Annotated in this window: 56 protein-coding genes and 1 tRNA gene (2 of these 57 cut by a window edge); 28 read left to right on the top strand and 29 right to left on the bottom strand. The window is 71.0% G+C overall.

Annotated elements, in window-relative coordinates; translation table 11 throughout:
• The 5 genes from kynU to DVK06_RS10960 form a co-directional block, all read left to right on the top strand.
• Positions 1-18, top strand: the final stretch of a protein-coding gene (gene kynU / locus DVK06_RS10940) for a kynureninase (RefSeq protein WP_121600296.1). The gene continues 1,419 nt to the left of window position 1, outside the view; only the last 18 of its 1,437 coding nucleotides appear in the window; the start codon falls outside the window, past its left edge; its stop codon occupies positions 16-18.
• A 58-nt stretch (positions 19-76) separates the two neighbouring features.
• The gene (locus DVK06_RS10945; protein ID WP_121600297.1) at positions 77-2,344 is read left to right on the top strand and encodes a PAS domain S-box protein; all 2,268 of its coding nucleotides are present in this window, start codon (positions 77-79) and stop codon (positions 2,342-2,344) included.
• Between the two features lie 100 nt (positions 2,345-2,444).
• Positions 2,445-5,360, top strand: coding sequence for a DEAD/DEAH box helicase (locus DVK06_RS10950; protein ID WP_199718636.1), 2,916 nt, complete (start codon positions 2,445-2,447; stop codon positions 5,358-5,360).
• A gap of 45 nt (positions 5,361-5,405) precedes the next feature.
• The gene (locus DVK06_RS10955; RefSeq protein WP_121600298.1) at positions 5,406-6,911 is read left to right on the top strand and encodes a stage II sporulation protein M; all 1,506 of its coding nucleotides are present in this window, start codon (positions 5,406-5,408) and stop codon (positions 6,909-6,911) included.
• A gap of 55 nt (positions 6,912-6,966) precedes the next feature.
• Positions 6,967-7,314, top strand: a complete 348-nt coding sequence (locus DVK06_RS10960; RefSeq protein ID WP_121600299.1) for a PLD nuclease N-terminal domain-containing protein — start codon at positions 6,967-6,969, stop codon at positions 7,312-7,314.
• Positions 7,315-7,372: 58 nt separating this feature from the next.
• Here DVK06_RS10960 and DVK06_RS10965 read toward each other — a convergent pair whose 3' ends face one another.
• The 10 genes from DVK06_RS10965 to ahaH form a co-directional block, all read right to left on the bottom strand.
• The gene (locus DVK06_RS10965; protein ID WP_121600300.1) at positions 7,373-7,762 is read right to left on the bottom strand and encodes a DUF6276 family protein; all 390 of its coding nucleotides are present in this window, start codon (positions 7,760-7,762) and stop codon (positions 7,373-7,375) included.
• Between the two features lie 104 nt (positions 7,763-7,866).
• Positions 7,867-8,568, bottom strand: coding sequence for a V-type ATP synthase subunit D (locus DVK06_RS10970; RefSeq protein WP_053772454.1), 702 nt, complete (start codon positions 8,566-8,568; stop codon positions 7,867-7,869).
• Between the two features lie 137 nt (positions 8,569-8,705).
• The gene (locus DVK06_RS10975; RefSeq protein WP_053772453.1) at positions 8,706-10,127 is read right to left on the bottom strand and encodes a V-type ATP synthase subunit B; all 1,422 of its coding nucleotides are present in this window, start codon (positions 10,125-10,127) and stop codon (positions 8,706-8,708) included.
• Between the two features lie 2 nt (positions 10,128-10,129).
• Complete coding sequence (locus tag DVK06_RS10980) at positions 10,130-11,893, bottom strand: ATP synthase subunit A (protein WP_121600301.1); 1,764 nt, start codon at positions 11,891-11,893, stop codon at positions 10,130-10,132.
• 1 nt (position 11,894) lies between these two features.
• Positions 11,895-12,224 (bottom strand): V-type ATP synthase subunit F, encoded by a 330-nt coding sequence (locus DVK06_RS10985; RefSeq protein WP_121600302.1) that lies wholly within the window; start codon positions 12,222-12,224, stop codon positions 11,895-11,897.
• On the bottom strand, positions 12,221-13,267 hold the full coding sequence (locus DVK06_RS10990; RefSeq protein WP_053772450.1) for a V-type ATP synthase subunit C: 1,047 nt from the start codon (positions 13,265-13,267) through the stop codon (positions 12,221-12,223). The genes DVK06_RS10985 and DVK06_RS10990 overlap by 4 nt, the downstream gene beginning before the upstream one ends.
• Positions 13,264-13,842, bottom strand: coding sequence for a V-type ATP synthase subunit E (locus DVK06_RS10995; protein WP_121600303.1), 579 nt, complete (start codon positions 13,840-13,842; stop codon positions 13,264-13,266). The genes DVK06_RS10990 and DVK06_RS10995 overlap by 4 nt, the downstream gene beginning before the upstream one ends.
• Before the next feature lie 21 nt (positions 13,843-13,863).
• On the bottom strand, positions 13,864-14,118 hold the full coding sequence (locus DVK06_RS11000; protein ID WP_004598766.1) for a hypothetical protein: 255 nt from the start codon (positions 14,116-14,118) through the stop codon (positions 13,864-13,866).
• Between the two features lie 200 nt (positions 14,119-14,318).
• Complete coding sequence (locus DVK06_RS11005) at positions 14,319-16,523, bottom strand: V-type ATP synthase subunit I (protein ID WP_121600304.1); 2,205 nt, start codon at positions 16,521-16,523, stop codon at positions 14,319-14,321.
• 4 nt (positions 16,524-16,527) lie between these two features.
• The gene (gene ahaH / locus DVK06_RS11010; protein WP_121600305.1) at positions 16,528-16,884 is read right to left on the bottom strand and encodes an ATP synthase archaeal subunit H; all 357 of its coding nucleotides are present in this window, start codon (positions 16,882-16,884) and stop codon (positions 16,528-16,530) included.
• Between the two features lie 177 nt (positions 16,885-17,061).
• Between ahaH and minD the strand changes: the two genes are divergently transcribed.
• Positions 17,062-18,747 (top strand): cell division ATPase MinD, encoded by a 1,686-nt coding sequence (gene minD / locus DVK06_RS11015; protein ID WP_121600306.1) that lies wholly within the window; start codon positions 17,062-17,064, stop codon positions 18,745-18,747.
• 59 nt (positions 18,748-18,806) lie between these two features.
• On the opposite strand, the gene DVK06_RS11020 is transcribed toward minD, so the two are convergent.
• Positions 18,807-19,778, bottom strand: coding sequence for a transcriptional regulator (locus DVK06_RS11020; RefSeq protein WP_053772445.1), 972 nt, complete (start codon positions 19,776-19,778; stop codon positions 18,807-18,809).
• A gap of 212 nt (positions 19,779-19,990) precedes the next feature.
• Between DVK06_RS11020 and DVK06_RS11025 the strand changes: the two genes are divergently transcribed.
• Together DVK06_RS11025 and DVK06_RS11030 are read left to right on the top strand one after the other, a co-directional pair.
• The gene (locus DVK06_RS11025) at positions 19,991-21,418 is read left to right on the top strand and encodes a tRNA(Ile)(2)-agmatinylcytidine synthase (RefSeq protein WP_121600307.1); all 1,428 of its coding nucleotides are present in this window, start codon (positions 19,991-19,993) and stop codon (positions 21,416-21,418) included.
• A gap of 68 nt (positions 21,419-21,486) precedes the next feature.
• Positions 21,487-21,840, top strand: coding sequence for a VOC family protein (locus DVK06_RS11030; RefSeq protein WP_053772443.1), 354 nt, complete (start codon positions 21,487-21,489; stop codon positions 21,838-21,840).
• A 29-nt stretch (positions 21,841-21,869) separates the two neighbouring features.
• Here the strand turns inward: DVK06_RS11030 and DVK06_RS11035 are convergent, their stop codons facing one another.
• Positions 21,870-22,100: a hypothetical protein gene (locus DVK06_RS11035; protein WP_053772442.1), complete on the bottom strand. Its 231-nt coding sequence runs from the start codon at positions 22,098-22,100 to the stop codon at positions 21,870-21,872.
• Between the two features lie 148 nt (positions 22,101-22,248).
• Positions 22,249-22,425 carry a hypothetical protein gene (locus tag DVK06_RS18965; protein WP_167551916.1) on the bottom strand — a complete coding sequence of 59 codons (177 nt, stop codon included), beginning with the start codon at positions 22,423-22,425 and terminating at the stop codon, positions 22,249-22,251.
• Positions 22,426-22,518: 93 nt separating this feature from the next.
• On the opposite strand from DVK06_RS18965, the gene DVK06_RS11045 reads away from it, so the two are divergent.
• A complete protein-coding gene (locus tag DVK06_RS11045) occupies positions 22,519-23,679 on the top strand; it encodes an aminopeptidase P family protein (protein ID WP_121600308.1) in 1,161 nt (386 codons plus the stop codon).
• A gap of 301 nt (positions 23,680-23,980) precedes the next feature.
• Positions 23,981-24,280, top strand: coding sequence for a DUF5789 family protein (locus DVK06_RS11050; protein WP_053772440.1), 300 nt, complete (start codon positions 23,981-23,983; stop codon positions 24,278-24,280).
• A 449-nt stretch (positions 24,281-24,729) separates the two neighbouring features.
• Here DVK06_RS11050 and DVK06_RS11055 read toward each other — a convergent pair whose 3' ends face one another.
• The gene (locus tag DVK06_RS11055) at positions 24,730-25,965 is read right to left on the bottom strand and encodes a cation:proton antiporter (protein WP_121600309.1); all 1,236 of its coding nucleotides are present in this window, start codon (positions 25,963-25,965) and stop codon (positions 24,730-24,732) included.
• A gap of 88 nt (positions 25,966-26,053) precedes the next feature.
• Complete coding sequence (locus DVK06_RS11060) at positions 26,054-26,536, bottom strand: cation:proton antiporter regulatory subunit (protein ID WP_053772438.1); 483 nt, start codon at positions 26,534-26,536, stop codon at positions 26,054-26,056.
• A 171-nt stretch (positions 26,537-26,707) separates the two neighbouring features.
• Between DVK06_RS11060 and DVK06_RS11065 the strand changes: the two genes are divergently transcribed.
• From DVK06_RS11065 to DVK06_RS11085, 5 genes are all read left to right on the top strand, one after another.
• Positions 26,708-27,079 carry a hypothetical protein gene (locus DVK06_RS11065; RefSeq protein WP_121600310.1) on the top strand — a complete coding sequence of 124 codons (372 nt, stop codon included), beginning with the start codon at positions 26,708-26,710 and terminating at the stop codon, positions 27,077-27,079.
• 36 nt (positions 27,080-27,115) lie between these two features.
• Positions 27,116-27,973 (top strand): hypothetical protein, encoded by an 858-nt coding sequence (locus DVK06_RS11070; RefSeq protein WP_121600311.1) that lies wholly within the window; start codon positions 27,116-27,118, stop codon positions 27,971-27,973.
• Positions 27,974-28,053: 80 nt separating this feature from the next.
• On the top strand, positions 28,054-29,355 hold the full coding sequence (locus DVK06_RS11075; RefSeq protein WP_121600312.1) for a ribonuclease R family protein: 1,302 nt from the start codon (positions 28,054-28,056) through the stop codon (positions 29,353-29,355).
• A gap of 40 nt (positions 29,356-29,395) precedes the next feature.
• On the top strand, positions 29,396-29,833 hold the full coding sequence (locus DVK06_RS11080; protein ID WP_121600313.1) for a hypothetical protein: 438 nt from the start codon (positions 29,396-29,398) through the stop codon (positions 29,831-29,833).
• A 66-nt stretch (positions 29,834-29,899) separates the two neighbouring features.
• Positions 29,900-31,288, top strand: coding sequence for an MmgE/PrpD family protein (locus tag DVK06_RS11085; RefSeq protein WP_121600314.1), 1,389 nt, complete (start codon positions 29,900-29,902; stop codon positions 31,286-31,288).
• 9 nt (positions 31,289-31,297) lie between these two features.
• Here the strand turns inward: DVK06_RS11085 and DVK06_RS11090 are convergent, their stop codons facing one another.
• From DVK06_RS11090 to DVK06_RS11100, 3 genes are all read right to left on the bottom strand, one after another.
• The gene (locus DVK06_RS11090) at positions 31,298-31,750 is read right to left on the bottom strand and encodes a universal stress protein (protein WP_121600315.1); all 453 of its coding nucleotides are present in this window, start codon (positions 31,748-31,750) and stop codon (positions 31,298-31,300) included.
• A 107-nt stretch (positions 31,751-31,857) separates the two neighbouring features.
• Positions 31,858-33,156, bottom strand: a complete 1,299-nt coding sequence (locus DVK06_RS11095; protein WP_121600316.1) for an MFS transporter — start codon at positions 33,154-33,156, stop codon at positions 31,858-31,860.
• Between the two features lie 100 nt (positions 33,157-33,256).
• On the bottom strand, positions 33,257-34,450 hold the full coding sequence (locus DVK06_RS11100; protein WP_121600317.1) for an MFS transporter: 1,194 nt from the start codon (positions 34,448-34,450) through the stop codon (positions 33,257-33,259).
• Between the two features lie 164 nt (positions 34,451-34,614).
• Between DVK06_RS11100 and DVK06_RS11105 the strand changes: the two genes are divergently transcribed.
• Positions 34,615-35,817, top strand: a complete 1,203-nt coding sequence (locus DVK06_RS11105; protein ID WP_121600318.1) for an acyl-CoA dehydrogenase family protein — start codon at positions 34,615-34,617, stop codon at positions 35,815-35,817.
• Between the two features lie 100 nt (positions 35,818-35,917).
• Here DVK06_RS11105 and DVK06_RS11110 read toward each other — a convergent pair whose 3' ends face one another.
• From DVK06_RS11110 to DVK06_RS11130, 6 genes are all read right to left on the bottom strand, one after another.
• Positions 35,918-38,185 carry a TRAP transporter fused permease subunit gene (locus DVK06_RS11110; RefSeq protein WP_121600319.1) on the bottom strand — a complete coding sequence of 756 codons (2,268 nt, stop codon included), beginning with the start codon at positions 38,183-38,185 and terminating at the stop codon, positions 35,918-35,920.
• A gap of 53 nt (positions 38,186-38,238) precedes the next feature.
• A complete protein-coding gene (locus tag DVK06_RS11115; RefSeq protein WP_121600320.1) occupies positions 38,239-39,264 on the bottom strand; it encodes a TAXI family TRAP transporter solute-binding subunit in 1,026 nt (341 codons plus the stop codon).
• Positions 39,265-39,454: 190 nt separating this feature from the next.
• Complete coding sequence (locus DVK06_RS11120) at positions 39,455-40,969, bottom strand: acetyl-CoA hydrolase/transferase C-terminal domain-containing protein (RefSeq protein ID WP_121600321.1); 1,515 nt, start codon at positions 40,967-40,969, stop codon at positions 39,455-39,457.
• The gene (locus tag DVK06_RS11125; protein ID WP_121600322.1) at positions 40,966-41,544 is read right to left on the bottom strand and encodes a MaoC family dehydratase; all 579 of its coding nucleotides are present in this window, start codon (positions 41,542-41,544) and stop codon (positions 40,966-40,968) included. Before DVK06_RS11125 ends, DVK06_RS11120 begins: the two co-directional genes overlap by 4 nt.
• A gap of 91 nt (positions 41,545-41,635) precedes the next feature.
• Positions 41,636-41,764 (bottom strand): hypothetical protein, encoded by a 129-nt coding sequence (locus DVK06_RS19595; protein WP_255410365.1) that lies wholly within the window; start codon positions 41,762-41,764, stop codon positions 41,636-41,638.
• 210 nt (positions 41,765-41,974) lie between these two features.
• Positions 41,975-42,046 (bottom strand) — tRNA-Ala (locus tag DVK06_RS11130).
• Positions 42,047-42,304: 258 nt separating this feature from the next.
• On the opposite strand from DVK06_RS11130, the gene DVK06_RS11135 reads away from it, so the two are divergent.
• The 3 genes from DVK06_RS11135 (at position 42,305) to DVK06_RS11145 (ending at position 45,198) form a co-directional block, all read left to right on the top strand.
• Positions 42,305-43,063, top strand: coding sequence for a DUF120 domain-containing protein (locus tag DVK06_RS11135; protein WP_053772432.1), 759 nt, complete (start codon positions 42,305-42,307; stop codon positions 43,061-43,063).
• The gene (gene ribB / locus DVK06_RS11140) at positions 43,063-43,791 is read left to right on the top strand and encodes a 3,4-dihydroxy-2-butanone-4-phosphate synthase (RefSeq protein WP_121600323.1); all 729 of its coding nucleotides are present in this window, start codon (positions 43,063-43,065) and stop codon (positions 43,789-43,791) included. Before DVK06_RS11135 ends, ribB begins: the two co-directional genes overlap by 1 nt.
• Before the next feature lie 477 nt (positions 43,792-44,268).
• Positions 44,269-45,198, top strand: coding sequence for a branched-chain amino acid transaminase (locus tag DVK06_RS11145; protein ID WP_053772430.1), 930 nt, complete (start codon positions 44,269-44,271; stop codon positions 45,196-45,198).
• 51 nt (positions 45,199-45,249) lie between these two features.
• Here the strand turns inward: DVK06_RS11145 and DVK06_RS11150 are convergent, their stop codons facing one another.
• Both DVK06_RS11150 and DVK06_RS11155 read right to left on the bottom strand, forming a co-directional pair.
• Positions 45,250-45,963 carry a DUF502 domain-containing protein gene (locus tag DVK06_RS11150; protein WP_053772429.1) on the bottom strand — a complete coding sequence of 238 codons (714 nt, stop codon included), beginning with the start codon at positions 45,961-45,963 and terminating at the stop codon, positions 45,250-45,252.
• Positions 45,964-46,044: 81 nt separating this feature from the next.
• Positions 46,045-46,884, bottom strand: coding sequence for a proline dehydrogenase family protein (locus DVK06_RS11155; protein WP_121600324.1), 840 nt, complete (start codon positions 46,882-46,884; stop codon positions 46,045-46,047).
• A gap of 104 nt (positions 46,885-46,988) precedes the next feature.
• Here DVK06_RS11155 and DVK06_RS11160 point away from each other — a divergent pair, with 104 nt between their 5' ends.
• From DVK06_RS11160 to DVK06_RS11175, 5 genes are all read left to right on the top strand, one after another.
• On the top strand, positions 46,989-47,531 hold the full coding sequence (locus tag DVK06_RS11160) for a CDP-2,3-bis-(O-geranylgeranyl)-sn-glycerol synthase (RefSeq protein WP_053772427.1): 543 nt from the start codon (positions 46,989-46,991) through the stop codon (positions 47,529-47,531).
• A gap of 170 nt (positions 47,532-47,701) precedes the next feature.
• Entirely contained in the window at positions 47,702-47,884 is a 183-nt protein-coding gene (locus DVK06_RS11165; RefSeq protein WP_053772426.1) for an HVO_0416 family zinc finger protein, read from the top strand.
• A gap of 86 nt (positions 47,885-47,970) precedes the next feature.
• The gene (locus DVK06_RS18970) at positions 47,971-48,129 is read left to right on the top strand and encodes a hypothetical protein (RefSeq protein ID WP_167551915.1); all 159 of its coding nucleotides are present in this window, start codon (positions 47,971-47,973) and stop codon (positions 48,127-48,129) included.
• A 106-nt stretch (positions 48,130-48,235) separates the two neighbouring features.
• Positions 48,236-50,080, top strand: coding sequence for a UvrD-helicase domain-containing protein (locus DVK06_RS11170; RefSeq protein ID WP_053772425.1), 1,845 nt, complete (start codon positions 48,236-48,238; stop codon positions 50,078-50,080).
• Complete coding sequence (locus DVK06_RS11175; RefSeq protein ID WP_053772424.1) at positions 50,077-51,462, top strand: Xaa-Pro peptidase family protein; 1,386 nt, start codon at positions 50,077-50,079, stop codon at positions 51,460-51,462. The genes DVK06_RS11170 and DVK06_RS11175 overlap by 4 nt, the downstream gene beginning before the upstream one ends.
• 11 nt (positions 51,463-51,473) lie before the next feature.
• On the opposite strand, the gene DVK06_RS11180 is transcribed toward DVK06_RS11175, so the two are convergent.
• The gene (locus DVK06_RS11180; protein WP_121600325.1) at positions 51,474-51,794 is read right to left on the bottom strand and encodes a hypothetical protein; all 321 of its coding nucleotides are present in this window, start codon (positions 51,792-51,794) and stop codon (positions 51,474-51,476) included.
• Positions 51,795-51,926: 132 nt separating this feature from the next.
• On the opposite strand from DVK06_RS11180, the gene DVK06_RS11185 reads away from it, so the two are divergent.
• Positions 51,927-52,577, top strand: coding sequence for a riboflavin synthase (locus DVK06_RS11185; protein WP_121600326.1), 651 nt, complete (start codon positions 51,927-51,929; stop codon positions 52,575-52,577).
• 28 nt (positions 52,578-52,605) lie between these two features.
• Here the strand turns inward: DVK06_RS11185 and DVK06_RS11190 are convergent, their stop codons facing one another.
• Positions 52,606-53,304: a phosphoglycerol geranylgeranyltransferase gene (locus DVK06_RS11190; RefSeq protein ID WP_053772421.1), complete on the bottom strand. Its 699-nt coding sequence runs from the start codon at positions 53,302-53,304 to the stop codon at positions 52,606-52,608.
• Positions 53,305-53,373: 69 nt separating this feature from the next.
• A complete protein-coding gene (locus DVK06_RS11195) occupies positions 53,374-54,453 on the bottom strand; it encodes a tubulin/FtsZ family protein (protein ID WP_121600327.1) in 1,080 nt (359 codons plus the stop codon).
• Positions 54,454-54,527: 74 nt separating this feature from the next.
• Here DVK06_RS11195 and DVK06_RS11200 point away from each other — a divergent pair, with 74 nt between their 5' ends.
• From DVK06_RS11200 to DVK06_RS11210, 3 genes are all read left to right on the top strand, one after another.
• Positions 54,528-55,130 carry a DUF1515 family protein gene (locus DVK06_RS11200; protein WP_053772419.1) on the top strand — a complete coding sequence of 201 codons (603 nt, stop codon included), beginning with the start codon at positions 54,528-54,530 and terminating at the stop codon, positions 55,128-55,130.
• Positions 55,131-55,137: 7 nt separating this feature from the next.
• Positions 55,138-55,599, top strand: a complete 462-nt coding sequence (locus tag DVK06_RS11205; protein WP_121600328.1) for a hypothetical protein — start codon at positions 55,138-55,140, stop codon at positions 55,597-55,599.
• Between the two features lie 72 nt (positions 55,600-55,671).
• A protein-coding gene (locus tag DVK06_RS11210) for an ATPase, T2SS/T4P/T4SS family (protein ID WP_121600329.1) crosses the window boundary here: on the top strand, positions 55,672-55,758 show its beginning. Its footprint extends 1,854 nt past the window's final position; 87 of the gene's 1,941 nt are visible here — the first part of the coding sequence; it begins with the start codon at positions 55,672-55,674; its stop codon lies beyond the right edge, outside the window.

A 55,758-nucleotide genomic window follows, 5' to 3' on the forward strand; every position in this document is an offset into this window, starting at 1 on the left:
CAGGGCGGCGTGACATAGCGGGCGCGGGACCCTCCAGGTCGGAATAACTTATATTGCGGCCGGCCAACGCCGACGTATGACGGATCGGCAGCGACCGGCCCCCGAGTCGGAGTCCGATCTCGCGGTCGGGGACGAGGAGCGGGGCGTCTACGAGACGATCTTCTGCGAGATGGAGGACGCGGTCTTCCTGATCGACGTCGAGGCCGGAGACGCGGGGTACGACTTCCGGTTCCGACGGACCAACGCGTCTCACCAACGGCTCACCGGTATCTCCCTCGAAGAGATCCGCGGCAAGACGCCGCGGGAGCTGCTGGGCGAGGAGCAGGGCGCGGCGGTCGCGGAGAACTACCGCCGCTGCGTCGAGGCCCGCGAGACGATCGAGTACGAGGAGGCGCTCGCGCTGCCGGAGGGGCGGAGAGAGTGGCAGACGCGGCTGAGCCCGGTCGTCGACGAGGGGTCGGTGACGCGGATCGTCGGCGTCGCTCGCGACGTCACGGAGCAGCGAGAGCGGGAGCGGACGGTCCAACGGATCAAAGACCGACTCGAACTCGCGGTCGAAGGCGCGAACCTCGGCGTCTGGGACTGGGACGTGACCACTGACGAGGTCGAGTTCAACGACCAGTGGGCGGAGATGCTGGGCCACTCGCTCGACGAGATCGAGCCGCACCTCGACGCGTGGGAGCGCCGCGTCCATCCCGACGACCTCCCGGCGGTCGAGGACGCTCTGTCGGCCCACGTCGACGGCGAGACCGAGTACTACGACGCGGAACACCGGATGCGGACCGCGTCGGGCGAGTGGAAGTGGATCCGTGACATCGGGAAGGTGGTGGAGCGCGACGAGGACGGCGGACCGGTGCGCGCGGTGGGGATCCACCTCGACGTCGACGAGCAGAAGCGACGGGAGGAGGAGCTGCGACGGACCCGGCGACTGATCGAGCGAACGCAGGAGAGCGCGTCGATCGGGTGGTGGGAGGTCGACCTGGTCGACGAGTCGCTGACGTGGAGCGACGAGGTGTACCGCATCCACGAGCTACCGACGACGGAGTCGGTCGAGCTGGAGGACGGAATACAGTTCTATCATCCGGACGACCGCGACGCCATCGAGAGCGCCTTCGAGCGGCTACGAACGGAGGGCGAGTCGTACGACCTCGAGCTGCGGATCGTCACGACGACCGGTGAGACCCGGTGGGTCAGGGCCATCGGCGACCCTCGGTTCGGCGAGGACGGAGCGGTCACCGGAGCGCTCGGACTGTTCCAAGACATCACGGAGCGGAGAGAGTACGAGGCCGCCCTCGAATCGACGCGCGAGGAGCTCCGGCAGATCATCGACCTGGTGCCGGACCTCGTGTTCGTGAAGAACCGCGAGGGCGAGTACCTCCTGGCGAACGAGGCGACCGCGGCGGCGTACGGAAAGACGCCCGAGGAGGTCGAGGGGAAGACCGAGGCGGAGATCATTCCGGACGTCGAAGACTCGGAGGCGTTCCGACAGGACGACTTGGAGGTGATCGAGTCGGGCGAGCCGAAGGCGGTCGGCGAGGAGACGCTGACCACGGCTGACGGGGAGACGCGCATCCTCCAGACGACGAAGATACCGTACGAGGCCCCGGACACCGGCGAGGACGCGGTGTTGGGGTACGCCCGCGACGTGACGGAACTCAAGGAGTACGAGCGGACGCTGGAGGAACAGCGGGACAACCTCAAGCTCCTGAACCAGGTCGTCCGCCACGACATCCGGAACCAGCTGATGGTCGTCGAGTCGTACACCGAGTTCCTCGAGGAGTCGCTGCCGGACGAGCAGAGTCGGACGTACGCGCGGACGGTCATCGGCGCGGCGCGGCAGGCCGCAGACATCACGGAGACGGCCAGAGACGTCACCGACGTACTGCTACAGGTCGGTGCCGATCAAGAGCCGGTCGACCTCCGCACCGAACTCACCGAGCAGATCGAACAGATCCGGTCGGACAAAGACCGCGCGACGGTCACCGTGGACGAGACGATTCCGGACGTGACGGTGTTGGCGGACGACCTGCTGGAGGCGGCGTTCCGGAACCTCCTGACGAACGCCGTCGTCCACAACGACAAGGACGTGGCGGAGATCACGGTGTCGACCAGCGTGTCGGACGAGACGGTGCGCGTGTCGATCGCGGACAACGGTCCCGGGATCGCGGACGACCACAAGGCGCAGATCTTCCAAGAGGGCGAGAAGGGACTCGAAAGCGGTGGAACGGGGATCGGGCTGTACCTCGTCAAGACGCTCGTCGACAGGTACGGCGGCGACGTGTGGGTCGAGGACAACGAGCCGACCGGGAGCGTGTTCACCGTCGAGCTCCGCCGCGCCGACTGAGCGCGTCGGGGCGGGGCGACGGCCCGGACGGGGGAAGCGGATCGATCGCGCACGGCGACGGGCTTAATCGCCCGAGCGCCCAATCGAACACGATCAGAGCATGTCGGAGCCGTCGGGGATGGACGCGTTCGCGCACCTCGGGAGCGAGGTCCGCGAGGCGCTCTCGGACCGGGGGTTTTCAACGCCCACGGAGCCCCAGCGCGAGGCGATCCCGCCGCTCGCGGCCGGGCGGAACGCGCTCGTCTTAGCCCCCACCGGCACCGGGAAGACGGAGACCGCGATGCTCCCCGTCTTCGACGCGCTCGCCGAGGCCCGAAACTCGCCCGGCGACCCGCCCCGCGAGGGGATCTCCGCCCTCTACATCACCCCCCTCCGCGCGCTCAACCGCGACATGATGGACCGGCTGGAGTGGTGGGGCGAGACCCTCGGCGTCGAGGTCGCGGTGCGCCACGGCGACACCACGCAGTACGAGCGGTCCAAGCAGGCCGACGACCCGCCGGACGTGCTCATCACGACGCCGGAGAGCCTCCAAGCGATCTTGACGGGCTCGAAGATGCGGGCCGCGCTCGAAGACGTGGCGCACGTCGTGGTCGACGAGGTCCACGAGCTGGCCTCGGCGAAGCGGGGCGCGCAGCTCACGGTCGGCATGGAGCGGCTCCGCCGCGTGGCGGGGCCGTTCCAGCGGATCGGGCTCTCCGCGACGGTGGGCGATCCGGAGGAGGTCGGCCGGTTCCTCGTCGGGACGGGGACCCGCGACCCGGACCGCGAAGGGGACCGCGACTTCGAGACGGTCGAGGTCGCGGCCGGGACGCGGACCGACGTGCGCGTGCTGGACCCCGAGATTACGGACCGCGACACGACGCTCGCGGGCGAGCTCGCGGTCGACGAGACGACCGCGAGCCACGTGCGGACGATCCGCGAGATCGTCGCGGACAACGAGTCGACGCTGATCTTCGTCAACACGCGACAGACCGCGGAGGCGCTCGGATCGCGGTTCAAGACGCTCGCGGAGAAGGAGCGGGAACGCGGGGTCGACGCCCCCACCGAGATCGAGCTCCACCACGGGTCGCTCTCGAAGGAGGTCCGGATCGACGTTGAGGACCGCTTCAAGTCGGGCGACCTCGACGGGCTCGTCTGTACCTCCTCGATGGAGCTCGGGATCGACGTGGGGCGCGTCGACCACGTGGTCCAGTACGGGAGCCCGCGCGAGGTCGCCCGGCTGCTCCAGCGCGTCGGGCGCGCGGGCCACCGCCGCGACCTCGTCTCCGAGGGGACCGTCGTCGCGCAGGGGGGCGACGACACCCTCGAAGCGATGGCCATCGCGCGGCGGGCGGGCGAGGAGCTCGTCGAGCCCGCGAACATCCACCACGCCAGCCTCGACACGGTCGCGAACCAGGTCGTTGGCCTCGTGATGGACGAGGGGGAGCTCCACGCCCGCGAGGCGTACCGGACGATCACGGACGCCTACCCGTTCAGGGACCTCTCCGAGCCGCGGTTCCAGGAGGTCGTCCGCGAGCTCGACGGGAACCGGCTGCTGTGGCTCGACGAGGAGACGGACACCTTGGAGAAGTCGGGCGGCACCTGGCAGTACTTCTACGCGAACCTCTCGATGATCCCCGACGAGGCCACCTACGAGGTGTACGACATGTCCTCCAGACGCGGCATCGGGACCCTCGACGAGCAGTTCGTCGTCAACTTCGCCGGGCCGGGCGAGACGTTCGTCCAGCGCGGCGAGATGTGGAAGATCACGGAGATCGACGAGGATGAGGAGCGCGTGAACGTGACGCCGATCCCCGACCCGACCGGCGAGGTCCCCTCGTGGGTGGGCCAGGAGATCCCCGTCCCGAAGCCCGTCGCCGAGGAGGTGGGTCGAATTCGCGGCGAGGCCGCGGCCGCGCTGGAGGCCGGCTCGACCCCCGAGGCCGTCGCCGCCGACCTCGCCGAGCGCTACCCGACCGACGCGGAGACGGTCGCGGCCGCGCTGAAGTCCGTCGTCGACCACGTCGACGCCGGCCACCCGGTCCCCACGGACGAGCGGGTCGTGATCGAGGGGAGCGCGCGCACCGTCGCGGTCAACGCCGCCTTCGGCCACGAGGTCAACGAGACGCTCGCGCGCCTGCTCGCGGCGCTGGTCGGCCAGCGTGCCGGCTCGTCGGTCGGCATGGACGTCGACCCGTACCGGATCGAGTTCGAGGTCCCCGGCGGCGTCGGCCCCGGGACGTTCCGCGAGGTGCTGGAGACGACCGACCCCGACCGGCTGGAGGCGTACCTCGAACTCGCGGTGAAGAAGTCGGACGCGCTGAAGTTCACGCTCGCGCAGGTCGCCGCGAAGTTCGGCGCCGTCAAGCGGTACAAGGAGGGGCGAGGGAAGTTCGGCGGCGACCGCCTGCTCGCCGCCCTGGAGGACACGCCGGTCTACGACGAGGCGCTCCGCGAGGTGTTCCACGCCGACCTCGCCGTGCCGGAGACCGCGGACCTGCTCGCGGCGGTTCAGGACGGCTCGCTCGACCTCACGATCGCCCGCGAGCGGACGCCGCTCGGCACTGCAGGCCGGTCCGCCGGCACGGAGTTCCTCGTCCCCGACAACGCCGACGCCGACGTGATCGAGACGGTCAAAGAGCGCATTCGAGACGACCGCGTCATCTGCTTCTGTCTCCACTGTACGGACTGGAAGCAGACGACGAAGGTCCGACGCGTCCGCGACCAGCCCGAGTGCCCCGAGTGCGGGTCGACGCGGATCGCGGCGCTGAACCCGTGGGACGACGAGACGGTCGCCGCGGTGCGCGCGCCCGAGAAGGATGACGAGCAGGAGCGCCGCACCGAGCGGGCCCACCGCGCCGCGAGCCTCGTCCAGACCCACGGGAAGCGCGCGGTGATCGCCCTCGCCGCCCGCGGCGTCGGCCCCCACAACGCCGCGCGGATCATCAACAAGCTCCGCGAGGACGAAGACGAGTTCTACCGCGACGTGCTCCGCCAAGAGCGGGAGTACGCGCGCACGCAGTCGTTCTGGGATTAGTTCGCGGACACGCTCTTTTTTGTGTGGCACGGCCGAAGCGAGGGCATGGACCTCTCCGCCGCCGTCTCGGCAACGACAGCGACCCTCCGTCGCCGCCCCGCACAGCTTCTCCCCTTCTACCTCCTCGGCACCGCGGTCCCGGTGATCGCCCGCCTCGGCACGTTCGCCGCGCTGGCGGGGATCTACCTCCACCTCGAACTCTCCGGGCGGCTCGCGGCCGTCGGCGACGCCCTCGCCGGGGTCGAGCCGCCGCCGGAGACGCAGGACCCGGAGGCGCTTCAGGCGTGGGCCGAGGGCCTGACGCCCGCGTTCGAGCCCCTGTTGACGCCGACGGTCGGGGCCCTGTTCGTCGCCGGCGTGCTCGTCTCGGTCGTCCTCGCGATAGTCGCGTACGCCGTCGTCTCGGCCGGGCAGCTCTCCGCGGTCATCGCGAGCCTCCGGGACGAGCGGGGGCTCGTCGGCGGGATCGCCGGCGCGCGGTCCCGCTGGCTCACATTCCTCGGGGTGTACGTCGCCGAGCTCCTCCTCTGGATCGCCGTCCTCGCGCTCGGGTCGATCGCGGTCGGCGCGGCGTTCCTCGCGAACCCCTTCCTCGGCGCCGCGGTCGCGGTCGCCGCCCTCCTCGTCGGGTTCGTCGCCTTAGCGCTCGTCCGGATCCTGTTCGCGTTCGCGCCGGTCGCCGTCGTCGTCGACGACGCCGGCGTGGTCGGCGCGGTCGAGGGCGCGGGCGGCTTCGTGCGCTCGAACCCCGTCGACGCCGCCGCCTACCTCGTGGTCGCGATCGGCTCGCTGGTCGCCGTCGCGTCGGTCGCCTCCGGGCTCGCGTTCCTCGGCGGCGGCCCCGTCGTCGCGCTCGCCAGCGCGGTCGTCGTCGCGCCCGCGCTCGACCTGCTGAAGACCGTCCTCTACGGCGACTACCGCGGCACGGTCGACCCCGTCTCGCCGCCCGAGGCCGGCGTCAGGGCGCAGTTCGTCGGCGGGGCCCGCCGCGGCTGGCGGGCGCTCGGGAGCTTCGTCCGGTCGACGCCCGGCAGTCACGCCCTCGCGCTCGCGGTGGCCGTCGGCTTCGGCGCGGTCGGCTGGCTGGGCGCCGCGCCGTTCGCCGAGACGGTCCCGACCTCGATCGAGTCGCGGCTGGTCGGACAGATCCCGCCCGTGGCGACGCTGACGTACTTCGGGAACAACTGGGGCGTCGCGATCGCGACCGCCTTCTCCGGGGCGGGGTTCGTCCTCCCCGCGCTCTCGTCGCTCGCGTTCAACGGCCTCGCGCTCGGCGCCACCGCCGCCCTAGAGGAGAACCTCCCGGCGCTCGTCGCGTTCGTGGTCCCCCACGGGATCTTCGAGATCCCCGCGCTCATCGCCTCGGGGGCGCTCGGGATCCGCCTCGGCGCCGTGTCGTGGCGGGCGTTCCGCGGCCGCGCGAGCCGCGAGCGGTTCGCGGACGCCTTAGAGACCGCGTTCTGGGTGACGGTCGGGCTCGGAATCCTGTTCGGCGTCGCCGCCGTCATCGAGGGGTTCGTCAGCCCGTTCTACTGGCGGCCGTTCCTGTAGCGCGCGGACCGGCGACCCGCCCGCAGCCTTATTACCGCGCGGTCGAAGCGACGGTATGACACCGCTCGTCGTCGTCATCCTCGTCGGCGTCCCGCTCGCGTGGCTCGTCGGCTTCGCCGCCTACGCGTACGTCGACGCGCCCAAGTACGGGATGGATCCGCGGAAGTGGGCGCTGATCGCCTTCTTCGTCCCGCTGTTCGGGTTCTTCGCGTATATTTTCGAGCGCGGCGAGCGCGATTACGACTCCGAGACCGACCCGTACGCCGGCGGGAGCGACGGCCGCACCGGTGGCTTCGCCGTCCACGAGTCGCGGCAGGGAGAAGAGCGGCTCGGTCCGGCGGGCACGGAGGCGGACGACGGCGACGACGACGAGTGGAACGACCCGGACGGGGTCGACCTGTAGGCGCTCGTCGCCGCGGTCGCGCTCGCCGCGGCCGCCGACCCGCTCGACGCGCGTCCGCTCAGAGCGCGTCTATCAGGGCCTTCCGGCGGCGGTCGAGGTCGAACGCGGCGTCGGCGGCGTCGAGTCGGCCGAGGAACGCGAACACGTCCGCGCCCGCCCCCTCGGCGTGACGGACCAGGGCCTCGATCGACGCGCGGTTCGTGGCGAACGACTCCAGCTCCCCGCAGCAGAGCGCCAAGGCGATCCCGGCCTCGCCGGACGGGAAGGCGGGGTCGACGCGGGCGAGGTCGGGGTCGTCGGTCGCCGCGCCCGCGACGCCCGCCTCGTCGGCCGCGGCGACGCGTAGACACCGCGTACAGATCGCCGCCGGATCGGCGGGGGCGTGTTCGCGGAGCGCCGGCGGCACCGCGAAGGCGACGGCCTCGGCGCCGCAGTGTGGACAGGACACGCCCGTCGCTACGGGCGGGGCGGGCTAAAAGCCGACGGCGGGAAAACGAGCGGCGACCGGCGCGGAAGCGGTGATGGCGACTCGAGAGAGGCGCCGCGAGGACGTCAGTCGGCGGGCTCGGGCTCTTCGGTCTCCGCGGCCGCGACCTCCGCGGTCGCCTCCTCGGCCTCCGCCCGCTCTTCTTCCTCCTTCTTCGCTTTGATCTTCTTCATGCGGAATATCTCCTCGCGCTCCTGCTCTTCGAGCTTCTGCTCGATGTACTCCTGGTTCTCGTAGAGCGTCGGGAGCAGCGTGAACTCCAAGGCGTTCACGCGGCGCTTCGTGGTCTCGATCTCGGTGAGCATCTTCTTCATCGCCGTCTCGACCTCGGCCGCGAGGATGATCTTCTCTAACAGCTCCTCGTAGGCGTCGGCCGCCTCGTCGATCCGCGCCGAGGAGCCCAGCAGGCCGTACCCGCGCTCGTCGAGGCTCTTCTGGACCTTCGAGGACTCGATCTGCGGGACCACGACGCCCATGATGTTCTTCGACTGGGTCGTGATCTCGGGGTGCTCTTTCAGCGCCGCGGCCGCGCCGCGGACGGCGACGTCGCCCTCCATCGCCCGGGCCATGTCGATCTTGCGCTGGGCCGTCTCGTAGTTCTCGGAGACCTCGGACCGGACGTCCTGCGCCTGGTCGAGGATGTCCATGAACTCCATGATGAGCCCGTCGCGCTTCTGTTCGAGCGTGTCGTGACCGCGCTCGGAGAGCTCGATGCGGTCCTCGATCGCCATCAGGTTCTTCCGCGTCGGTTTGACGTCCTTGGCCATCTTGGGGGAAGCTTCCGCTCCGAGGCGGTTAATTCTTTTCAGACGCGGCGGATCGCCCCGACGACGACTGCGAGCGACGGCGAGCAGCGCCGCTGTCCGGACGCGGCGTCGCAGGCGTCAAAAAGTGAGTCGGGCCGTCAGTCGGCCGCTTCGAGGACTTCGCGCTCGGACTCGTCCTCGCGGTAGTGCTCTTCGATGAACTCCTCGTCGATCCGGTTGAGGGCGTCCTTCGGCAGCATCGAGAGGAGGTCCCAGCCGATCGAGAGCGTCTCGTCGATGTCGCGGTTCTCGTCGAAGCCCTGGTCGATGAACTCGGACTCGAACGCGTCCGCGAAGTCGAGGTACTTGTTGTCCAGCTCCGACAGCGCCTCGCGACCGACGATGTTCACGAGGTCGCGGAGGTCCTCACCCTCCGCGTACGCCGCGAACATCTGGTCTTTCACGTCGGCGTGGTCGGCTCGGGTGAGCCCCTCGCCGATGCCGTCGTCCATCAGCCGCGACAGGCTGGGGAGGACGTTGATCGGGGGCTGAAGGCCCTGACTGTTGAGGTCGGGGTCGACGTAGATCTGTCCCTCCGTGATGTACCCGGTCAGGTCCGGGATCGGGTGAGTGTCGTCGTCGCCCGGCATCGTGAGGATCGGGATCTGCGTGACCGAGCCCTCGCGTCCCTTGATCCGGCCGGCGCGCTCGTACAGCTGCGCCAGGTCGGTGTACATGTACCCGGGGTACCCGCGGCGGCCGGGCACCTCCTCGCGGGCCGCCCCGATCTCGCGGAGCGCCTCGCAGTAGTTGGTCATGTCCGTCAGGATGACGAGGACGTGGTAGTCCTTCTCGAAGGCGAGGTACTCGGCCGTCGTCAGGACCATCCGCGGCGTGACCGTCCGCTCGACGGCGGGGTCGTCCGCGAGGTTCATGAAGACCACGGAGCGTTCGAGCGCGCCGGTACGCTCGAAGTCCTCCATGAACTCGTTGGCCTCCTCCTGGGTGATCCCCATCGCGCCGAAGATGACGGCGAACTCGGAGCCCTCCTCGTCGTCGCCCTCCTCCTCTTCGGGCACGCTGGCCTGCCGCGCGATCTGCATCGCGAGCTCGCTGTGCGGCTGCCCGGAGCTGGAGAAGATCGGGAGCTTCTGCCCCCGGACCAGGGTGTTCATGCCGTCGATGGCGGAGACGCCCGTCTCGATGAACTCCTCGGGGTACTCCCGGGAGTACGGGTTGATCGCCGCGCCGACGATGTCCTGGCGCTCCTCGGGGACGATCTCCGGGCCGTCGTCGATCGGGCGGCCGGAGCCGTCCAGCACCCGCCCGAGGAGGTCCTCGGTGACGGGCATCTTCATCGTCTCGCCCAGGAAGCGGACGGACGCGTCTCTGTCGATACCGGAGGTGCCCTCGAAGACCTGGATGGCGACCACGTCCTCAGAGGATTCGAGCACCTGTCCGCGCAGCGTCTCGCCCTGTGCCGTCTCGATCTCGACGATCTCGTCGTAGCCGATCGCCTCGTCGACCTCGGCGTACACGAGGGGACCGCTGATCTCGGTGATGGTTTGATACTCTTTCATGGTCAGTAGAGGCTCCGGAGCTCCTCGGTGATCTCGGCTTTGAGATCCTCGACGTACTCCTCGTAGTCCTCTTGGACGCCGATGCGGTTAATCCGCGGGGCCGACTCGATGTCGATGATCTCCTCGACCGGGACGCCGGCGTCGAGCGCGTCGAACGCCTCGTCGTTGAACGTCTGGATCGTCGTCAGCATCAGGTACGTCTTCTCCGGCGGACAGAACGTGTCGACCGGGTGGAACGCGTTCTGCTGGAGGTACGCCTCGCGCAGGTAGCGCGCGACCTCCAGGGTGAGCTGCTGGTCGTCGGGCAGGGCGTCCTTCCCGACGAGCTGGACGATCTCTTGCAGCTCCGTCTCCTCGTCGAGCACGTCGACCGCCCACTGGCGCCGCTCGGCCCAGTCGTCGGCGACCTCGTCTTCGAACCAGGGGTCGAGCTGGTCTTTGTACAGCGAGTAGGACTCGTTCCAGTTGATCGACGGGAAGTGGCGGCGTTCCGCCAGGTCCGCGTCGAGCGCCCAGAACGTCTTCACGATACGCAGCGTGTTCTGGGTGACCGGCTCGGAGAAGTCGCCGCCGGGCGGCGACACCGCGCCGATCGCCGAGACGGAGCCCTCCGTCCCGTTGATGTTCTCGAAGTAGCCGGCGCGCTCGTAGAACTGCGCCAGGCGGGCGGCGAGGTACGCGGGATACCCCTCCTCGCCGGGCATCTCCTCCAGCCGGGAGGAGATCTCGCGCATCGCCTCCGCCCACCGCGAGGTGGAGTCGGCCATCAGCGCCACGTCGTACCCCATGTCGCGGTAGTACTCGGCGATCGTGATCCCCGTGTAGATACAGGACTCACGCGCCGCGACGGGCATGTTCGAGGTGTTCGCGATGAGCGAGGTGCGGGCCATCAGCGGGTTGCCGTTGGCCGGGTCCTCCAGCTCGGGGAAGTCCTCGATGACCTCCGTCATCTCGTTGCCGCGCTCGCCGCAGCCGACGTAGACGATGATGTCCGCGTCGGCGTACTTCGCGAGCTGGTGTTGCGTGACCGTCTTCCCGGAGCCGAACGGCCCGGGAATCGCGGCCGTCCCGCCCTTCGCGATCGGGAACAGGCCGTCGAGGATGCGCTGGCCGGACACCAGCGGCGTCCGGGGCGTCTTCTTGTCGTTGGCGGGGCGGGCCTCGCGCACCGGCCACTCCTGGTGCATCGAGATCTCCTCGCCGTTGTCCAGTTCGACGACCGTTTCGGTGACATCGAAGGTCCCGGACTCGGCGGCGACGACCTCGCCGCCCTCGTAGTCCGGCGGCACCATGACCTTGTGATCGATGGTGACCGTCTCCTCGACGATCCCGACGATGTCGCCGGGCTCGACGACGTCGCCTGCCTCGACCTCGGGCTCGAACTCCCACTCCTCCTCGAGGTCGATGCCGGGCGCGTCGACCCCGCGGTCGAGGTACGGACTGCCCATCTTGCCCTCCAGCACGTCCAGGGGGCGCTGAACGCCGTCGTAGATGGCATCCAGCATCCCCGGGCCGAGGTCGACCGACAGCGGCTCGCCCGTGTTCTCGACGGGTTCGCCGGGGCCGACACCGGAGGTCTCCTCGTACACCTGAACGGTCGTGAGGTCGCCCTCGATCTCGATCACTTCCCCCATGAGCCCTTCGTCGCCGACGTAGACGACGTCGTTCATGCGGGCGTTGAGATCGCGGGCGGTCACGACCGGACCGCTCACGCTCTGAATGACGCCGCTGTCTGTCTCGGCGTCGGTTGTGTCTGCTTTGCTCATATTAGTCGTCTTCCTCCATCAGGTCGATGCCGATGGCGCGTTTGATCTGGTCGCGCAGCCCGCCGCTGCCGGCGCCGGAGCCGCCGAGCGTCACGAGGACCGGCTCGATGCTCCCCTCGACGGCCTCGCGGGTCCCCCGCGAGAGGTGGTCGAGGTCGTCGTCGTGCATCACGATGATGCCGACGTCGTCGTCGTCGAGCGTCCGCTCGACGGCGTCGTCGAGCGCCTCGTCCTTCTCCTCGTCCGGCACGTTCTCGAACGCTCGGACGCCGGCGAGGCGGAATCCGGTCGTGAACTCCGGGCTGCCGACGACCGCTATCTCCTGGCTCATGTTATCACCAGCTCCGATTCGATCTCGTCGGGCGAGAGGCCGGCCTCCTTCCCGCGGGCGATCGCCCGGATGTTCTCCGTCTCGCGCTCCTTCGCGAGGATGTAGGAGATCACCGGGGTGACCGACACCGGGTGGATCGTGCCGAGCCGGTCGCCGTACGCCAACAGCGCGCCGTCGATGGCGTGCTCGAACGCGATGAGGCTGTCCGCCTCCTCGAGCTCGCGCAGCGCGGGCCCGAGCTCGTCGCCGTACTGGCTGTCGCCGATGTACTCGACCAGCTCGTCGAGGTTCTGCGCCAGCCGCGCGAGCGACGAGCGGGTGAACAGGTCGCCGCCCTCGATGAAGTACGCCGCGGGGTCGATGTCCGCGCCCGAGCGGGCGAGCCGGAGCGCGTTCGTCGCGTTCCGGAAGTCGACCTCCGCCTTGAGGAACGCCTCGTACTGCCGGGTCGGCTCGTCGCCGCCGAGCCCGGAGAGGAGCCGCTCGTAGAACGCGCGGTCGACCGCGTTCTCCAAGGGCACCAACACGCCCGCCTCCTCGTACTCGGCGAACGCTTCCCGAAGCGGCTCGCCGTAGATCGTATCTTCGAGGACCTCGATCACGCCGTCGATCGAGTCCGCCTCCAGCAGTCGACGGATGCGCCGGTCGTCGAACTCGCCGGCGCGGATCAGGTCGGCCTCGACGGCCGACTGGTCCGCGTCGGTGTAGACGCCGCGGATGACCGTCTTCACGTTCCAGGCGTCGAACTTCCGGAGGTAGCGGGCGATGAGGTCGTACAGCGGCCCCTCGCTCCAGTCGAGGATGGCGTCGAACTGCTCGGCGAGGTTCCGGTTTAACGCGTACTCGATCAGGTCCACGCCGCCGTGGCGGCTGCCGAGCGCGTTGATCTCCTCGCCGTAGCTCGACTCCTCCATGAACCGGGCGATCTCGGCCGGCCCCATCCGGGTCAGCTTGCGGTACTCCTCGTCCCCGTAGAGGCTGCCGCGGCGGGCACGAACCCGCGCGACGACGTACTCGGGGTTCGAGCTACCGGCGGCGCTCATTGGTCGAACAGCCGCTCCGAGATGTTCTTCAACTCGTCGTCCCAGACGGACTCCAGGACCGAGTCGAACGTGTTGTTCACGCGAACGCGGGAGGTGTCGCTCTCGGCGACGACGCCGCCGAGGCAGTCGACCTCGCCGTCGACCTCGGCGTTGCGGTCCGCCACGAGCTCCTCGAGCAGCTCGACGTCCTCGGCGCGGGTGTAGACGGCGACGTCCTCGTCGTCGTCGAACTCCGCGAGGGTCGCGTCGAGTAAGGCCTCCGTGAGGTCGCGGCGGTCGTCGCCGTCGAGGTCGGCTATCGCCGCCTCGACCTCGTCGTGGACGTCCTCCAAGACGTCGCGGCGGGCGCCCAGCCGCTCCTGTTTGGCCTCGAGCTTCGCCGACGAGAGCGTCTGTTCGCGCTCCTGGTCGATCCGGCTCTCGACCTCGGCGAGCCGCTCCTCGCGGATGCGGTCCGCGTCGGCCTCCGCCTCTTCGATGACCTCGTCGGCCTCGGCCTCGGCCTGTTCGCGGATCTCCTCCGCACGCGCGCGGGCCTCATCTTCAACGTCCTCAACGACGGTTTCCAAACTCATTGGTTGAAAAACGCTGGAGAGTTACCCGACGATGAAGACGACGACGAGCGCGAGGATGACGATCGTCTCGGGAAGGACCGTCAGGATGAGCCCGTTGACGAAGAGGTCGTCGTCCTCGGCCATCGCGCCGACGGCGGCCGACCCGATACCGCGCTCCGCGTAGCCTGCGCCCAGCGCCGCGAGCCCGACGGCGAGCGCCGCCGCGGCGTTGGGGTCAGTCAGCGTTCCACCGGTCGACAGTACGAGGTTCCCGAGTTCGTTGGTAGCTTCAAACATTGGTAGTAGTTGCTGTTGCTCGTCTCCGAACGGTTGCTAGTTGCCCCTAGAGGAGTCATAAAGCTTCCCAAAACGACCGAACGGGATCCGAGAGAACGGCGGGGAAAGCAGGCGCTATCCGCGTCAGAACCCGACGGGATTGCCGGGTTCGACCGCACGCGAAGCGGCGAGACCGAGCGGCGACCGACGGCGGGGCGTCGTCAGTCGTCGCGGGTGTACTTCCGGTCGCGGCCGAACGGGAGGTACGCGCGGCCGCCGCCCTCGTAGAAGTTCCCGAAGAACTCCACGTACTCGAGGCGGACCGCCTGAATGCCGGCGGACGTGACCCCGAGCAGGAGGACGACGACGTGGCCGACGAGCGCGACGACGATGCCGCCGACGAGCGCGACGATCCCGACGAGGCCGATCGAGGCCGGGTCGAACGCCGTGGTGATCCCCGCGAACACGAGCTCGTAGTCCGCGGTCTCTTGCACCTTTGCGAGGTAGTCCGCGCTGAAGATGAAGTGGAAGCTCCCGTCGCCGCCGTCGTCGATGTAGGCGCCGAACGCGAGCAGGTTGACCGCGAGCGCCATCCCGCCCTTCGCGAGCAGGACGGCCATCAGCCGGGCGTACGAGATGACGTTGACGACCGGCGAGAGGAACTCGGCGAGCTCCGGCGGCTCGCCGATCCCGAGCAGGACGAGTCCGAGCACCGCGGCGGCCGCGCCGGCCCAGCCGACCAGGACCGGGAACCCGCCGAACGAGACGGCGCCGAACGTCAGGACCGAGACGGCCTCGAACAGGAAGTCGGGCTTCGAGTTGGGGAACACCCGGCTGAAGATCCAGATCCACGCGCCGTTGAGGATCAGGAGCCACGAGCCGGCCTCGTAGACGGCGTGTTTGAGGTCGTGCTGCTGGGCGGTGCTCACGAACGAGAGCACGTGACCGACGTTGAGGTGGACGATGCCGAACACCACGCTCACGACGAGGAACGAGAGCCCCCAGTCGAGGTCTGCGGGCGAGAGGCCCTTCCCCTCGACCGGCCAGTGGATCCCGAGCAGCTGGTAGGCGTGGTAGCCGAACAGGTCGATACCGTAGTAGATGCCGAACAGTATCGTGAAGCCGCCGGCCCACATCGCGACGGAACCCAGTTCGCGGAACGCGCCGTCGAACTTGGAGTACATGAAGAACCCGATGGCGGCGTAGAGGACGCCGTACCCGACGTCGCCGATCATGAACCCGAACATCGCCGGGAACGTGAGGAAGACGAGGAGCGTCGGGTCGAACTCCGAGTACTTCGGCCGCCCGAACGCCTGAACGAGGAGTTCGAACGGGCCGGCCGCGCTGCCGTTGTCCTGGACGACCGGCGGGTCGTCGGAGCCGTGCGCCGCGTGGCCGCCGTCGGTGGCGACCGCCGTCTCCGCCTCGCGGTCCGCGGCCACGGCGCTCGCGCCCTCAGCGCCGCCCGACTCGTCGTCGACCGGCTCGGCGTGGTGGTCGCCGTCGGGGGTGAACGAGGCGCGTTCGAGCTCCTCAACCTCGACGTGGTCGCCGACCGCGTCGACGATCGCCGCCTCGAAGTCGGGGTACGTCTCGGTCGGCACCCACCCCTCCGCGACGAAGGCGTTCTCGGTGGTCGCGAACGAGAGCGGCGCCTCCTTCTTCTCGGCCTCGATGGTGAGCTGTTCTTCGGCGCGCAGCAGGAAGCCCGCCGCCTCCTCTTTCACCGATTCGAGCTGGCGCTCGACGCCGGCGAGCTCGTCGCGGAGGTCGGCCTGCTCGGCCTCCAGCTCCGCGACGTACTCCTCAGGGCTGGCGTCGGCGTCCGGCACGTCGAGCAGCGCGATGTCGACGCCGACGAGCGCGTCCTGGACGACGCCCTCGGCGTCGGGGTCCGTCGGCCGCGCGACGATGGCGAGCACGTCGCCGCCGACGAACACGTCGAAGACGTCGATCGAGTCGGCGTCGGCGAGCGCGGCCTCGACCGCGTCGGGCTTGGCCTCGCCGACGACGACCTCGACCGAGTCGTAGCCGCGCAGGTACTCGAGGTCGATCCCGAGCTCGGCGAACGGCTCCATCCGGTCGATCTCCTCCTGGCGGTCGCGGATCGCGGCCTGGAGCTCGTCGCGCTCGTCGTTGAGCTCGTTGACCCGCTCGCGGACCCGTTCGAGCTCGGCGACGAGCTCGTCGTCGTCGAGCGACCGGGCGACCTCGGCGTCGTCCTCGTCGACGTCGAGGATGCTCTCGAGCGATCGGACCGTGACGAGGCGCTCGTTGACGGTCTCCGCGCCGTCGAGCGACGTCCCGGGCTCGAACCCCTCGTACCGGTCGTCGTAGTCCGTGACGTGCAGGGAGTGGTGGGCGTACGCCGCCTCGATGACGTCGTCGATGACGCGCTTCGAGCCCGTCACCGACACCCGGCTCATCTGCTCAGGCCTGAGCATCCACCGCCTCCTCGGCCTGGTCGTGGACCGCCGCCTCGAACCGTTCCACGGCGTATTCGACGGCCGATTCCACCCGGTCGCGGGCCTCGCGTTCGAGCTCGTCGCGGTCGTCGCGCCCCGATTCGAGGATCTCCTCGCGCCGCTCCTCGATCTCTTCTCGGGCCGCTTCGAGCCGCTCTTGGGCCTCGGCCTCCGCCTCCTCCTCGGCCTCGGCGCGGATCTCGTCCGCGCGCTCTCGAGCTTCGGCGAGGCGCTCCTCGGCGTCCGCTTCCGCGTCAGCGATGATCTCGTCCGCCTCCCGTTCGGCCTCCTTGATCGAGTTGAGCACCTCTGGTCTCGCCATGCTACTAATCGCCTGAATCTCTACAAGCGACGTATAAGGTGTTTGCGAAAGCCCGCGGGGTTGCGCGCCGATTCCGGGGCGATCTCGCCCGGATTCCGGCCGGGACCCGGCCGCGACGGGCGGGAGATCCGCTCGCCGCCGCCTACATTTAAGTAGCAGTCGCCGGACCCTCACCGTATGGCAACGGTGTATGCGGTCGCGTCGGCGAAGGGTGGGGTCGGGAAGACCACCACGACGGCCGCGCTGGCGACGATCTTGGCGGATTCGGGCGCCGACGTCGTCGCGATCGACGCCGACCTCGGCATGGCGAACCTCGCGGGCGCCGTCGGGGTGACGCCCGGCGAGACCACCCTCCACGACGCCCTGGCCGGCGAGGCGGACCCGGAGGACGCGGTCCGCGAGGGGCCGTCCGGCCTCCGGGTCGTCCCGGGGGCGACCGATCTCGACGCGTACGCCGCGGCGGACCCGTCGGGGCTCCGCCGGGTCGTCGAGGCGTTCGACGACGCGGACTACGTGTTCGTCGACGCGGGCGCGGGGCTGTCCCACGACTCCACGCTCCCGCTCGCGATCGCCGACGAGACGCTGCTCGTCTCGACGCCGGAGCGGAGCGCCCTCGGCGACACCGAGAAGACGCGGCAACTGACCGAGCGGCTCGGCGGGACCGTCGTCGGCGCGGCGATCACCCGCGCGACCGACGACGCCGACGAGGTCGTCACCGCCCTCCTCGACGCCCCCGTCCTCGGCCGGGTCCCGGACGACGAGGCCGTCGCACGGGCCGCGGCGGCGAACCGCCCGCTGCTGGCCGTCGCGCCCGACGCGCCGGCGACGGGCGCGTACCGCGACCTGGCCCGAGCGCTGACCGGCGCGGACGTGGAGGGGGCCGGGCTCGACGAGCCCGCGGCCGAGGCGGCCGCCGGCGCGAGCGGAGTCGAAGCCGAGGGCGAGTCCGACGGCGACGGCGAACCGGCGAAACCGCAGGTACCCGAGGACGAGACCGGGGAGGAACGGCCGGACGCGACAGACGACGACGCGGTGATCGTCGACGACGACCCGGACGAGGACGGAAACGGAGGCGGCGGAGAGGAAGACGAGGCGGAGGGCGGCGAAGCGGCGGACTCCGGCGACCCGGACGACGGCGACCGGGAGGACGAGGACATCATCGTCGCGGACCCCGACGCGGCCGGCGTGGCGGAGCCGGGCGACGGCGACGACATCATCGTCGCGAGCGAGAGCGAAGCGACGGGGGACGTCGCGGACGACGACACCGACGAAGACGGCGACGACGACACGGCTGACGGCGGGAGCGAGACCTCCGACGATGACGGAGGCGAGACGACCGACGAGGGAACACCCGACGAGGGCGACGAGCCGGAGGAGTCCGTCGACGAGGGCGACGGGGCGGCTCGCGAGGGCATCGACGCCGACCAAGAGGCGACCGAGAGCGACGAGGCCGGCGGACCCGACGCCGGCGACGAGTCCGTGAGCGGCGGGAGAGCGGCCGCCGAGCTCGAGGCCACCGGCCCCGAGGCCGCGACGGACGAGGAGTCGGACGCGATCCCCGACGCGGACGAGACGGCGCACGGGGCGACCGCCGAGCGCGACGCCGGCGGCGACGGGCCCGAGGGCGGTTCGGGCGCCGACTCGGAGACGGACGACGACATCGACGACGAACTCGCGGGCAGCATCCCGTTCCGCGACGACGACACCGGGACGATGAACACCGTGCTGTCCGAGGAGGACGACGAGAGCGAGACGGACGCCGGGGACGGCTCGGCGGACGCGGACGCCGAGACGGAGTCGACCGCGGACGCCGACGACGAGGAGGAGGACGGCGGCTTCTTCAGTCGGTTACTCGGCCGGTGAGGGCGGAAGCTCGCCGGCGGAAGTGAGACGGGAGAACCGGGTGGGCCGCGGCGGTCCGGTCAGGCCTCGGAGGGGGCGCGGGCGCGGTCGCGGATCAGCTCGCGGATCTCCTCGGGGTCGGTGACCTCGGCGAGCTCCTCGCAGGAGACGAGGGCGGTGCCGTCGACCGACTCGCGCTTCTCGTCCTCCTCCGTGAAGTACACCGAGCGGGTCCGGGCAACCTCGCCGATGGAGGACATGATCCGGGCGCGCTTCTCGGCCGCGGCGGTGAACGCCGAGTGGCCGGTGAGCACGCGCGTCGTCGGGCTGTCCTCGTCCTCCGAGACGGCCTTGAACGGGGCGCGGGCGGTCGGGTGGACGGTGAAGCCCGCGCTCGTGAGCACGTGGAGGACGTGCTCGTCGTCGGGGTCCGCCTCGGGCGCGGAGGGGGTGGGCTCCGAGTCGCGGACCTCGTCCGCGCCGTCGAGCACGTCCACCGGGCTGGAGAACGGCTGGTCGAACAGCTCCTCCAGCTGGATCGCCACCTCGATGGAGGCGTTCATCCCGTCCTCGTACTTCGAGACGGTGCGCCGGGAGACGCCCAGCTCGTTCGCGAGCCGGCCGAGCGACCACCCGCGCTCCTCGCGCTCGTCGGCCAGCAGGTCGCCGTCGAGGCTGACGTACAGGCCGCCGGGGGCGGCGTAGATGAGCGGCGGCATCCCCTCGACGAACAGGTCGTAGGCGGTGTCGGGGTTGATCACCGGCACGCCGTGTCGGAAGTAGACGACGCCGGGCTTCAGCTCCTCGTCGCGGGTGCGGATCCCGATCACCATCGGCGTCCCCCTGAGGTACTCGCCGAGCCGGCGCATCTCCGCGCCGGTCTCCGCGTCGAGCGCGTCGACGTTGCCGAGGATCTTCAACAGGAGGAGGTCCTCGTCGCGGCGGGCCGCCACGTCGAAGCTCTTGGGCCGGACCGCACACCGGTCGCTGACGAGGAACCCTGCGTCCTCCAGCATCGCGGTGACGTTCCCGATGAGCGCAGTCCGGGACATAGCCGGAACAAGCGTCTCGCCGTATATATGCGTTGTGTCGTCGGTGTAGCGACGAAACTGCCGCCCGCCTGCGATTTCCGCCGTTCGAGGCGGGAAACGGTTAAATACTCGACCGGCCGCGAAACGCGGTCGGCGAACCCCGGAGTTCCGTTCTGCGGTCGGCGGGGGCCGGCCTCGAAAGGGGCTTGACGCGCCGCCGCGAACGCGGGCACATGCCGATCGTCGCCGTCGACGACACCGACTCCCGCGAGCGCGGGATGTGCACGACGTACGTGGCGACGCGGATCGCGGCGCGGCTCGCGGACGGCGACGCCCGAGTTCGGCGGCGCCTCCTCGTCCGCCTGAACCCGGCGGTGAAGCACAAGACGCGCGGGAACGCCGCGGTCGCGCTCCACGTCTCCGGGGTCGACGCGGAGCGGGCCGCGACGGTCGCGGTCGAGACGATCGAGGAGTTCGCGGCGGCGGCGGACCCGCGGACCTCTCCCGGCGTCGTCGTCGCCGACCGCGACGCAGACGGCGACCCCTTCGACCCGACCGGCGCGCCGATCCCCGAGGCGGTCGCCGCGTTCGCGCGGCGCGCGCTCCGCGAGCGGCTCTCCGTCGCGGAGGCGGTCGAGATCGCGGAGGAACACGGCTTCCGACACGCCGCGGTCGGCCCGGCCGGCGGGGCGGACGGAGCGGACGAGGCGGTCGCGGGGCGGGGGCGGATCGGCGCGCTCGCGGCGGTGGGCGCGCCGGCCGCGTTCGACGACTGGACGTTCGAGCGCATCTCTTACCGCGAGCTCGACCGCTGCGGGACGCCCCGCGAGGTCGACGCCGAGAGCGTCTTCGACGCCGCGGCGGCGGGGTACCCGACGGTCTGGGACACCGTCGACCGCGAGACCGGCGCGGCGGTCTGCGTCCCGAACGCCCCCGGCCCGATCCTCCACGGGATCCGCGGCGACGACCCGGCCGCGTGCCGCGCGGTCGCGGAGAGGATCGAGGGCGAGCCGGTCGAGCGCGCGGCGACGTTCCTGACGAACCAGGGAACGGACGCCCACCTCGCGCCCGGCCGGATCGGCGACCTCCGCGACGGCGCCGGCTACCGGATCGCCGGGACGGTCGCGGGCGAGCCGGAGACGAAACGGGGGGGACACGTCCACGTCGACGTCGCGGGCGACCGCGCCGCGGTCGCCGTCGACGGTGCGTCCGGCGCCGAGGACGGGAGCGACGCGGAGAACGGGGCCGACGCCGACCGGCTCCGCGCCGTCGCGTTCGCGCCCACGGGTCGGTTCCGCGACCGGGTGCGCGCGCTCCGGCCCGGCGACCGGGTCACCCTCTGCGGCGAGCACGAGGTGCGGCCGGACGCGGCGGGGCCCGAGAGCACCCTGAAACTGGAGAAGTTCGCCGTCCGCGACCTCGTCCGGACCGCGCCCGCGGTCCCGACCTGCCCCGACTGCGGACGGTCGATGTCGTCGGCGGGGAGCGGACAGGGGTACCGGTGTCGCGACTGCGGGACGAGCGCGCCGGGGAAGGTCGCGGAGCCGATCGAGCGCGACCTCGAACCGGGGTGGTACGAGGTGCCGCCGAGCGCGCGCCGCCACGTCGCGAAGCCGCTCGTCCGCGGCGGGTTCGACGCGTCCGCGCACCCGGAGCGGTGAGGTTGCGTCCGGCGACGTCGACCGCGTCGCCCGGAGCGATGAAGTGATCGCCGCCCGAGCGAACGGACGTGACCGGAATCGTCTTCCACGCGACGGAGCGGCGCGAGGCGGTCGTCGAGTTCTACCGCGAGCGGCTGAACGCGACCGTGCGGCTCGAACAGCCCGACTGTACGATCCTGGCGTTCGACGGGTTCCTGTTCGGGTTCTGCGAGCGCGACGCGGCCGACGACTGCGGCATCCTCACCTTCGTCTACCCGGACCGCGACGGGGTCGACGCCGCGAGCGAGCGGCTCGGCGACGCGGTGGTGACGGAACCGCGAGAGAACGAGACGTACGACATCTACCAGTGTTTCGCCGAGGACCCCGAAGGGCGGACCGTCGAGTGTCAGGTCTTCCTCGACGAGGGCGTCGACATCGAGTAGGTGTCCGCGCTGCGTGTCGGAGGCCCGCCCTACCCGTCGAGGTCGCGCTCCTCGCGCCACGCCGCCGCCCGCTCCTCGGCCGCGTCCCGGCCGTCGAACCGCTCGCGCTCGTAGGCCGACTCGTCGGTCGCCTGTTCCATCACGTCAAGGCGGACGACGAAGCCGCCGGCCGAGCGCTCGCGGAGCCTGACGGTCGCGTACCCGTCAGATCGCTCCCACTCGGTGACCGTGCCGTCGTCGCGCTCCAGCGACCAGCTCATACCCGGGCGGACGCGCCCCGCGGCTAAAGCGGTGCGGTTCCGCGGCGGCCGAGCGCGCACCGTCCGCCGGCCGGCGGTCCGGGTCCGGGTCCGGGTCCGGGTCCGGGTCCGGGTCCGGGTCCGGGTCCGGCACCCGGCGTCGGTGAGGTCAGTCGCCCGTGCTCGGCGACCGACCGGCGCTCGGCGACCGACCGGCGCTCGGCGACGCGGCGTACCCGCACACCGGACAGAGGACGTAGCCGAGCGAGTCGTACGGCACCGACGTCGAGGGGGCGCTCACGTCGCACTCCGGGCAGTCGAAGGTCGCAGCGTTCTCGGTCGACATGCTATCACATAGCGACCGATCCGGGGTAGTTATGCGCCGCTTGTTGTCACCGCAAGGCCACCCTACTTATATACCGAGGCCGAACCCCGACCCGTGACTGACGACGCACACGCGGACCGGTCGGGAGGGGAGCGACCGGCCGACCCGCACGAGCGGCGGCGCGAGCTGGCGGCGCAGCGGCTGGACGAGGCCGGCGCGGCGGGGCTGGTCGCGTTCCCGAGCCGCAACCTCCAGTACCTCACCGGCTTCGCCGAGGAGCCGGGCGAGCGGCACTTCTTCCTCGTCGTGCCGGCGGCGAGCGCGGCCGACCCGGAGCCGGCGCTGCTCGCCCCGGCGCTGTACGAGACGCAGGTCCGGGAGGCGACGACCGTCGGGGAGGTCCGGACGTGGAGCGACGGCGACGACCCGGTCGCGGCGACGCGCGAGCTGCTCGCCGACCGCGGGCTCGACTCGGGGCGGCTCCTCGTCGACGACACGATGTGGGCGCGGTTCACGCAGGACCTCCGCGCGGCGGCACCGGACGCCGAGTGGGGGCTCGCGAGCGAGGCGCTCGCCGACCTCCGGGTGCGGAAGGACGAGGCGGAACTGGCGGCCCTCCGCGAGGCGGCCGCGGTCGCGGACGCGGTCGTCGGCGACCTCCGCGACCTGGGCGCCGACGCGGTCGGGATGACGGAGGCGGCGCTCGCCGACTGGATCGCGGACCGGCTGACCGAGCGCGGCGGGCGCGGGGTCAGCTTCGAGACGGTCGTCGCGGCGGGCGAGAACGGCGCGAGGCCCCACCACGGCCACGGCGACCGCGAGATCCGGGCGGGCGAGCCGGTCGTCTTGGACTTCGGGACGCGCATCGACGGCTACCCCTCGGACCAGACGCGGACGCTCGCCTTCGGCGGCGAGCCGAGCGAGGCGTACCGCGAGGTCCACGAGGTCGTGCGCGAGGCGCAGGCGGCCGGCGTCGAGGCGGTCGGGCCGGGCGTCCCCGCGTCGGCCGTCGACCGTGCCGCGCGCGAGGTCATCGAGGCGGCCGGGTACGGCGACGCGTTCGTCCACCGGACCGGCCACGGCGTGGGCCTGGACGTCCACGAGGAGCCGTACCTTGTCGCCGGCAACGACCGCCCGCTGGAGCCGGGGATGGTCTGCTCCGTCGAGCCCGGGATCTACCTCGACGGGCGGTTCGGCTGTCGGATCGAGGACCTCGTGGTCGTCACCGAGGACGGCTGCGAGCGCCTGAACCGGACCGACCGCGGGTGGGAGTGACCGGCGGCGAGGCGAGCCGCGAGACCGGCGACGCGTGGCCGTGGCCGTCGCTGAGGGCGCCGCGCCGCTCGGCGCCGGTGTAGTGAGCGGAAAGGGCGGAGACCGGCGTGCCGGCGTTCGACACGCGAATACGGGAGTCGTGTGCCGTGCCCCCAACCGGTAAATGTAGCCGGATGATATAACAGTATTACCGAATTATTCCGGGTGTATTCTCCCAGTCGGACCGAGCGGGCGGGGATCGCCCCGCGAGCGACCGGACGGCATCGAAACCATTAGTGTCGCCCGAGCGGAACCGCGGGGTATGAGCGACACCGATGCGGACGAGGACGAGGAGGCGGAAGCGGCGCCGGCCGTCGAACTCGGCGACGGGCCGGACGTGGCCGGCGAGCCGGTCGCCCGCGTCGCGTCGCGGCTCACGTGGCCCGCGACGCGCAGCGACGTCCGCGAACAGGAGGGCGACGCCGAGATCCGGACGCCCGACGGCCCGCAGACGCTCGACGACGTGCTCGCGGACTCGGAGGTGCCCCTCTTCGAGAGTCGGAGCGACTTCCTCCAGGCGGTCGAGGACGTCGTCGGCCGCGGCCCGGTCGCGACCGAGTAAGCGCCGAGGGCGGCGACCCCGTTTCTACGAGACCGCCGAGACGACAAGAGATGTCTGCTCCCTGGCGGTGGCGCGTGCCGACGAGCGCCCGACAGGGCGCGAGTCGCACGCGCGAGGGACGCGGTGAGCGACGGGCGACCGAAGGGAACCCGGAGCGAACCGCGAGGCTGGGGAGGCGCGAGGTGCTGTGCGGTCGCGGTCGGGTGGGAATCAAAGGGACAGCGGTGAGGCGGGCGCAGGCGTTCACGAGAGCGAAGCTCTCGTGAGCCAATCAGAACGCGTTGCGTTCTGATGACGACGTAAGGACCGCAGGGAGGGGAGCGAGCGAAGCGAGCGACCGACTGAGGACCGCGGCGAGCGTGCGCCCGCCTCACCGCTGGGGCTTTGGCAGTGTTCGTCACCGGTCCGTAGTCGCTACCAGGCAAACGAGGAGCTGCGTCGCCGAAGTCCTATCCACTCGCCCCACTGCCGTCCGATACGTCCCGACCCAGCCACGAGGTCGCGAGCGACTCGAACGGCGCCGAGTAGCTCATCAGCGTCGTCCCGAGCACCGCCATCACGAGGACGTAGGCGACCGCGAACGCGTTGATCGTCGCCGCGAGCGCCGGATCGAACGAGCCGGCCTCCGCGCCGGAGACCGCGACGGTCGCGATGATGAGCGAGAACTCGCCGCGGGTGGTCATCCCGAGTCCGACGCGCGTCGAGCGCCGGGCATCGAGGTCGAACGCGCGCCCCGCGAAGTAGCCGGTGACGGCCTTCGTCGGCGTGGTCACGACGACCGCGAGGGCGACGAGCGCCGCCACGTCGGCGAACAGCGCGGGGTCGGTGACGAGCCCGATCCAGAAGAAGAACACCGCGGCGAACACGTCGCGGACCGGCTCCAGGATCGTCTCGATGTCGTGGACCCGTCCGGTCGCGGAGAACGCCATCCCGACGAAGAACGCCGCGACCGCCTCGCTGACGCCGAGCGCGAGCGCCGCGCCGGCGACGAACACGACCGCGGCGACGGCCCGGAGCGCGACGAACTCCATGTTGTCCGTCGCCACCAGCCGGTCGAACGCCGGCGTGCCGAAGCGGACGGCGGCGAGTAACACGAGGATGAACCCGACCGCGATCCCGACGTCCGCGGCGGCCGCGGCGACGTCGCCGCCGCCGAGCACCAGGGCGGACGCGACCGCGAGGTACACCGCGATGAACAGGTCCTCGTAGACGAGGGTGCCGAGCAGCGGCTCCGCCTCGTCGTTGGCGATCCAGCCGAGGTCGATGAGCGACTTCGTGATCACCGCCGACGAGGAGATGTAGACGATCCCCGCGATCAGGAACGCCGGGAGGAACGCCCCGAAGACGAGCCACCCGAGGACGAGCCCGACCCCGAAGTTCGCGAGGTCGATCGTCCCGGCCGTCCCGATCGGGCCCCGCCGGGCGAGCAGCCGTTCGAGGTTGAACTCCAGGCCGAGGAAGAACAGCAGGAAGACGATCCCCAGCTCCGCGCCGAGGGAGATGAACTCCGTCTCTGGGACGTAGGCGGTCCCGACGACCGGGAGCGAGAGCCGTCCGAGGACGTACTGCCCGAGGAGCGTCCCGACGAGGATGTACGCGGGGATCACGGACTGGCCGAGGCGGCTCGCGACCGCGCCGGCGGCCGCGACCGCGACGAACATGACGCCGACGTCGAGCAGCGCCACTACCGCTCACCCCGAGCGCCGACGGACGCGGTCTCCGGACCGCACGGAGCGGCCGCGGCGCCGAGGGGCGACGCGCCGAGTCCGTCGGTCATTCGGTGAGTATCTCTTCGAACGCCTCGCAGTTCTCCGGCGTGCCGACCCCGATCAGGGTGTCGCCCTCGCGGAGGGTGGTGTCGGCGCCCGGGCTGTCGAGCACCTCGTCGTCGCGCTGGATGGCGACGACCGCGAGCCCGGTTCGGTTGCCGATGTCGGCGCTCTCCAGCGTCTCCCCGACGAGCGGCGAGCCCGGGGGCAGCTCGTACCACTCCAGGAGGATACCGCCCGGCAGCGTCGTCTCCTGGGTCTCGGGCTCGACGGGCTGGAAGTACGCCCCCTCGATGATCGAGCCGATCGTGCGCGCGAGGTCGTCGGAGAACTCGAACGCCTTCTCCGAGTCGGCGTCCGGGTCGGTGCGCCGGAACACCTCGCGTTTGCCCGTGTTGTGGATGACGACGACCATCTCCTCGCCGCCGCCCAGCTCGATCTCGAACTTCTTCCCGACCCCGGGGAGGTCGGACTCGGTGATCGTCATACGGAGCACAGAGAGCCCACCGTAATATGTCTGTACGTCGCCGGGCGAGGGGGACGAGTCCGGTCGACGCGTCGCCCGCTACAGGCCGTCCGAGTCCCGGCGGGCGCCCGCGTCGGACGCGCGTCGGTCGTCGCACCAAACGCTAAGTGGACCGGGTCCGAGGGGACGGGTATGTGGGGCTCCCGCGGGAGTCGGGACCGGCGGACGGTCGTGTGTATCGCGTGCGGCGACTCGGTGCTGCGGGAGGACGCGCGCGAGTACGACAAGGAGGGCGACCGCTGGAGCCGGCGCAACAAGGAGTTCGAGTACCTCTGTGCCGATTGCGACGACGAGATCTGCCACCAGCCGCGCGACGGGCTCGAATCGCTGCTCCGGTCGATCGAGGCGGACGGACTCAGCGACGAGGAGTTCCTGGGCCGCTACGTAGACGCGGTGGCGGACGATGGCGGCCGGAGCGGCGAGGGCGACGCGGGCGCCCGGTCGGACCGCGGCCGGTCGGACCGCACGCGCTCCGACCGCGACCGCTCCGACCGCGACCGGTAGTTCTACCAGGCGCGGATCAGTACCCCGACGGTAGGTATGTGTGCCCTCCACGCAGCGGCCGCGACCCCGGTTCTGGCGGCCGTCGACTCCCTCGATTCGGTCCCGACCGCCGTCGGCGCGGTCGACCCCGTCCCGATCGCCATCGGCGCCGTCGCGCTGGTTCTCGGACTCGTATTCCTCGCGCGCGGCGCGAGCGGCGCCCGCGACGCGGCCCGGGTCTTCAGAGCGACGCCGACCGACCCGGCCGGACTCGACGGCGCGGAGCGGGAGATACGAGTCACCGGCCGCGCCGCCGCGGTCGACGACGAGACGCTGCCGGCGCCGTTCGGCGGCGACCCGTGCCTCTGCGTCGAGTACGGCGTGTCCGAGCTCCGCAGCCAGGGGAAGGGGCAGTCGTGGGTGACGATCGACGGGGGCGAGGCCGGCGTCCCCTTCCGCGTCGACGCCGGCGGGACCGGCGTCCGCGTCGACCCCGCGGCGGCGACGTTCTCGCTCGACGTCGACGAGAAGGTCGAGGTCGACGCCGGCGAGGAGCCCCCCGAGCGCGTCCGGGGCTTCATCGAGGCGGTCGACGGGGTCGACGACACGGAGACAGGGTACGAGGTCGGCCCGCTCACGATCGGCGACGACCCGCGGCGGCGGTACGTCCAGCGGACGCTCCGCCCGGGCGACGAGGTGACGGTCGTCGGCGACGCCGCGGCGTTCCCGGACGCGCCGGTCGGCGAGGTGAAGTCGCGGGTCGCGGACGGCGCGCCGTTCGTCGTCTCGGACGCGACCGCGCGCCGGACCGCGATCCGACTGGTCGGCGCGTCGGCGGTCCCGGTCGTCCTCGGCGCGGTCGCGCTCGCGGTGGCGGGGGCGACGCTGGCGCCGCTGCTCGCGGCGGCCGTCTGAGCTCCGACGCTCGGGCGGGCGCCGCGCGCCGCCTCACGCCGCCCGACAGGCCTTTCTAACGCACCCGCGTTGGTGGAGGTATGTCAGACGACGAGCCGAAGCCGGGGTCCGCCGAGGACCAAGGCCCCGTGACGATCACGCCGGCGCTCGCGGACCGACTCGCGGAGAAGCGCGAGGAGCTGTTCGAGGAGTTCGGGATCCGCGACGAGTTCCCGAGCGAAGTCCTCCGTGAGGCCGAGGCCCGGACCGAGGGCGTCTACGAGGAGATCGAGGCCGAGATCGACGAGCGCGAGGACCTCCGCGACCTCACCACGTGGACCACCGACCCGGTCGACGCGCAGGACTTCGACGACGCCATCTCCATCGAGCGCGAGGACGGGGCCTACCGGCTGTGGGTCCACATCGCCGACGTGACCCACTACGTCACGCCCGACACCGCGATGTGGGAGGAGGCGGTCGAGCGCGCCAATACCGTCTACCTGCCCGACTACACGATTCACATGCTCCCGCCGGTGCTGGCCGAGACCGTCTGCTCGCTCGTCCCGAACGAGGACCGGCTCGCCCACACCGTGGAGATGGAGATCGACGAGGAGACCCTCTCCTTCGAGGACATCGACATTTACAAGTCCGTCATCAACTCCGACGAGCGGCTCACCTACAAGGAGTGCGAGAACCGGCTCGACGACCCCGACCTCCCCCTGAGCGAGGAGAACCAGCTCGCCTTCGAGCTCGCCGACCGGATGCACGAGCAGCGCAAGGAGGACGGCTCGCTCGTCTTGAACCCTCGCCGCGACCGCGCGCACACTATCATCGAGGAGTCGATGCTGAAGGCGAACAAGGCGGTGACGCACACGCTGATGTGGGACCGCGGCGTCGAGGCGATGTACCGCGTCCACCCGCAGCCGACCCCGGACCAGTGGAACGAGGCGCTCAAGGAGATCCAGGAGCTCGACGGCGTCTCGATCCCCGGGAACGCGTGGGGCGACGACCCGCGGAAGGCGGTCAACGCCGCCTTGGAGGAGTCGCCGGAGCGCCAGCTCAACAAGATCCAGCGCGCCGTGCTGAAGGTGATGCCTCGGGCGAAGTACATGAACGACCCGTTCGGCGGTCACCACGCGCTCAACTTCGACATTTACGGCCACTTCACCTCGCCCATCAGGCGGCTCTCCGACACGATCAACCACTGGATCGTCCACGAGAACGACGTGCCCGAGACCCTCGTCGAGCTGTGCGACCACGCCAGCGACAAGCAGAAAGACGGCGAGACCGCCGAGCGGCTCTACAAGCAGTTCCTCCAGGAGCAGGGGCTCGATCCCTACGCGGTCAACAACCGCGGCGTCGAGGTCGTCGAGGACGCCGACGAGGCGAAGCACACCGCCTGAGCGGCGAGAGATATAGGCCCGTGCGGCCGCAAGGTGTGGTATGGACGCCCACGACCACGGCGACGCGGACCGGCACGCGAAGGACCCGCTCGAACCGACCGGCGACCCCGAACGCGACGCGGAGCGCGCTGCGACGGTCGGCGGGTTCACCGGGGCCGTCCTCGGGGCCCGCGGCGGCCCGATCGGCGCCGGCATCGGCGCCTTCCTCGGCGGCTCGACCGGCTACGCGGTCGGATACGCCCTGAGCGAACTACAGTCGGCGGACCGCGACGAGTTCGGTGACGACGGCGACGCGGACGGCCACGAGGCGACGGAGTCCGAATCGGACGCGGTCGACGACGGACCCGTGACGATCGACGTCGAATCCGAGGGCGAGGCCGACGGCGACGACGACCCCGGCGCGCACGCTCACGAAGGCGACGACCCCGAGCACGACGCTGACCCAGAAGACGAGGCCGACGACGAACACACCGATTGACCCCCGTTCCCGGCGCGGGGCTGCCGCGGAGCGAACCTTGATTGCCGGCGGCGACGACCCGCCGCCATGGTAACCCAGCGCATCGTCGACCACTGCCTGTCGGTCGACGCCGACCGGCCGGACCTCCCGGCGCACCTCCTCGACTGGTTCGCGGTCGCGGTCGGCGGCGCGACCCACGCGGACTCCACCCCGGCGATCCTCGACGGCGTCCGGAAGATCGCGGGCCCGACGCCCGACCCCGAGAGCGACGCCGCCGCGACGGTCCTGCCGAACGGCGAGCGGCTGACCCCCGCGGACGCGGCGCTCGCGAACGGCGCGCTCGCGCACAGCCTCGACTTCGACGACACCCACCTCGCCTCCTCGCTCCACCCGGGCGCACCGGTGATCGCGGCCGCGCTCGCGGCGGCCGAGGGCGAGGGCCCGGAGACGCCCGCGGACCGGTTCCGCGCGGGCGTCGCGGCCGGCTACGACGTGGCCTGTACCGTCGGCGAGGCCGTCGGGCCGGACGCCCACTACGACCGCGGCTTCCACGTCACCGCGACCTGCGGGACCTTCGGGGCCGTCGCGGCGGCGGGCGTGGTCCGCGGCCTCGACGCCGACGAACTGCGGGACGCGTTCGGGATCGCGGGGAGCCAGGCGGCCGGCTCGCTCCAGTTCCTCGCGAACGGCGCGTGGAACAAGCGGCTCCACCCCGGGCTCGCGGCGCGCCGCGGCGTCGAGGCGACCGACCTCGCGGCCGTCGGGGTCGTCGGTGCGGCCGACCCGCTCGACGGCGAGCACGGCTTCTTTTCCGGCTACTCCGACGAGCCGAACCCCGCCGCCGTCGACCGGATCGGCGAGCGCGACGCGGTCGCGGAGACGGGCCGCAAGCCGTACCCGTGCTGCCGCTACCTCCACGCCGCGATCGACGGGCTTCGAGAGATCGCTCCCGCGGTCGACCCCGACGCGGTCGAGGGGATCGAGGTCGCGATCCCGAGCGCGGGCGTCCGGCTCACGGGCGAGCCGATCGCGGCGAAGCGGCGCCCCGAGGGGTTCGTCGACTGCCAGTTCTCCGCGCCGTTCGCCGCCGCCGTGACGCTGACCGAGGAGACCGCCGACGCAGAGGCGTTCCTGCGCGCGGTCGGGCGCCTCGACGGGCCGCCGCGGTGGGACGACACCGAGATCCGCCGGCTGATGGACGCGACGAGCGTGGGAACGGATCCGGCGATCGAGACGCGGTTCCCGGAGGAGTGGGGCGCGCGGGTGACCGTGACCGCCGGCGGCGAGACGCGCGAGGCGTCGGTGCGCGTCCCACTGGGCGAGCCGGAGAAGCCGATGTCGGCCGCAGAGACGGAGGCGAAGGCAGCGGGCCTGCTCGCGGGCAGCGGCGTCGACGCCGACCGGCTGGCGGCCGTCGTCGAGTCGCTCTCCGGGCGGTCCGTCGCGGACCTCGTCGACGCGGCGACGGCGGAGTGAGAGGGAGTCTCAGTCGTCGTCGGACGGCTTCCCGACGATGACCGGGCGGTCCGCGTTGAGGATGACGGACTGGCTGACGCTGCCGAACAGCGCCTTCCCGACCGGGGAGCGCTCGCGCATCCCGAGCACGATCGAGTCGACGTCGCGGTCGGCCGCGACCGCGAGGATCGCGTCCGCAGCGTCGCCGACGTGGAGCTCCCGGTCGTGGGAGATTCCGAGCTCGTCGAGCCGCGCCTCGACGGCCTCCAGCGAGTCCGGGATCCCGCGGAGGTCCTCGATCGACTCGTTGATCTCGTCGATGACCGACGAGCCCGCCTCGTCGGCGGGCGCGTCGACCGACTCGTACACGTGCAACAGCGTGACCTCGATCTCCGCGGCGTCCGCCGGGAGCGATTCGAGGATGTCGACCTGCGAGAGCGCGCGGTCCGTCTCGATGTCGACGGGCAACAGGACGTGGTACATACGGCGGGATTGAACGCCGCCCTTCTTAAACACTCCCGCCGGATCCGAGGGCCCGCGAACGCCACGCCTCGGCGAGTCAGTCGGGGATGAGGCGACGGCGCACCGGATCAGTCCCGCCGCGTCGCGAACCGCGCGACCGCGGTCGCCGCCAGCGCGCCGAGCGCCGCGATGACCGCCAGGACGACGAACAGCTCCCGGGGCCCGGCGCGGGTGAGGACCGTCCCGGCCAGCGTGGAGCCGAGCGCGCCGATCCCGAAGATCCCGACGTACGTGTAGCCGAACGAGAGGCCGCGCGCCTCGCTCGGCGAGTAGGCCGCCACCGTCGCCTGCGAGAGCGGCTGGACCGTGAACAGCGCGACGCCGAGGGCGAGCGACACCGCGACGAAGGTGGCAACCGCGCCGGTCGCCGGGACGAAGAGCAGCGCGAGCGCCGATAGGACAGTCATCACCGCGACGAGGCCCCGCTCCGGCGGGACGCGGTCGGCGATCCGGCCGCCGAGGTACTGGCCGAGCACCCCGACCGTGAGCACCGCCACGTACAGGTACCGGCCCACGTCGAACTGGTCGGCGTAGGGGCTCTCGGGGTCGACGATCTGGAGGTCGACGAGGCCGCCCAGCACGTCGCCGAGCAGGTCCGGGAGGAACGTGAGGAACGTGCGGTAGTAGAGGCCGCTGAACGTGACGAACGCGAACACGATCAGGAACCCGCCGGCGACGAGGGCCCGCGTGTCCGTCGCGAGCGACGACAGCGAGACCTCGCCTTTGGTCCCGCCGGCCGAGTCGCTCGACTCGCCGTTCGGATCTTTCCCGTCCGGATCAACCCCGTCCGGATCCTCCACGTCCCCGGACTGAAGCGCCGCGTCCACGTCGACGGTGACCCCGTACGCCGCGACGGCGAGCGCGGGCAGCGCGAGCGCCGCCGTGACCAGCCGCCAGTCGAACGCCAACAGCAACAGCGCGGTCGCTAGGGGGCCGAGCGCGATGCCGAGGTTGCCGCCGATCCCGTGGTAGCCGAGCGCGGTCCCGCGCCGCTCGACCGCCTTCGAGAGCAGCGACAGCCCCGCGGGGTGGTAGACGCTGGCGGTGAGCCCCCAGATCGCGATGGCCGCGGTGAGGACTGGGAGCGTCGGCGCGACGCTCACGAGGAGGAACGAACCGGCCATCCCGACGAGGCAGGCGAGGATGAGCGGCTTCGAGCCGAAGCGGTCGACCAGGATGCCGCCCGGCAGCGCGCCGACGCCGAACAGCCCGTAGCCGAGCGTGACGACGACGCCGAGCGCGGCGGCGGTCGTCGAGAACCGCTCGACCCACACCGTCAGCAGGATCGGGATCGACAGCTCGTAGGTGTGGACGAGCCCGTGCGACCCCGCGGTGAATCCGACGATCCGGCGCTCGGCGGCGTCCATGTCGGCCGACGGTTCGGCGGGTCGGCTGATAACGTCGGGGGTAGCCGCCGCGGTTGCCGAGAGTCGGGCGCGCGTCGGTCGGGGGACGGCGCCGGAAGCGCTACTCCGCCATCGCCGTCTCGCCGACCGGCGGCTCGGCGCGGATGACGGCGACGACGAGGACGGCGGCGACGACGCAGATCCCGGCGAGCAGCGTCCAGCTCGCGCGGTACGTGGCGGTGTCCGCGAGGTAGCCGAACGCGGGCGGGGCGAACAGCGCCCCGGAGGTCAAGGCGACCTGACAGCCGGCGGTCGCGCTCCCCATCTGGTCGGCCGGGACGAGCGTCGCCATCACGGAGTAGTAGACACCCGTGAAGCCGAGGACGAAGAAGCCGAGCGCGGCGAACGCGACCGCGGCGGTCGCCTCCGTCGAGGTCCGGGCGACGACGAGGAACAGCCCCGCGCTCGCGAGCGTCTGGACGAGGAGGATGCCGCCGATCCGGACCTGCGGGTCGCCGGGGAGGCGGTCGGAGAGCCACCCGCCGAGGAGGCGCCCGCCGCTGCCGAACAGCTGGACGACCGCCAGCACGGTGCCGGCGAACGCGACCGACGCGCCGACGGACTCCTCGACGTAGAGGACGGTGTACCCCGTGGTCGTGAAAAGCGCCGCGCCGAGGAACAGCCCGGCGACGACGAGCAGGACGTACGGCCGGTTGCCCGCCAGGCCGCGGAGGTCCGGCCGGCTCGCCGTCCCGCCGCCCGCGCCGCGGTAGAGGACCCCGAAGACGAGCGCGACGAGGAAGCCGAACCCCGCGGCGATCAGGAAGCCGGCCTGCCAGAAGAGGTACCCCGCGAGCCCGGTGACGAGCAGCGCGCTGATCCCGCTGCCGCCGGTGACGCCGACCTGCTTGATCCCCATCGCGGTGTTCTGCCGGCCGGGCTGGACGCTGTCGTATATCGCCTTGTTCGTCCCCGGCATCGCGACGCTGTAGACGGAGCCGAGCAGGAAGACGGCGACGAGGAGGAGGGCGTAGGAGGGCGCGCCGGCGACGAGGACCATCCCCGCGGCGAGGCCGACGAGGCCGAGCGAGAGGGTCTTCCGCTCGCCGACGCGGTCGGTTATCGCCCCCACCGGCAGCAGGAACAGCGCGTACCCGAGCGTCAGCGTCGTGACGACGAGGCCGACCTGAAGCCGGGAGAGCCCGAACTCGTCGCGGAAGAACGTCGTCGCGGCGAAGACGGTGTAGTAACAGACGCTCGCGGACACCTGCCACAGCGTCACCAGGGAGACGGTGCGCCAGTAGGAGCGGTCCATTCACCGCCCGCCACCACGTCCCGGTTCATAAGCGGTGCCGTCGCGGCAACCCGACGGCGCGGCGACCTCACGGGCGACAACCTCGGGGGCGGCCGGATCGCCCTTTCCGCGGCGCGAACTGCCCGGTCACGAATCCTTATGAGCCGCGGCCGGGAGGTGTTCCCATGACGCAGGACTGGCGGGACTCGGTCGAACTCACCGAGCAGCAGTCGCTCGTACGGCGCAGCGTCCGGGACCTCTGCGCCGAGTTCGGCGACGAGTACTGGCGCGAGCGCGACCGGACGGCGACGTACCCCACGGAGTTCGTCGACGCGCTCGCCGCGGACGGCTGGCTCGGCATGCTCGTGCCCGAGGAGTACGGCGGCGTCGGCATGTCGACGAGCGAGGCCGTGGTGATGATGGAGGAGATCGCCGCGAGCGGCGGCGGCTTCGCCGGCCCGCAGTCGATCCACGGCGGGATCTACAACTCCGTCCCGATCGTGAAGTACGCCGACGAGGGGCTGAAGGCGGACCTCCTGCCGCGCGTCGCCGACGGCGAGGCGCGCATCCAGGCGTTCGGGCTCACCGAGCCGAACGCCGGCTCCGACTCGACGGCGATGGAGACCAGAGCCGAGCGCGACGGCGACGAGTACGTGGTCAACGGCGAGAAGGTGTGGATCTCGCGGGTCGAGGACAGCGACTACCTCCTCCTGATGGCGCGGACGACGCCCAGAGACGAGGTGGACAAGCGCACCCGCGGCATCTCGATGATCCTCGTCGACCTCGAGGAGGCCTACGGGAACGGGCTGGAGATCGAGCGGATTCCGAAGACCGCGAGCCGCGCGGTCCACTCCTACCAGCTGTACTTCGACGACCTGCGCGTCCCCGCGCGGAACCTGATCGGCGAGGAGGGCGAGGGGTTCTACCAGGTCCTCGACGGGCTCAACGAGGAGCGGCTGGTGATCGCCGCCGAGTGCCTCGGGCTCGGCGAGGTCGCCCTGGAGCGCGGCATCGAGTACGCGAACGAGCGCGAGGTGTTCGGCGGCCCCATCGGCGCCAACCAGGCGGTCCAACACCCGCTCGCGGAGGCGTACGCCGACCTGCTCGCGGCCAAGAAGGTGATCTACAGCGCGGCCGACCGCCTCGACGACCTCGAACGCACCGCGGCGGGCGCGGAGGCGAACGTCGCGAAGTACCTCGCCGCCGAGGCCGCGTTCGAGGCGGCCGACGCCGCGGTCCAGACCCACGGCGGCTTCGGGGTCGCCCGCGAGTACGACGTGGAGCGCTACTTCCGCGAGGCCCGCCTGACGCGGCTCGTCCCCGTCACTCAACAGCTCGCCTTGAACTACCTCGGCGAGCGCGTGCTGGGGCTGCCGCGGTCGTACTGAGCGACCGCTCGCGGCGCGGAGACGACGGTGAAGAAGAGAGCGGAGAGGGTGGAAAGAAAGCTGGACGACGGACGGCCGCGGAAGCGGGTCGCCGGCCGGGTTACCGCTTCCGGCCGGAGATCATGCCCGCCGCGCCGCGCAGGGTCCCCAGCGGGTTCGGGCGGCCGATGACCGTCTGGAGTCCGTACAGCGCGAGGACGGCCGCCAGGGCACCGACCTGAACCATCTGCATCGGGTGGACCATCGCCAGCACGCCGGCGACGAAGAAGGCGATCCGCAGCCCGTACGTCTGCCCGCGGCCGAACACGAACTGGTAGTTGATCCCGTGGATGATCGCGAGCGAGCCGAGCATCGCGAGCACGCCGGCGGACAGCGAGGCGTAGTTGAAGCTCCCGGAGACGAGCTCGGGGTGGTAGGCGAAGGCGAAGGGAAGGACGAAAAGCGGCGCGGAGATGCGCAGCGCCTCCTTACAGCTCCCCCAGAAGCCGCCGCCGGAGATGCCGCAGGTGACCGCGACGCAGGTGGCGATGGGCGGCGTCAGCCCCGCCAGGATGGCGGCGTAGAACACGAAGAAGTGGCCCGCGAACTCGGGCACCGCGAACTGGTTGATCAGCGTCGGCGCGACGAGCAGCGCCACGACCGTGTACGCGGCGGTCGTCGGCATGCCGAGGCCGAGGATGATACAGATGATCATCGCCAGCATGAACGCGACGATGGCGATGCCGCCCGACAGGTCGAGCAGCGTGAGCGAGATGGCGGTCGGGACGCCCGTCGCCATCAGGATGTCGACGACGCCGTTGATCGCCGCGAGGATGATCGTCACCGGCGCGACGACGATGACCCCCTCGCGGAAGCCGTCGATCGTCTGTTCGAGCGTCTCGACGAACGCCTCGCGGTTGCTCTCGCCGTCGAGGGCCGCCTGAATCTGCGGGACGCCGATCCCGAAGGCGATCATCGACAGCGCGGTGTACAGCGCCGCCGTCATCACCGTGTACTGGAGCACGCCCAGCACGTAGATCAGGATGACGAGCGGCACGCCGTACTTCACGGACTCCAAGACCACCGTCCGGCGGTCCATCCGATCGCCGATGAGGCCGTCCATCTCGGGGTCGTCGATCTGCGGGGCCGCCACGTAGTGGACGGCCATCGCGATGGAGACCACGAGGACCGCGGCCGGGATCAGCCCGGCGATGATGACGTCGACGTAGGTGACGCCGGTGATGAGCGACGCCATGATGAACGCCCCCGCGCCCATCACGGGCGGGAGCACCTGGCCGGCGGTCGACGCGACCGCCTCGATGCCGCCAGCGGTCTCCGGTTTGATCCCGTTCTCCTTCATCAGCGGGATAGTGAACGAGCCGGTCATCCCGGCGTTTGCGGTCTGACTCCCGTTGACGGAGCCGATGACCGCGCTCGCGATGACGGCCGTCTGGGCGATCCCGGAGTCGACGTACTTCGCCGAGCGGACCGCCAGTCGCAGGATGAGGTCGAACGCGCCGTACGCCTTCAGCAGGCCAGCGTACAGCAGGAACAACGCGATCCACGCGGCCACCAACCGGGTGAGGAAGCCGAAGAAGCCGTCGACGCTCACCACGAGGATCCGGAGGATGCGCGAGGGGCTCAGGCCGCCGTGGCTCAGGGCGCCGGGCATCTGCGGGCCCGCCAGCCCGTAGCCGATGCCGATCAGCACGACCGCGAGGAAGGTGATCCCGAACGAGCGCCAGGTCAGGTAGATCATCGCGAGCGTGAACGCGAACGCCAGCATGATCTGCGCCTCCGTCGCGCGCCCGACCGTGTCGATCGCGACCTGCTGGTAGTTCAGGAAGAGGTAGCCGCTCGTTCCCAGGGTTATCAGCCCGGAGACGACGAGCAGCGCCGTCTCGATCCAGTTGCCCTCGATCAGCGGCTCGTCGAGCTCCGAGAGGACGTACAGCCCGAGGATGCCGCCGAGGAACGCGACCGCGTACTGCCCGCGGGGCATCTGCTGGGTGTACGAGTACCACATGACGATCGTCCAGAACGGAATCGAGTAGCAGATGAGCGCCATCCGGAGCCGCTCTTCGATCCCGGAGCCGAGCCAGAGGATCGCCGCGGCCACGACGGCGACGCCGCCGACGCCGGCGATGCCGACCATCGTCGTCGACCCGTCTATCTCGGTGCCCAGCAGCGCGGGCGCGACGACGGTGGGGCCGAAGACGACGGCCACCCAGAGCGGCAGCGAGAGGAGATAAAGCCAGAGCTGTCTCCTGCCGCGGTCGCCGTCCGCGAGGTCGAGCGACTCCTCGTCGGCGAGCAGGCTGTCCTCCGCTACGTCGGGGTCAGTCGGCGGATCGGTCGGGTCGGGTGGTGTGTCGGGGTTAGTGGCCATCCGTCAAAGGGTGAAAGGGGGTGGTCAGGGTGGTTGTGCGCGCGTCGTCGGGGCTACTCGTCGCCGCGGCTCCAGGAGTCCTCCCAGACGTCGTTGTCCTCGAAGAAGTTCGCCACGCCGGCGTGGATGTCGATCTCCGGGATCACGGTCTGGGTCATCGCTTCGGGCGAGTACTCCAGCGTCGTCGGGTCGGACTCGCGGAGCGTCTCCTCGTGCTCGATGGCGAGCCGGCAGATCTCCTCGGTCGCGCGGGCCGGGATGTCGGGGCTGAACGCCCACTGGCCGGCGAGCGACCAGGTCGTCATCGTGTCGGTGTAGGCGGTGACGTCCTGCTCGTACCCGTACGGCTCGACCTCCTCGAGGATCGCGCCGGGGTGCTCCTCGATGACCGAGCGGAACTCGTCGTCGACCTCCAGCAGGTTCAGGCCGCCGCCGGAGCGGACGTCGACGTTCTGACACCAGCCGGAGAGGGCGACGCCGTTCGCGCCGTACAGACAGAGCGCGTCGACGCGGCCCTCCTCGACGGCGCCCGGAATGTCGCCCGTGTCGAGGTTGAGGATCTCGTTCGGCTCCCACAAGCCGGCCTCCTTGAGGATCTCCTCGGTGAGCAGTCGCGTCCCGAAGCCGGGCTGGATCGGGTAGATCGTGTAGCCGCCCTCGCGGAGGTCGGCGACGGACTCAACGCTGTCGTTGAGGCCGACCCAGTGGATCTGCAGCGAGGTGAACAGGAAGCCCTGGTTCGGCAGGGTGTCGACGGGGTCCTCCGCGAACGGCCCCTCCTCGTTGAGCGCCTTCGCCAGCGAGTTGTTGTCGACGCCCATCGCCGGGATGTCGCCGTTGTCGTAGGCGTACAGGTTCGCCGTCCAGCCCTGCGTCTCCTGAACGGAGATGTTCAGGAAGTCGCTGTGCTGGGAGGCGGCGCGGGCGAGCGCCTGGCCGGCCGCCTGCGTCGAGCTGCCGGTGGACGTGCCGCCGATGGTGACCGTCACGTCGCCGCCGCCGTCGCCGCCGTCACCGCCGTCGCCGCCGCCGGAACAGCCGGCGAGTCCGACGGCGCCCATCGCGGCCGCGCCCTTCACAACGTCACGTCGAGTCGTCTTGTCACTATCTACCATGTAGATCCGCCAACATCGTGGACCGCTAAAAGGGTATCGTCGCGCCCGAGAATTGACGGAAAGCGAGGGGATCGACCGGAAAACGAAACTACGGTCCGAGTAACAGTCCGGGTTTTTTCACTGCTTACGCGTTGGAAAAGCAGATCTCGCGGGGTTACGAGTCAGTCGACCCCCACGAGAACGCCGATGGAAGGTGATGCGGCGTGTTTCCCCCGTCCTCGGCCGCTCGCGCGCGGTACGCTTCCAGGTCCTCGCGGAAGGAGGGATCGGCCACCGCGATCAGCTCCTCGGCGCGCTCGCGGGGCGACAGGCCGCGGAGGTCGGCGACGCCGTGCTCGGTGACGACCACGCTCGCGTCGTGCTCGGAGTGGTCGACGTGCGGCGTCAGCGGGACGACCCGAGAGACGTCGCCGCCGACCGCCGTGGAGGGGAGCGCGACGACGCCGAGCCGGCAGTTGCGGGCGAAGTCGCCGCCGCCGCCGATACCGTTGACGACGCGGGTGCCGCCGATGTGGGTGGCGTTCACGTTGCCGTACAGGTCGACCTCGACGGCGCTGTTGACGCCGACGACGCCGAACCGGTCGATGAGTTCGGGCGCGTTCGACACGTCCGCCGGGCGCAACACCACGTCCTCGGCGTAGCGCTCGACGTCCGCGAACAGCCGCTCTTGCCCCTCGCTCGACAGCGCCAGCGACGTGGCGCTCGCGCCGCGGAGGTCGCCCGCGTCGAGCATGTCGAGGAGGCCGTCCTGGACGACCTCGCCCACGTACGCCACGTCGCGGTCGCCGAAGTCCACGTCCGCGAGCGCGCCCATCAGCGCGTTCCCGAGGCTGCCGACGCCGAACTGGAGGTTCACGGCGTCGGCGAGCAGGGGGTTGCGGTCGAGTTCGGCCTCCAGGAACCCGCCGAGGTTCGCCGCGATGGCCTGGTCGGTGGCGGAGACCTCGCGGAACTCGTAGGGGTCGTCCGGGCGGTCCGTCTCCACGACCGCGGCGAGCTTCTCGGGGTCGAACCCGACCGCCGGGCCGCCGGTCTCGCCGAGGGGGTCGTCGAGCGGGATCGGCGCCCGGTTCGGCGGGTCGTCGCGGACGTGGACGTCGTGGACGCGGGCCAGGTCGATCGGCTGCGCGCGGTTCACCTCGACGATCAGGCGGTCGGCGGCGCCCACGTACGCGGGCGTGTGGCCGATGGAAGTGGAGGGGACGAGCCAGTCGGGCCCGACCGCGACCGCCTCGACGACCGCTATCGTCTCGCCGCGCATCCCCGCGCGGAGGCCGCCGAACCGCACCTCGTCGGCGAGCCGCGAGATGTGGCGGTCGTGGAAGGCGAGCCGGCCCTCGTTGGCCGCCTCGCGGGCGGTCTCGTTCGGGACGAACGGGTAGCGCCGGACCATGTCGCCGGACTCGACGAGGTCGCGGTCGATCTCGTCGCCGACGCCGCCGCCGGAGACCACCGTCAGCTCGCGCTCGCCGTCGGCTGCGGCGACCGCCTCGGGGACCAGCTTCGGGTAGCCGACGCCGCCGAAGCCGGAGACGAGCAGCGTCGCGGTCTCGGGGACGAGCGCGGCCGCCTCCTCGGGGGCCGCGAAGGGCAGGTCGCCGCCGAGCCGCGTCGCCGGGACCGGGTCGTCGAGGGTGGGCGCCGTGGGACCGGAGGGCGCGGGCGTCACTCCAGGTCCTCCGGCTGGGTGCCGATCCCCTCGGGCCAGCCCGTCGGCTGCGCCGCGCTCGGCTGCGCGTGCGACCGCCTGAGCACCATCGGCGTGCGCTCCAAGGAGAGCACCAGCTCGTCGTCCTGGTTGTACGTCCGCAGCTCCGTGGTGACGATGCCGACGTGGTCGCGCGAGGAGGACTCGCGCTTCTCCAGCACCTCGGACTCGGCGAACAGCGTGTCGCCGTGGAAGACGGGCGCGTGGTGGCGGATCTTATCGTACCCGAGGTTCGCGGTCGCGTTCGCCGACACGTCGATGACGCTCATCCCGACCGCCAGCGCGATGACGAAGGTGCCGTCGACGAGGCGCTCGCCGAACTCCGTCTCGGCGGCGTACGCCTCGTTGAAGTGCATCGGGTTGAGGTTCATCGAGAGGTTGGTGAACCAGACGTTGTCCGTCTCGGTCACCGTCCGCCCGTAGGGGTGTTTGTACACGTCACCCACCGCGAAGTCCTCGTAGTAGCGCCCCTCCCAGCCGCCGACGAGCCGGCGATCCGTCTCCTCGCCGTCGTGTGCGTCGCTGTCGCGTGCCATACCGCTCCCGACAACGAACGACTAAAAGAGGATTGCGCTCGCGGCCCCGTCCGCCGGATCGGTCACGCCGTCGGAACCGGCCGCACCGGCGTTACAGCGACGACGTGTACAGCAGCAGGCCGACGGAGATGACGGTGACGAGCAGGATCCACCCGACCATGATGATCCCCATCTGCCGGTGCGTGAGGTTCGTGCCCTCGAGTATCTCGGAGGCGCCCATACGCCGACGGATTCGCCGAGAGTATTTAATCGCTTCCAACGGACGAAGCGGACTCGCGGGCCTAACGAGCGAAGGAAGCGAGCGCAGGAGTGGACTCGCGACGTTGCTCGCGGCGCAAAAACGTGGACTCGCGGGGGTCCCGCGAGCGAACGCAGTGAGCGAGTGGGACCACGCGAGGGAACGACTGAACGACTGAAAGGAGTGAAGGAGTGGACTCGCGGGGATTTGAACCCCGGGCCTCTTCCTTGCGAAGGAAGCGATCTGCCACTGATCTACGAGCCCTCACGACGAAGCAATCGCCGTTCGTATTTGTACCTTACCTTTCGCCGACCGGTGCGCGAGAGGCTCCCACCCGTCGACCGAACCGATTCGGCCGGTGTCCCCGACACCCGCGAACCCGGCCGGCACCGACGGGATTAGGTACCGCGAGCGCGAATTTGCTGATACGACGCGGATTCTCGCCGCCGGCAGCCGATTAACGTTTTTGAGACGCATCCCACATTCGTTACCCTTTTGACCGCGGACGACCGAGCGTTCGGTATGTCAGACGCGACGGCGACCGACGCGGCGGCCGACGTGGATCCGGCCGCGCTCGCGGCCCTCAAACACGTCGGGCTGGTCGGCGGCCTCTCCGAGACGAAGGTGTCGTGCGCGGCGCTGGGCGACCAACTCGACGCCTCCACGCAGACCGCCTCCCGGCGCCTCCAGACGCTCGAATCCGCGGGCTACGTGGAGCGCGACGTGGTCAGCGACGGGCAGTGGGTCCGCGTGACGGACGCGGGCGAGGCCGCGCTCCGCGCGGAGTACGCCGACTACCGCCGGCTGTTCGAGTCGGACGTCGAGCTCTCGCTCCGCGGCGCGGTCACCGGCGGGATGGGCGAGGGACGCCACTACATCACCCTGCCGGGCTACGCCGAGCAGTTCCGCGAGCGGCTCGGCTACGACCCGTTCCCGGGGACGCTCAACGTGAACCTCACGGAGGAGAGCGTCCGTCGCCGCGGCGAGATGGCGAGCATCGACGCCGTGCCGATCGACGCGTGGGAGGGCGAGGACCGCACCTACGGCGCCGCCACCTGCTACGGCGTCACCCTCGTCGCGGACGGCGAGCACTACGAGGAGGTCCACGCCATCGTTCCCGACCGGACCCACCACGACGACGACCAGCTCGAACTGATCGCGCCGGACCGGCTGCGCGACGCGCTCGACCTCGAAGACGGCGACAGCGTGGAGGTCCGCGTCGAGCCCGCGAGCCGCGCCGACGAGCCCGGGTCGGCCGCGGTCGAGACGGAGGTCGCCTGATGCGCGCCGACGTCGACGCCGACCCGGACGCCGCGGGGGCCGACGCCGGCGAGACCGCCGAGGGGACGGACCCGGTCGAGCGCGCGCTCGACGCCTTCCGCGCCGGCGACCCGGTCTGCGTCCACGACTTCGCGGACCGCGAGGGGGAGACGGACATCGTCTACCCCGCGGGCGCGGTCGACGAGGCCGCGGTCGCGCACATGCGCAACGACGCCGGCGGCCTGATCTGCGTGGCCGTGAGCGACGCGGTCGGCGACGCGTTCGACCTGCCGTTCCTCGCGGACGCGCTCGACCACCCCGCGGTCGACGACGACCCCGACTACGACGACCGCTCCTCGTTCTCGCTCCCTGTGAACCACCGAGAGACGTTCACGGGGATCACGGACGCGGACCGCGCGAAGACCATCGTCGAGGTGGCGGACGCGGCCGCGCGCGTCCGCGACGACCCGACCGCGTACGGGCCCGAGGAGTTCGCCGCCGAGTTCCGCGCGCCCGGCCACGTCCACGTCCTGCGCGGCGACCGCGACGGCCTCGACGGCCGGACCGGTCACACCGAACTCGGCCTCGCGATGGCCGAGGCCGTCGGCGCCGCGCCCGCCGCCGTGGTCTGCGAGATGCTCGACGACGAGACGGGCGACGCGCTCGCGCCCGCGGACGCCGCCGCCTACGCGGCTCGCCGCGACATCCCCTACGTCGAGGGCGCGGCGCTCGTCGAGGCGCTGAAGTAATCGACCGTCGTTTACTGTCGGCGCGCGCCTGCGAGCGGCCGCCCCCGGCGACCGCTCGCCAGCGCGTGCGAGGGACGCGGCGACCGGAGCGAAGCGGAGGGAGCCGCGAGGCTGGGGAGGCGTGAGGCGCTGTGCGGCGCCGCGCGGGACTCAAACGGGCAGTCGCGAGGGCGGCGCAGGCGTTCACGAGAGCTTCGCTCTCGTGAGCCAATCAGAACGCGGAGCGTTCTGATGACGACGCAAGCACTGGAAGGACGAACGAAGAGAGCGACTGAAGCGCACAGCGAGCGTGCGCCGTCCTCGCGACTGGGGCTTTGGAAGTGTTCGTCGTCGATCCGCAGTCTATTGTCTATAGGTGAACGGCTGGGGCTTCGGAGATGTTCGCCGTCGATTTCTCAGAGAACTCCGAACGCGATTCCTCGCGACAGCCCTGACCGGTTGTCACAGTTTTAAGCCCGCCGACCGCAACCACGAACCATGGGATTCGATGAGATGGACGTCGACACGATCTGGAAGAACGGGGAGTTCCTCGACTGGGAGGACGCGACGACCCACGTTCTGACGCACGCGCTCCACTACGGGAGCGGCGTGTTCGAGGGCGTCCGCTGTTACGACACCGAGCGGGGGCCGGCCATCTTCCGGTGGGACGAACACCTCGACCGGCTGTTCGACTCCGCGAAGATGTACGACATGGACATCGAGCACTCCCGCGAGGAGATAACCGAGGCGACCCTCGAACTGCTCGACCGACAGGACCTGGAGTCCTGTTACATCCGGCCGATCGCCTACTACGGCTACGACTCGCTCGGCGTCTCGCCGAAGGACTGCCCGACCGACCTCGTCCTCGCTGCGTGGCCGTGGGGCGCCTACCTCGGCGAGGAGGCGCTCGAGGACGGCGTCGACGTGATGGTCTCCTCGTGGCGGAAACACGCGTCCTCGCAGGTGCCGACGAACGTGAAGACGACCGGCCTCTACGTCAACTCCATGCTGGCGGGCGAGGAGGCGCGCCGGAACGGCTACGTCGAGGCCATCGTCCTCAACAAGGAAGGCAACGTCGCGGAAGGGCCTGGCGAGAACGTCTTCATGGTGAACGACGGCGAGATATACACCACCGGGCCCGCCCAGTCCATCCTCGAAGGGATCACCCGCGACACCGTGATCGCCCTCGCCGAGGAGCGCGGCTACGAGGTCCACGACGAGGCCGTCATCTCGCGAGGGCAGCTGTACACCGCCGACGAGCTGTTCTTCACGGGATCCGCCGCGGAGGTCACCCCGATCCGCTCGGTCGACGACACGGAGATCGGCGCGGGCACCCGCGGCCCGGTGACCGAGGAGCTCCAGAGCGCCTTCTTCGACCTGGTCGAGCGCCGGACGGACGACCACGACGAGTGGTTCACGTACCTGTAAGCCGCGCGACTCCGTCTCGGTAGACCGGTCACTCACCGGAACGCGGACCGTCTACTCGCCGGAACCACCGCCGTCGGCCGCCGACCCCTCACCGTCGCTCGGGGTGCCGTCGGTCCGGACGTGACCGTAGCCGCCGGGAGCGCCCGCCCCGTCCCCCTCCTCGGGGGGCTCCTCGTGGACGGGAACCTGATGGGCCGACTCCGCGAACCCGGCCGAGAGGACGCGCGTCATCCCCTCCTCGACCGTCTCGCCGGTCTCCTCGATCCGCTCCGGCTCGACCTCGATGACGAAGCCGGTGGTGATGTTCGGCGCGGTCGGCATGAACAAGACGATCTTGCCGTCGCGGGTCTTCTTGCCCGTCCGGAAGGCCGTCATCCGGATCCCCGGCCACGTCTCGATGTACACCGGGCTCTGGAGCTCGTCCGTGCCGGAGATCGCCGTCTCGATCGCGAGCTTCGAGGCGTTGTACACCACCCGCAGCGCAGGGATCCGGTTTATCGCGTCGTCCACCGCCGACTCCGCCAGCCGCCCGAGCGTGGTCCGCATGAAGTAGCCGACCGCGAGGACGACGGTCGCGAACACCGCGAACGCGATCACCACGCGGGAGACGGGCTCGAGCGGCGCCGGGATGACCGCGGGCTGGAGCCCCTCGATCAGCGGGATCGACGCGATGTACTGGTAGATCCAGCGGAGGACCAAGAGGAGGACGAGGAGCGGCGCCAGCACGATGAGCCCGCTGGCGAAGTCGCGTTTCCACGTGGACATCTATCGGATCGGTATGTGTCGGCAATCCTTAAGAGGGCTTCCACGCGGCGGCGGCCTCGGGCCGGTCGGCGGTCGCCTCGCCTATCTCCCCAGCACCGCCCGCGCCGCGAACGTCAGGTTCTCCTTGCGCTCGCGGACGCGGCGGTAGAAGTACGAGAGCCACTTGCCGCCGTACGGGGCGTACTGGTACACGTCGATTCCCTGTGCGACGAGGTCGCGCTGCGCGTCCTCGCGGACCCCCATCAGCATCTGGACCTCGTAGTCGGCGCCGCCCTCGCGCGCGAGCCGGTCGGCGAGCGAGATCATCTCGGGGTCGTGGCTCCCGACCGCGATCCCGCGGTCGCGGCGCTCGAAGAGGAACCGGAGGTCGTCGCGGTACGCCTCGTCGACGCGCGCCTTTTCGGTGTACGCGATCGACGACGGCTCGTCGTAGGCCCCCTTCACGAGCCGGATCTTGCCGGGGACGTCGACGAGGCGGTCGAGGTCGTCCGCGGTCCGCTTGAGGTTCGACTGGATACACTGGCCGACGCTCCACGGGTAGTCGGCCGCGATGGACTCGAAGGCGTCGAGGGTGGCGTCGGTGGTGTCGGCGTCCTCCATGTCGCACCAGACGAACGCGCCGAGCTCGTCGGCGCGGGCGACGATCTCGCGGTAGTGTTCCTCGAACAAGTCCGCCGACACGTCCATGCCGATCTGGGAGGGCTTCACCGAGACGCAGGCGTCGAGGCCGCTGTCGGCGATGTCGTCGAGGAGTTGGAGGTAGGCGTCGGCGTCCGCGCGGGCGTCCGCGGGGTCGTCGTAGTGCTCGCCGAGCAGGTTCAGGATGACCGCGACGCCGTCCTCGTTCGCCGCCCGAGCGTGGTCGAGGGCGGACGGGACGCTCTCGCCGGCGACGAACCGACTGGCGATGGGGGGAATCATACGAACAGTTCCGGTCGGGGCGAACTTTACATTTGTCGACCCGGCGGCGACGACCGCAAGCCCGATCCGGGGTTTATAAAACGCCGCGCGCCGGCGGTGAGGACATGATCGGTACGCTCGTTGCGACCGCGTTCTGGGCGATGCTCCCGGCGTACGTCCCGAACAACGCCGCGGTGCTGGCCGGCGGGGGCCGCCCCGTCGACGGCGGCCGCGAGTGGCGCGGCGCGCGGCTGCTCGGCGACGGGAAGACGTGGCGCGGGACCGCGGTGGGGACCCTCGTCGGCGTGCTGCTCGCGCTCGCGCTCAACCGCCTCGCCGACCCGGCGAGCGCCGCGCTCGGCGCCGATCTGCCGACGTTCGCGCTCCCGGCGGCGTTCGCGCTCGCGTTCGGCGCGATGTGCGGCGACATCGGCGCCTCCTTCCTCAAGCGCCGGTCCGGGCGCGAGCGCGGCGCCGCGTTCCCCGGGCTCGACCAGTTGGACTTCGTCGTCGGCGCGCTGGTCCTCGCCTTCGCCGTCGACACCGACTGGGCGCTCGCGGTGTTCACGCCGCGCGTCCTCGCGGTCGTCCTCGTGATGACCCCCGTCCTCCACGTCGTCACGAACGTCGGGGCGTACGCGCTCGGCGTCAAGGACGAGCCGTGGTGAACGCGACGGGAATCTCCTCGCGCGGCGAAATCCCATCCCGCGACGACCGGCGCGCGCCGAAGTTCCGCAATTGCGCTTCTGTTCGGAAAAGTTGATCGAGCGGTCGCGTAATTCGCAGCGACGAGAACGGTAGAAAGATATATATTCTGGTGTGACATACCGTGTCACGCATGTCCAGTAGTGCACCCAGCTCGGACGACGACGTGTTCGACGAGTTCCTCTCGGATCACGGCCACGAGACAGAGATCGTAAGCTGGGAGCGATCCTATAACAAGCTCCAGTGTCCCGAGTGCGGTGCGCTCCACGAGGAAGGAACGGCGCGGTGTTCGGTCTGCGACTGGCGGCCGAACTGACTCCCGCGGCACCGCCGCGGTGCGGGGATTTTCTTTCCGTCACACTCCCCGGTAGTATTATGAGGAATTACTCGATAGTGACTACCATGCCGACCTGTCAGAACTGCGGTTCGTTCGTCACGACAGATTACGTTCGGGTGTTCACTCCGAACGAGGTCGATCGGCCCCGCGTCTGTCCGGCCTGCGAGGACCTGGTCCGCGACGGCGCCGACGTCCGCGAGGCCCGCGCGACGCGGAGCAGCTGACGGCCGACCGGCCGGCGAGGCGCCCGTCCGCCGCGGCCGGGCCGGAGCCCGAGGCGACGACAGCCGAGCCACGGCGTTTAAGGAGAGTCGGAATCTGGGTGTACCAATGACTGATACCACGGTGACGCGGCTGTTCGGGGGTCCCGGGAGCGGGAAGACGACCGCGCTCCTGGACCGCGTCGAGGCGATTCTCGACGAGGAGGGGGCCGACGTACGCGACGTGCTCGTCGTCTCATACACGCGCGCGGCGGCGGCGGAGATCCGCGAGCGGCTCGCCGAGCGGCTCGGCGTCTCCCCGCGCAGCCTCCAGGGGAACGTCAGCACGATGCACGCGAAGGCGTACGAGCTGCTGGACCTCTCGCGCGGCGACGTGGTCGGCGAGGACGACAAGGAGGCGTTCTGCGAGGAGTACGGCATCGAGTTCGAGGACCAGCACGGCGGCGCCGGCCGCCGGACCGCGCGGTCGACGACCATCGGCAACAAGATCATCGCCACCTCGCAGTGGCTCCAGCGCACCGAGCGCGACGTGGCCGACTGGTACGACGTGCCCTTCCAGTGGAACGTCGAGGAGGTCCGGCTCCCGCCCGAGGAGGACCCGAACGCCCAGCAGGGGAACAAGTACACGCCGACGTGGCCCTCCGACGACGACCGGATCGACATCCCCGAGACGATCCGGGCGTGGCGCGCGTACAAGGGCGACAACGACCTCGTCGGCTTCGCCGACATGCTCGAACGGGTCGCGCAGCGCTCGCTGGTCCCCAGCGTCGACTACCTGATCATCGACGAGTTCCAGGACATCACGACGCTCCAGTACAACGTCTTCGAGGAGTGGCGCCCGCACATGGAGACGGTGCTCATCGCCGGCGACGACGACCAGGTCGTCTACGCGTGGCAGGGAGCCGACCCCGACCTCCTCCTCGACACCGAGGTCGACGAGGACGTGGTCCTGCCGAACTCCTACCGGCTCCCCTCGGAGATACTCAACGTCGTCAACGCCGAGATCCGCCACATCGACAAGCGGCAGGAGAAGGACCTCCACCCGCGCACGGAGGGCGGCACCGTCGAGGCGATCGAGTCGCCCTCGATGATCGAGCTCGTCCGGAACGTCCGGTACACCGTCGAAGACGACGAGGGCGACATCATGTGCCTGTTCCGGGCGCGCTACCAGATGTTCGACTTCATCGACGAGTTCATCGACCACGGCATCCCGTTCACGATGCTCACCGACGGGCGCATGTGGACCGATCGGGTCCGGGACTACGTGAGCGCCATCGAGAAGGCCGAGGCGGACGAGCCCGTCACCGGTCTGGAGGCGCGGCGGCTCGCGGACATGCTTCAGGAGTCGGCGTTCGGTACCCACGACCGCGAGGAGTTCTACGACTTCCTCGACGACCGCGAGGAGGCGGCCGACGCCGACGACGTCGCCGAGATCGAGGTCGCCGCCGACACGCTGAACGAGTACATCCCCTTCATGCCGGACACCGCGAGCGCGGACGACATGGTCCGGAAGGTGACGAGCTTCCAGCGCAAGTCGATGGGCGCGTACTTCGACGGCGACTACCGAGGCACCGACCCGACCCGCGTCCGCGTCGGCACCATCCACTCGGCGAAGGGCCGCGAGGCCGACCACGTGTTCGTCGCCACCGACCTCACGGAGAAGGTGGTCGAGCAGATGGCGGCCTCCATCGACGACCCGACCGACGTCGACGGCGTCGAGGAGTTCACGAAGTCGACGAGCCCCGTGCCGGTCCTCACCGACAACGAGCGCCGCGTCTTCTACGTCGGGATGTCCCGCGCCCGCGAGCGGCTCGTGATCATGGAGAGCCTCATCAGCGGCGCGCCGACGCTCCCGATCAGCGTCCTCCTGTTCAACGAGCTCCGCGACGAGCCGGCACAGGAGCTCGTCGACGAGGTCCAGGCGGAGCTGGCGGTTCCCGAACCCGAGCCGTGAGCGGAGGCGACGCGGCGCCGGGAGACGGCGAGGGGGGGCCCCGCCCGCTGCGGACCGACCTCCGGCCCGTCGTCGAGGCGGTCCGCGAGGCGGACGCGGCGGCGTTCGTCGCCGTCGGCGACCGCTCCGACGACGACCTCCGCTACCTGACGCGCTTCTCGGGGCCGGACCGTCCGTACGCGCTGGTCGTCGCGCCGAGCGGCGGGACGACGAGCGACGGCGACGCCCGCGACCGCGCGGTCCTCTGTGCCCCCGCGCTGTTCTGCGAGCAGGCGGAGCGGGAGTTCGTCGCGGGCGCTCGCGCGCCGGGCGGGGTGGCCGCTGCCGACGCCGAGGAGCGGTTCCACGACGGGGTCGCTCGCGAGGTTCGGACCGAGGCCGTCGGCGGCCACGCCGGCGAGCGCGCGGCCGCGGTCGTGGAGGACCTCGTCGACGGCGCGGGCGCGGCGGCCGAGGGCGCCGACCCGACCGTCCTCGCGCCCGCCTCGATCCCGCACGACGCGGCGGTGTACCTGGAACGCGCGGGGGTCGACCTGGCCTCGACGGACGCGGTCGCGGACGCGCGGGCGCGAAAGACGCCGGCCGAAGTCGACCGACTACGGCGCGTCCAGCGCGCGGCGGTCGCCGGGATGGCCCGCGCCGAGGCGGTCCTCGCCGAGAGCGAAGTCGACGGCGGTGGGAGCGACAGCGACAGGGGCGGCGGCGAGGAGGCGGAGACGGACCGCCGTCCCCCGCTCCGCTGGAAGGGCGAGCCCCTCACGACGGAGCGGCTCCGTCGGGAGGTGAACGCGGTCCTCGCCGCGCGCGGCGTCCGCGACGCCGGCAACACGGTGATCGGCGCCGGCCCCTCCGCGGCCGACCTCCACTGCGTCGGCGACGACCCGATCCGGCCCGGCGAGACGGTGCTGCTCGACGTCTCGCCGCGGGGCCCGGACGGGTACTACGGCGACGTGACCCGGACGTTCGTCGTCGACGGCGACGGCGGCTGGGAGCGCCGCGCGTACGTCGCGGTCGAGGCCGCCCGCGCGGCCGCACTCGACGAGATCGAGCCCGGAGTTCCGGCGAAGACCGTCCACGGCGAGGCGGCCGCGGAGCTGGCCGCGTACGGCTTCGACCCGAACGCGGGCGAGGGCGAGGCGGGCTTCACCCACGGCACCGGTCACGGCGTCGGCGTGAGCCTCCACGAGGGGCCGTCGCTGTCCGGCGCGGGCGAGCTCCGACCGGGACACGCGGTGACCGTCGAGCCGGGCGTCTACGACCCCGACATCGGCGGGGTCAGGCTGGAGGACCTGATCGTCGTCACCGACGACGGGTACGAGATACTGGCCGAGTACCCGTTCGGTATCGTGCCGGAGGAGCGGTCGGACGCGGACGACGTCTGAAAACCAGCGAGTTACCGCCCCGTCGCGTCGTCGCCGTCGACCGCGCCGGCGTCCGTCGACCCGGACTCGTCGTCGCCCGCTCGACCCGAAGCCATCCCGTCGGGATCGCCGCGAAGTTGGCGCGGCAGCAGCCCGGACAAGAGCCTGCGGGCGATCCGCGCGGGGTCGAGGAAGTACTGCGGGAGGACGACCATCGCGGCGGCGACGACGAGCAGCCCGGCACCGAGCGCGGTCTCGCCGGCGGCCAGCCGGATGACGGCGTAGTTGGCGAGCGGCAGCGCGAAGACGAGCGAGGCCGCCAGCCCGATCATGTCCAGCAGTCCCAGTCGCATCGACCCGAAGTTGATCCCCGGGGGAGAAAAGGGGCGCGGCCGCCCGGCGCCGCGGCCGCGGCGCGCGACCGGCCCGCCCGCTCGACCGCGCTGACCCAGAACCGATATCCGTCGGCCGTCCCCAGTTCCGGTATGTTCACCGGCATCGTCGAGGGCACCGGCGCGGTCCGGTCGCGGACCGAGACCGACGACGGACTGCGGCTGCGGATCGGCGTCGACGGGTTCGACGACCTTCACCACGGCCAGTCGATCAGCGTGAGCGGCGTCTGCCTGACCGTCGAGGAGTACGCGACCGGCGGCGCGGCCGAGGCGGGCGACGGCGGCGAGGCAGGGGGCGACGAGCCCGACTGGTTCGAGGTGTTCCTCGCGAGCGAGACGGTCGCGAAGACGTACCTCGGCGACGTGCGCGAGGGCGACGCGGTCAACGTCGAGCGCGCGATGTCCGCGGACGGGCGGTTCGACGGGCACGTCGTCCAGGGCCACGTGGACACGGTCGCCGAGGTCCGGGGGATCGAGCGCGTCGGCGAGGACTGGCGGTTCACCTTCTCGATCCCCGAGGGGCACGGCGACTACCTCGTCGACAAGGGCTCCGTGACGCTCGACGGCATCTCGCTGACGGTCGCCGAGAAGCGCGGCGACGAGTTCGACGTCGCGATCATCCCGACGACGTACGACCTCACCACGCTCTCTGAGAAGTCGGTCGGCGACCCGGTCCACTTGGAGGTGGACGTGATCGCGAAGTACGTCGAGAACATGCTGGACGGGTACGCGGGAGCGGACTGAGCGGGAACTGACTGCGCTGTCGACCGTTTCAGGCGTCCTTCGCGCCCTTCACCGTCTCGCGGACGGCGTCGACGCCCTCGTCGTGGAGCAGGTCGCCGACGACGATCACGTCGCTGTGGGCGGCCATCTCGTTGGCCGACTCGTAGTCGTGGATGCCGCCGCCGTAGAAGAGGGTGGCGTCGTCCAAGGCGTCGTGGGCGGCCGCGACCTTCTCCGTGTCGCCGAAGGTGCCCGAGTACTCGACGTAGACGATCTCCTGGCCGAACATGCGCTCCGCGATCTTCGCGTACGCCTCCACGTCGTCCGCGGCGAGGTCGCAGTCGGCCTCCGTCAGCTGGGCGACCGACGCCTCGGGGTTCAGCACGATGTACGCCTCGGTGTGGGTCCGGCTCCAGTCGAGGTCGTCGATGCGCACCCACTCCTTGTGGGCGCCCGTGATCCAGAAGGGACCGCCCGCGTTGAACACGGTGGGGATCAGGTAGCCGTCGAGCGACGGGGAGTCGATCACCACGCCCGGGTTCGACGGCTCCTGGTACAGCGGCACGTCGTACTCGGCGGCGGCGTCGACGACGCGCGTCATCTTCTCCGCGGTGACGTCGAGGGTCCCGCCGATCTCGATCGCGTCCGTCCCGGTCCGGCACACGTCCTCGAAGGTCTCGCCCGGGCGGAGGTCCTTGTCGGGGTCGACCTTCAGCACGTGGTCCCAGTCGTCCCACGGGTTAGTCATCGGGCGAAACTCCACCGGGCGTGACCAAAAAGGTGCGGAACCTGTCTCGCGGGGGAGAGAGCGCCGAGCCTACAGCAGATCGTCGATCTCGTCGTTCTCGAACGCGGCCGCCGGGTCGGGGCGCTCCTCGCGCTCGTCGCGGACTGCCTGCCTGGCGCGCTCCAAGAACGCCTCGACGCGCTGGGAGCGCTCGACGCCCGCGAGGAGGACCAAGGCGGCGATCCGGTCGGAGTCGAGCGGAAAGTCGCCGCCGCGGACCTGCATCGACCCCGTCTCCTCCTGAAGCCACTTCCGGGCCTTCTCCGCGCCCTTCCGCGAGATCCGGTCCGGGTCGCCGGCGACCGCGACGAGGGCGGCGTCGGCGTCGGTCGCGTTCGGCAGCGAGAGCCCCGTCATCACCGCGCTGCGGACCGCGCTGGTCACCGTGGTGACGTTCTCCTGCGGGTCCTCGGCCGCGGGCGCCGACGCGAAGCCGACCGCGGCCATCCCGCCCGCGCGGAGCGTGTTGATCACCTCGCTCGTGTCGACGACGGACTCGCCGACGCCCTCGACCGCCTCGCCGGCGGCGAGGATGAGGCCGATCCGCTTCGCCATCGAGGCGTTGATCGCCTCGTAGCCGGCCTCGACTGACTCGCCCGCGGAGCGCCACGCGTCGTTGTCGAGCAGGATCGTCGCGTCCGCCTCGCGGACCAGGGTCTTCAGCGACCGCCCGGCGTTCACCTGGTACATCGTCCCCTCGTCGCGGCCGGGGAGGACGCCGATGGCGTAGACGGGCACGTCGTACACGCGGTTCAGTTCGCGGACGAGGACCGGCGCGCCGCCGGAGCCGGTGCCGCCGCCGAGACCGGCGACGACGAACACCGCCTCGGCCTCCGCGGTGACCTTCGGGGCGAGCGCGTCGAGCACCTCGACGGCGTCCTCGTCCATCACTTCGGCGCCCAGTTCGTTGTCGCCGCCGACGCCGTGACCGTTGACGCGCGACTGCCCGACGAGGACCGTTTCGAGCGGGAGGGGGTCGAGGTCGGCCGCGGCGGTGTTGACGGCGAGCGCGTCGAGGACCGCGCCGTAGCCGGCGTCGGCGTCGAACTCGGCGATGGCGGTCGCCAGCTTCCCGCCGGCCTGTCCGACACCGAGGAGGACTGCTTTCATGCGAGAACGTTCCACTTCCCGCGACAATACCCTTTCCCCGAGGTTTAAGAGTGGAGCCGCGGGCAACGGGCCGCATGACCGATCACGCACGCGGGACCGAGCCGCCGAGAGCGGAGACGGAGGCGGAGAGGGCGACGCCGACGGACGCGGACGGTCCGAGCGACCGGATCGAGTCCCGGCTCCGCGCCGTCGAGCGCGCGGTGACCGGAGGCGACGCGCGGCCAGTGGACGCCGCCAAGGAGGCGCGGGCGACGGCCGAGCGCGAGCGCCTCGAATCGCGGCTCGACGACCTGGAGGAGCGCGTCGCGGAGTTGGAGGCCGCGACGCAGGCCGTCCGCGGCTACGCGGGAGCGGTCAGGGCGGTCAACGACGAGGTCGAGCGGCGGGCCGACCTGGCGCTGGCGCGGGCGACCGAAGCGAGCCGAGGGGCCGACCGGGACGGCGACCGCGACGACGGGCTCGGCCGAGCGACCGACGCCGGCCCCGACGACGGGGCGGTCCCGTCGGAGAGCGCCCTCGACGCCGCCCTGCCGGACGACGGGCCGGCGTCCGGCCCCCGTACCGGCGGCGGCGGGAGCGTCGGGGGCGACAGGAGCGACGAGGGCGGCGGGGGCGCGAGCGACGACGGCGGCGCGTGGGCCACGGACGCGCTGGACCGGCTCCGGGAGTCGCTGTGAGCGCGCCGTGATCCGCGTGGTCCTCACCGTCCTCGTGGCGGTCGCGCTGCTGGCGGCGTCGATGCCCGCGGTCGAGACGGCGCGGACCGCGACGACGGCGGAGCGGCTCGGCGCCGAGACGGACCGGCTGGAGCGAGCGATCGGCGGCGTCGTCAGCGGGTCGGCCCCCGTGGGCGATCCGGCGATGGCGGCGGGGACGACGGTCCTCGTCCGCGTGCCGACGGGCTTCGCCGCGGCCGAGACGGATGGCGTCGCGCTCGTCGAGTCGGCGGAGGGGCCGGGCGGCGTCGCGCTCGCGTACCGGATCGACGGCGGACCGAGGCGCACGCTCCGCGTCGGAACTGGTCCCGCGGAGACGGCCGTCGACCTCGTCGGCGGCCCGGTCGAACTCCGACCGGGACCCAACCGGGTCCGGATCCGGTACGTCGACGACGGGGGACCGACGGTCCGGATCGGTCGCATCGGCTGAAGCGGGTCGGGAGCGGAGGGGAGGCGAGTGAGCGGGCGATCGTTTATATACCGAACCGCGGCCACGGCCGGCATGAACCTCGACCTCACCGAACGGCTCGCCGGCGGCGACGGCGAGACGCCGCTCGGACGGCTCCCGTGGGTCGACGACGGTCCCAAT

Source organism: Halorubrum sp. Atlit-28R (assembly GCF_003665955.1).
In the GTDB taxonomy this organism is placed as follows: domain Archaea; phylum Halobacteriota; class Halobacteria; order Halobacteriales; family Haloferacaceae; genus Halorubrum; species Halorubrum tropicale.

Bases quoted from the DNA above. Each gene is read 5' to 3' on its own strand.
- DVK06_RS11065 (WP_121600310.1), top strand. From the start codon at position 26,708: ATGTGGGGCTCCCGCGGGAGTCGGGACCGGCGGACGGTCGTGTGTATC.
- DVK06_RS11105 (WP_121600318.1), top strand. From the start codon at position 34,615: ATGACGCAGGACTGGCGGGACTCGGTCGAACTCACCGAGCAGCAGTCG.
- DVK06_RS10970 (WP_053772454.1), bottom strand. From the start codon at position 8,568: ATGGCCAAGGACGTCAAACCGACGCGGAAGAACCTGATGGCGATCGAG.
- DVK06_RS11000 (WP_004598766.1), bottom strand. From the start codon at position 14,118: ATGTTTGAAGCTACCAACGAACTCGGGAACCTCGTACTGTCGACCGGT.
- DVK06_RS10990 (WP_053772450.1), bottom strand. From the start codon at position 13,267: ATGAGCGCCGCCGGTAGCTCGAACCCCGAGTACGTCGTCGCGCGGGTT.
- DVK06_RS18965 (WP_167551916.1), bottom strand. From the start codon at position 22,425: ATGTCGACCGAGAACGCTGCGACCTTCGACTGCCCGGAGTGCGACGTG.
- DVK06_RS10955 (WP_121600298.1), top strand. From the start codon at position 5,406: ATGGACCTCTCCGCCGCCGTCTCGGCAACGACAGCGACCCTCCGTCGC.
- DVK06_RS10975 (WP_053772453.1), bottom strand. From the start codon at position 10,127: ATGAAAGAGTATCAAACCATCACCGAGATCAGCGGTCCCCTCGTGTAC.
- DVK06_RS11195 (WP_121600327.1), bottom strand. From the start codon at position 54,453: ATGAAAGCAGTCCTCCTCGGTGTCGGACAGGCCGGCGGGAAGCTGGCG.
- ribB (WP_121600323.1), top strand. From the start codon at position 43,063: ATGCGCGCCGACGTCGACGCCGACCCGGACGCCGCGGGGGCCGACGCC.
- DVK06_RS11145 (WP_053772430.1), top strand. From the start codon at position 44,269: ATGGGATTCGATGAGATGGACGTCGACACGATCTGGAAGAACGGGGAG.
- DVK06_RS10980 (WP_121600301.1), bottom strand. From the start codon at position 11,893: ATGAGCAAAGCAGACACAACCGACGCCGAGACAGACAGCGGCGTCATT.
- DVK06_RS11075 (WP_121600312.1), top strand. From the start codon at position 28,054: ATGTCAGACGACGAGCCGAAGCCGGGGTCCGCCGAGGACCAAGGCCCC.
- DVK06_RS11025 (WP_121600307.1), top strand. From the start codon at position 19,991: ATGCCGATCGTCGCCGTCGACGACACCGACTCCCGCGAGCGCGGGATG.
- DVK06_RS11085 (WP_121600314.1), top strand. From the start codon at position 29,900: ATGGTAACCCAGCGCATCGTCGACCACTGCCTGTCGGTCGACGCCGAC.
- DVK06_RS11150 (WP_053772429.1), bottom strand. From the start codon at position 45,963: ATGTCCACGTGGAAACGCGACTTCGCCAGCGGGCTCATCGTGCTGGCG.
- DVK06_RS10960 (WP_121600299.1), top strand. From the start codon at position 6,967: ATGACACCGCTCGTCGTCGTCATCCTCGTCGGCGTCCCGCTCGCGTGG.
- DVK06_RS11170 (WP_053772425.1), top strand. From the start codon at position 48,236: ATGACTGATACCACGGTGACGCGGCTGTTCGGGGGTCCCGGGAGCGGG.
- DVK06_RS11050 (WP_053772440.1), top strand. From the start codon at position 23,981: ATGAGCGACACCGATGCGGACGAGGACGAGGAGGCGGAAGCGGCGCCG.
- DVK06_RS11135 (WP_053772432.1), top strand. From the start codon at position 42,305: ATGTCAGACGCGACGGCGACCGACGCGGCGGCCGACGTGGATCCGGCC.
- DVK06_RS18970 (WP_167551915.1), top strand. From the start codon at position 47,971: ATGCCGACCTGTCAGAACTGCGGTTCGTTCGTCACGACAGATTACGTT.
- DVK06_RS11080 (WP_121600313.1), top strand. From the start codon at position 29,396: ATGGACGCCCACGACCACGGCGACGCGGACCGGCACGCGAAGGACCCG.
- DVK06_RS11180 (WP_121600325.1), bottom strand. From the start codon at position 51,794: ATGCGACTGGGACTGCTGGACATGATCGGGCTGGCGGCCTCGCTCGTC.
- DVK06_RS19595 (WP_255410365.1), bottom strand. From the start codon at position 41,764: ATGGGCGCCTCCGAGATACTCGAGGGCACGAACCTCACGCACCGGCAG.
- DVK06_RS10950 (WP_199718636.1), top strand. From the start codon at position 2,445: ATGTCGGAGCCGTCGGGGATGGACGCGTTCGCGCACCTCGGGAGCGAG.
- DVK06_RS11020 (WP_053772445.1), bottom strand. From the start codon at position 19,778: ATGTCCCGGACTGCGCTCATCGGGAACGTCACCGCGATGCTGGAGGAC.
- DVK06_RS11110 (WP_121600319.1), bottom strand. From the start codon at position 38,185: ATGGCCACTAACCCCGACACACCACCCGACCCGACCGATCCGCCGACT.
- DVK06_RS11190 (WP_053772421.1), bottom strand. From the start codon at position 53,304: ATGACTAACCCGTGGGACGACTGGGACCACGTGCTGAAGGTCGACCCC.
- DVK06_RS11060 (WP_053772438.1), bottom strand. From the start codon at position 26,536: ATGACGATCACCGAGTCCGACCTCCCCGGGGTCGGGAAGAAGTTCGAG.
- DVK06_RS11125 (WP_121600322.1), bottom strand. From the start codon at position 41,544: ATGGCACGCGACAGCGACGCACACGACGGCGAGGAGACGGATCGCCGG.
- DVK06_RS10995 (WP_121600303.1), bottom strand. From the start codon at position 13,842: ATGAGTTTGGAAACCGTCGTTGAGGACGTTGAAGATGAGGCCCGCGCG.
- DVK06_RS11165 (WP_053772426.1), top strand. From the start codon at position 47,702: ATGTCCAGTAGTGCACCCAGCTCGGACGACGACGTGTTCGACGAGTTC.
- DVK06_RS11185 (WP_121600326.1), top strand. From the start codon at position 51,927: ATGTTCACCGGCATCGTCGAGGGCACCGGCGCGGTCCGGTCGCGGACC.
- minD (WP_121600306.1), top strand. From the start codon at position 17,062: ATGGCAACGGTGTATGCGGTCGCGTCGGCGAAGGGTGGGGTCGGGAAG.
- DVK06_RS11155 (WP_121600324.1), bottom strand. From the start codon at position 46,884: ATGATTCCCCCCATCGCCAGTCGGTTCGTCGCCGGCGAGAGCGTCCCG.
- DVK06_RS11200 (WP_053772419.1), top strand. From the start codon at position 54,528: ATGACCGATCACGCACGCGGGACCGAGCCGCCGAGAGCGGAGACGGAG.
- DVK06_RS11035 (WP_053772442.1), bottom strand. From the start codon at position 22,100: ATGAGCTGGTCGCTGGAGCGCGACGACGGCACGGTCACCGAGTGGGAG.
- DVK06_RS11070 (WP_121600311.1), top strand. From the start codon at position 27,116: ATGTGTGCCCTCCACGCAGCGGCCGCGACCCCGGTTCTGGCGGCCGTC.
- DVK06_RS10985 (WP_121600302.1), bottom strand. From the start codon at position 12,224: ATGAGCCAGGAGATAGCGGTCGTCGGCAGCCCGGAGTTCACGACCGGA.
- DVK06_RS11100 (WP_121600317.1), bottom strand. From the start codon at position 34,450: ATGGACCGCTCCTACTGGCGCACCGTCTCCCTGGTGACGCTGTGGCAG.
- DVK06_RS11095 (WP_121600316.1), bottom strand. From the start codon at position 33,156: ATGGACGCCGCCGAGCGCCGGATCGTCGGATTCACCGCGGGGTCGCAC.
- DVK06_RS11005 (WP_121600304.1), bottom strand. From the start codon at position 16,523: ATGAGCCGGGTGTCGGTGACGGGCTCGAAGCGCGTCATCGACGACGTC.
- DVK06_RS10945 (WP_121600297.1), top strand. From the start codon at position 77: ATGACGGATCGGCAGCGACCGGCCCCCGAGTCGGAGTCCGATCTCGCG.
- DVK06_RS11090 (WP_121600315.1), bottom strand. From the start codon at position 31,750: ATGTACCACGTCCTGTTGCCCGTCGACATCGAGACGGACCGCGCGCTC.
- DVK06_RS11160 (WP_053772427.1), top strand. From the start codon at position 46,989: ATGATCGGTACGCTCGTTGCGACCGCGTTCTGGGCGATGCTCCCGGCG.
- ahaH (WP_121600305.1), bottom strand. From the start codon at position 16,884: ATGGCGAGACCAGAGGTGCTCAACTCGATCAAGGAGGCCGAACGGGAG.